Annotated in this window: 47 protein-coding genes (2 of these 47 running past the window's edge); 10 read left to right on the top strand and 37 right to left on the bottom strand. The window is 57.8% G+C overall.

The window, feature by feature from the left end; translation table 11 throughout:
* The 5 genes from alaS to mltB all read right to left on the bottom strand — a co-directional run.
* Window positions 1-2,194 carry the 5' portion of an alanine--tRNA ligase gene (alaS, locus tag EGK14_RS02370; RefSeq protein WP_125287463.1) on the bottom strand. 434 nt of this gene lie to the left of the window's left edge, so only the first 2,194 of its 2,628 coding nucleotides appear in the window; it begins with the start codon at window positions 2,192-2,194; its stop codon lies off the left edge, out of view.
* A 128-nt stretch (window positions 2,195-2,322) separates the two neighbouring features.
* Window positions 2,323-2,838, bottom strand: a complete 516-nt coding sequence (locus EGK14_RS02365) for a regulatory protein RecX (protein ID WP_125287462.1) — start codon at window positions 2,836-2,838, stop codon at window positions 2,323-2,325.
* Between the two features lie 424 nt (window positions 2,839-3,262).
* Window positions 3,263-4,330 carry a recombinase RecA gene (recA, locus tag EGK14_RS02360; protein WP_125287461.1) on the bottom strand — a complete coding sequence of 356 codons (1,068 nt, stop codon included), beginning with the start codon at window positions 4,328-4,330 and terminating at the stop codon, window positions 3,263-3,265.
* A 98-nt stretch (window positions 4,331-4,428) separates the two neighbouring features.
* A complete protein-coding gene (pncC, locus tag EGK14_RS02355) occupies window positions 4,429-4,923 on the bottom strand; it encodes a nicotinamide-nucleotide amidase (RefSeq protein ID WP_125287460.1) in 495 nt (164 codons plus the stop codon).
* 174 nt (window positions 4,924-5,097) lie between these two features.
* Entirely contained in the window at window positions 5,098-6,168 is a 1,071-nt protein-coding gene (gene mltB / locus EGK14_RS02350) for a lytic murein transglycosylase B (RefSeq protein ID WP_125287459.1), read from the bottom strand.
* Between the two features lie 203 nt (window positions 6,169-6,371).
* Here mltB and EGK14_RS02345 point away from each other — a divergent pair, with 203 nt between their 5' ends.
* On the top strand, window positions 6,372-6,959 hold the full coding sequence (locus EGK14_RS02345) for a DJ-1/PfpI family protein (protein ID WP_125287458.1): 588 nt from the start codon (window positions 6,372-6,374) through the stop codon (window positions 6,957-6,959).
* 36 nt (window positions 6,960-6,995) lie between these two features.
* On the opposite strand, the gene lldD is transcribed toward EGK14_RS02345, so the two are convergent.
* The 6 genes from lldD to EGK14_RS02315 all read right to left on the bottom strand — a co-directional run bounded on the left by lldD (window position 6,996) and on the right by EGK14_RS02315 (window position 16,462).
* Window positions 6,996-8,129, bottom strand: a complete 1,134-nt coding sequence (lldD, locus tag EGK14_RS02340) for an FMN-dependent L-lactate dehydrogenase LldD (protein ID WP_125287457.1) — start codon at window positions 8,127-8,129, stop codon at window positions 6,996-6,998.
* Between the two features lie 181 nt (window positions 8,130-8,310).
* A complete protein-coding gene (narI, locus tag EGK14_RS02335) occupies window positions 8,311-8,988 on the bottom strand; it encodes a respiratory nitrate reductase subunit gamma (protein WP_125287456.1) in 678 nt (225 codons plus the stop codon).
* Window positions 8,985-9,710: a nitrate reductase molybdenum cofactor assembly chaperone gene (gene narJ / locus EGK14_RS02330; protein WP_125287455.1), complete on the bottom strand. Its 726-nt coding sequence runs from the start codon at window positions 9,708-9,710 to the stop codon at window positions 8,985-8,987. Before narJ ends, narI begins: the two co-directional genes overlap by 4 nt.
* Window positions 9,707-11,245, bottom strand: coding sequence for a nitrate reductase subunit beta (gene narH / locus EGK14_RS02325; protein ID WP_125287454.1), 1,539 nt, complete (start codon window positions 11,243-11,245; stop codon window positions 9,707-9,709). Before narH ends, narJ begins: the two co-directional genes overlap by 4 nt.
* Window positions 11,242-15,000, bottom strand: coding sequence for a nitrate reductase subunit alpha (locus tag EGK14_RS02320; protein WP_125287453.1), 3,759 nt, complete (start codon window positions 14,998-15,000; stop codon window positions 11,242-11,244). The genes narH and EGK14_RS02320 overlap by 4 nt, the downstream gene beginning before the upstream one ends.
* Window positions 15,001-15,067: 67 nt before the next feature.
* Complete coding sequence (locus tag EGK14_RS02315; protein WP_125287452.1) at window positions 15,068-16,462, bottom strand: NarK family nitrate/nitrite MFS transporter; 1,395 nt, start codon at window positions 16,460-16,462, stop codon at window positions 15,068-15,070.
* Window positions 16,463-16,775: 313 nt separating this feature from the next.
* Between EGK14_RS02315 and narL the strand changes: the two genes are divergently transcribed.
* The 3 genes from narL to EGK14_RS02300 all read left to right on the top strand — a co-directional run bounded on the left by narL (window position 16,776) and on the right by EGK14_RS02300 (window position 21,764).
* The gene (narL, locus tag EGK14_RS02310; protein WP_125287451.1) at window positions 16,776-17,423 is read left to right on the top strand and encodes a two-component system response regulator NarL; all 648 of its coding nucleotides are present in this window, start codon (window positions 16,776-16,778) and stop codon (window positions 17,421-17,423) included.
* A 321-nt stretch (window positions 17,424-17,744) separates the two neighbouring features.
* Complete coding sequence (mutS, locus tag EGK14_RS02305) at window positions 17,745-20,297, top strand: DNA mismatch repair protein MutS (RefSeq protein ID WP_125287450.1); 2,553 nt, start codon at window positions 17,745-17,747, stop codon at window positions 20,295-20,297.
* A 162-nt stretch (window positions 20,298-20,459) separates the two neighbouring features.
* The gene (locus EGK14_RS02300) at window positions 20,460-21,764 is read left to right on the top strand and encodes a hypothetical protein (RefSeq protein ID WP_125287449.1); all 1,305 of its coding nucleotides are present in this window, start codon (window positions 20,460-20,462) and stop codon (window positions 21,762-21,764) included.
* A gap of 67 nt (window positions 21,765-21,831) precedes the next feature.
* Here the strand turns inward: EGK14_RS02300 and rpoS are convergent, their stop codons facing one another.
* The 13 genes from rpoS to cysG form a co-directional block, all read right to left on the bottom strand.
* Window positions 21,832-22,824, bottom strand: a complete 993-nt coding sequence (gene rpoS, locus EGK14_RS02295) for an RNA polymerase sigma factor RpoS (protein ID WP_125287448.1) — start codon at window positions 22,822-22,824, stop codon at window positions 21,832-21,834.
* A 51-nt stretch (window positions 22,825-22,875) separates the two neighbouring features.
* On the bottom strand, window positions 22,876-23,943 hold the full coding sequence (gene nlpD / locus EGK14_RS02290) for a murein hydrolase activator NlpD (protein WP_125287447.1): 1,068 nt from the start codon (window positions 23,941-23,943) through the stop codon (window positions 22,876-22,878).
* Between the two features lie 156 nt (window positions 23,944-24,099).
* Window positions 24,100-24,726 (bottom strand): protein-L-isoaspartate(D-aspartate) O-methyltransferase, encoded by a 627-nt coding sequence (locus EGK14_RS02285; protein WP_125287446.1) that lies wholly within the window; start codon window positions 24,724-24,726, stop codon window positions 24,100-24,102.
* A complete protein-coding gene (gene surE, locus EGK14_RS02280; protein ID WP_125287445.1) occupies window positions 24,720-25,481 on the bottom strand; it encodes a 5'/3'-nucleotidase SurE in 762 nt (253 codons plus the stop codon). The genes EGK14_RS02285 and surE overlap by 7 nt, the downstream gene beginning before the upstream one ends.
* A 77-nt stretch (window positions 25,482-25,558) precedes the next feature.
* Window positions 25,559-26,596 carry a tRNA pseudouridine(13) synthase TruD gene (gene truD, locus EGK14_RS02275; RefSeq protein ID WP_125287444.1) on the bottom strand — a complete coding sequence of 346 codons (1,038 nt, stop codon included), beginning with the start codon at window positions 26,594-26,596 and terminating at the stop codon, window positions 25,559-25,561.
* Entirely contained in the window at window positions 26,596-27,075 is a 480-nt protein-coding gene (gene ispF / locus EGK14_RS02270) for a 2-C-methyl-D-erythritol 2,4-cyclodiphosphate synthase (RefSeq protein WP_125287443.1), read from the bottom strand. The genes truD and ispF overlap by 1 nt, the downstream gene beginning before the upstream one ends.
* Entirely contained in the window at window positions 27,075-27,785 is a 711-nt protein-coding gene (ispD, locus tag EGK14_RS02265) for a 2-C-methyl-D-erythritol 4-phosphate cytidylyltransferase (protein ID WP_125287442.1), read from the bottom strand. The genes ispF and ispD overlap by 1 nt, the downstream gene beginning before the upstream one ends.
* A gap of 3 nt (window positions 27,786-27,788) precedes the next feature.
* Window positions 27,789-28,094 (bottom strand): cell division protein FtsB, encoded by a 306-nt coding sequence (ftsB, locus tag EGK14_RS02260; RefSeq protein ID WP_125287441.1) that lies wholly within the window; start codon window positions 28,092-28,094, stop codon window positions 27,789-27,791.
* Window positions 28,095-28,296: 202 nt separating this feature from the next.
* The gene (locus EGK14_RS02255; protein ID WP_125287440.1) at window positions 28,297-28,614 is read right to left on the bottom strand and encodes a DUF3561 family protein; all 318 of its coding nucleotides are present in this window, start codon (window positions 28,612-28,614) and stop codon (window positions 28,297-28,299) included.
* 56 nt (window positions 28,615-28,670) lie between these two features.
* Window positions 28,671-29,276 carry an adenylyl-sulfate kinase gene (cysC, locus tag EGK14_RS02250; RefSeq protein WP_125287439.1) on the bottom strand — a complete coding sequence of 202 codons (606 nt, stop codon included), beginning with the start codon at window positions 29,274-29,276 and terminating at the stop codon, window positions 28,671-28,673.
* Window positions 29,276-30,703: a sulfate adenylyltransferase subunit CysN gene (cysN, locus tag EGK14_RS02245; protein WP_125287438.1), complete on the bottom strand. Its 1,428-nt coding sequence runs from the start codon at window positions 30,701-30,703 to the stop codon at window positions 29,276-29,278. Before cysN ends, cysC begins: the two co-directional genes overlap by 1 nt.
* Before the next feature lie 9 nt (window positions 30,704-30,712).
* Window positions 30,713-31,621: a sulfate adenylyltransferase subunit CysD gene (gene cysD, locus EGK14_RS02240; RefSeq protein ID WP_125287437.1), complete on the bottom strand. Its 909-nt coding sequence runs from the start codon at window positions 31,619-31,621 to the stop codon at window positions 30,713-30,715.
* Between the two features lie 9 nt (window positions 31,622-31,630).
* Entirely contained in the window at window positions 31,631-33,037 is a 1,407-nt protein-coding gene (gene cysG, locus EGK14_RS02235; RefSeq protein WP_125287436.1) for a siroheme synthase CysG, read from the bottom strand.
* Window positions 33,038-33,289: 252 nt separating this feature from the next.
* On the opposite strand from cysG, the gene EGK14_RS02230 reads away from it, so the two are divergent.
* The 3 genes from EGK14_RS02230 to EGK14_RS02220 all read left to right on the top strand — a co-directional run bounded on the left by EGK14_RS02230 (window position 33,290) and on the right by EGK14_RS02220 (window position 35,180).
* Window positions 33,290-34,288 carry an aminopeptidase gene (locus tag EGK14_RS02230; protein WP_125287435.1) on the top strand — a complete coding sequence of 333 codons (999 nt, stop codon included), beginning with the start codon at window positions 33,290-33,292 and terminating at the stop codon, window positions 34,286-34,288.
* Window positions 34,289-34,296: 8 nt separating this feature from the next.
* On the top strand, window positions 34,297-34,581 hold the full coding sequence (locus tag EGK14_RS02225; RefSeq protein ID WP_125287434.1) for a YciI family protein: 285 nt from the start codon (window positions 34,297-34,299) through the stop codon (window positions 34,579-34,581).
* A 149-nt stretch (window positions 34,582-34,730) separates the two neighbouring features.
* The gene (locus EGK14_RS02220) at window positions 34,731-35,180 is read left to right on the top strand and encodes a hypothetical protein (protein WP_125287433.1); all 450 of its coding nucleotides are present in this window, start codon (window positions 34,731-34,733) and stop codon (window positions 35,178-35,180) included.
* Between the two features lie 424 nt (window positions 35,181-35,604).
* Here EGK14_RS02220 and cysH read toward each other — a convergent pair whose 3' ends face one another.
* The 3 genes from cysH to cysJ all read right to left on the bottom strand — a co-directional run bounded on the left by cysH (window position 35,605) and on the right by cysJ (window position 39,930).
* On the bottom strand, window positions 35,605-36,336 hold the full coding sequence (gene cysH / locus EGK14_RS02215; protein WP_125287432.1) for a phosphoadenosine phosphosulfate reductase: 732 nt from the start codon (window positions 36,334-36,336) through the stop codon (window positions 35,605-35,607).
* A 12-nt stretch (window positions 36,337-36,348) separates the two neighbouring features.
* Window positions 36,349-38,058, bottom strand: coding sequence for an assimilatory sulfite reductase (NADPH) hemoprotein subunit (gene cysI, locus EGK14_RS02210; protein WP_125287431.1), 1,710 nt, complete (start codon window positions 38,056-38,058; stop codon window positions 36,349-36,351).
* 66 nt (window positions 38,059-38,124) lie between these two features.
* Entirely contained in the window at window positions 38,125-39,930 is a 1,806-nt protein-coding gene (cysJ, locus tag EGK14_RS02205; protein ID WP_125287430.1) for an NADPH-dependent assimilatory sulfite reductase flavoprotein subunit, read from the bottom strand.
* 305 nt (window positions 39,931-40,235) lie between these two features.
* Between cysJ and queD the strand changes: the two genes are divergently transcribed.
* Entirely contained in the window at window positions 40,236-40,595 is a 360-nt protein-coding gene (queD, locus tag EGK14_RS02200) for a 6-carboxytetrahydropterin synthase QueD (RefSeq protein WP_125287429.1), read from the top strand.
* 85 nt (window positions 40,596-40,680) lie between these two features.
* Here queD and queE read toward each other — a convergent pair whose 3' ends face one another.
* Complete coding sequence (queE, locus tag EGK14_RS02195; protein WP_125287428.1) at window positions 40,681-41,352, bottom strand: 7-carboxy-7-deazaguanine synthase QueE; 672 nt, start codon at window positions 41,350-41,352, stop codon at window positions 40,681-40,683.
* 136 nt (window positions 41,353-41,488) lie between these two features.
* On the opposite strand from queE, the gene EGK14_RS02190 reads away from it, so the two are divergent.
* Window positions 41,489-42,493 (top strand): hypothetical protein, encoded by a 1,005-nt coding sequence (locus EGK14_RS02190; RefSeq protein ID WP_125287427.1) that lies wholly within the window; start codon window positions 41,489-41,491, stop codon window positions 42,491-42,493.
* Between the two features lie 93 nt (window positions 42,494-42,586).
* Here EGK14_RS02190 and eno read toward each other — a convergent pair whose 3' ends face one another.
* From eno to rlmD, 5 genes are all read right to left on the bottom strand, one after another.
* A complete protein-coding gene (gene eno / locus EGK14_RS02185; RefSeq protein ID WP_125287426.1) occupies window positions 42,587-43,882 on the bottom strand; it encodes a phosphopyruvate hydratase in 1,296 nt (431 codons plus the stop codon).
* 202 nt (window positions 43,883-44,084) lie between these two features.
* Window positions 44,085-45,722, bottom strand: coding sequence for a glutamine hydrolyzing CTP synthase (pyrG, locus tag EGK14_RS02180; protein ID WP_125287425.1), 1,638 nt, complete (start codon window positions 45,720-45,722; stop codon window positions 44,085-44,087).
* A 326-nt stretch (window positions 45,723-46,048) separates the two neighbouring features.
* A complete protein-coding gene (mazG, locus tag EGK14_RS02175) occupies window positions 46,049-46,831 on the bottom strand; it encodes a nucleoside triphosphate pyrophosphohydrolase (RefSeq protein WP_125287424.1) in 783 nt (260 codons plus the stop codon).
* A 223-nt stretch (window positions 46,832-47,054) separates the two neighbouring features.
* Complete coding sequence (relA, locus tag EGK14_RS02170) at window positions 47,055-49,283, bottom strand: GTP diphosphokinase (protein WP_125287423.1); 2,229 nt, start codon at window positions 49,281-49,283, stop codon at window positions 47,055-47,057.
* Window positions 49,284-49,310: 27 nt separating this feature from the next.
* Window positions 49,311-50,627 carry a 23S rRNA (uracil(1939)-C(5))-methyltransferase RlmD gene (rlmD, locus tag EGK14_RS02165; protein WP_125287422.1) on the bottom strand — a complete coding sequence of 439 codons (1,317 nt, stop codon included), beginning with the start codon at window positions 50,625-50,627 and terminating at the stop codon, window positions 49,311-49,313.
* Between the two features lie 86 nt (window positions 50,628-50,713).
* On the opposite strand from rlmD, the gene barA reads away from it, so the two are divergent.
* Window positions 50,714-53,455, top strand: coding sequence for a two-component sensor histidine kinase BarA (gene barA, locus EGK14_RS02160; RefSeq protein ID WP_125287421.1), 2,742 nt, complete (start codon window positions 50,714-50,716; stop codon window positions 53,453-53,455).
* Window positions 53,456-53,625: 170 nt separating this feature from the next.
* On the opposite strand, the gene EGK14_RS02155 is transcribed toward barA, so the two are convergent.
* The 4 genes from EGK14_RS02155 to gudD form a co-directional block, all read right to left on the bottom strand.
* Complete coding sequence (locus EGK14_RS02155; protein ID WP_125287420.1) at window positions 53,626-54,768, bottom strand: glycerate kinase; 1,143 nt, start codon at window positions 54,766-54,768, stop codon at window positions 53,626-53,628.
* Window positions 54,769-54,834: 66 nt separating this feature from the next.
* Entirely contained in the window at window positions 54,835-55,716 is an 882-nt protein-coding gene (garR, locus tag EGK14_RS02150; protein WP_125287419.1) for a 2-hydroxy-3-oxopropionate reductase, read from the bottom strand.
* A gap of 21 nt (window positions 55,717-55,737) precedes the next feature.
* Window positions 55,738-56,508: a 2-dehydro-3-deoxyglucarate aldolase gene (gene garL, locus EGK14_RS02145; protein WP_125287418.1), complete on the bottom strand. Its 771-nt coding sequence runs from the start codon at window positions 56,506-56,508 to the stop codon at window positions 55,738-55,740.
* Window positions 56,509-56,528: 20 nt separating this feature from the next.
* Window positions 56,529-57,671, bottom strand: the 3' portion of a protein-coding gene (gudD, locus tag EGK14_RS02140) for a glucarate dehydratase (RefSeq protein ID WP_125287417.1). Its footprint extends 192 nt past the window's final position; the window shows 1,143 of its 1,335 coding nt (coding positions 193-1,335); its start codon lies beyond the right edge, outside the window; the stop codon is at window positions 56,529-56,531.

Genomic DNA, 57,671 nt, shown 5'->3' with positions numbered 1-57,671 from the left:
CTTTTTCATTCAGATTGCTGCTGTTGGCTTTCACCAGGTGAGCAATCTCATGCAGCTGCTCGCTCTGGGCGTACATCTGCTTTAACGCGCCCTCGCCCGTCACCGCTTCAATACGGCGAATGCCTGCTGCCGTACCGGCTTCAGAGGTGATGCGGAACAGGCCGATATCACCCGTCCGGCTGGCGTGCGTGCCGCCGCAAAGTTCGGTAGAGAAATCGCCCATCGTCAGTACGCGGACGCGATCGTCATATTTTTCGCCAAACAGCGCCATCGCGCCCAGCGCTTTCGCTTTTTCCAGCTCCATCACATTGGTGTCGACCGCCAGGTTACGACGGATCTGTGCGTTGACGATTTCCTCAACCTGACGAATTTCCTGCGGCTTCATCGCTTCAGGATGGGAGAAGTCGAAGCGCAGATACTTATCGTTCACCAGGGAGCCTTTCTGCGCCACATGATGGCCCAGAACCTGACGTAGCGCAGCGTGTAACAGGTGCGTCGCTGAGTGATTGAGGCGAATGCGGGCGCGGCGCTCTTCGTCCACGTGCGCAGCCAGACGGTCGCCGATCTGCAGCTGCCCGGAAGCCAGCTTGCCAATATGGCCAATCGCCTGTGCATATTTTTGCGTGTCCGTAACGGTGAACACCGCGTCGTTGTTACGCAGTTCGCCGGTATCGCCTACCTGGCCGCCTGATTCGCCGTAAAATGGCGTTTCATTCAGCACGATAACGCCTTCCTGACCGGCGGCGATCGCATTTGCAGGCTGCCCGTCCACAAAGATAGCGGTAACGGTCGCGCTCAGCTCAAGCTGGTCATAACCCTTGAAGGTCGAGGCTTCATCAATGCGGATAACGTTGCTGTAGTCCGCGCCAAAGCCGCTGGCCTCACGAGCACGCTGACGCTGCTGCTCCATCGCTTTCTCGAAGCCCGCTTCGTCAATTTTCAGATTACGCTCACGACAAACGTCGGCAGTTAAATCGACCGGGAAGCCAAAGGTGTCATACAGGCGGAAAACGGTTTCGCCGTCCAGCGTGTCGCCCTGCAGCTTCTCCAGCTCTTCGTCCAGCAGCGCCAGTCCGCGCTCCAGCGTTTTCGCAAACTGCTCTTCTTCGGTTTTAAGCACCTGCTCAACCTGAGCCTGCTGCTTCGCCAGCTCTTCGCCCGCTGCGCCCATAACGTCAATCAGCGGCGCTACCAGTTTCCAGAAGAAGGCCCCCTGCGCGCCCAGCATGTTGCCGTGACGGATCGCCCGGCGAATAATGCGGCGCAGCACGTAGCCACGGTTTTCGTTAGAGGGGATCACGCCATCGCAAATCAGGAAAGCGCAGGAACGGATATGGTCGGCAATGACGCGCAGTGATTTGCTGCTCAGATCGGTGGCGCCAGTCGCTTCGGCAACGGCCTTGATCAGCTTCTGGAACAGATCGATTTCATAGTTGGAGTTAACGTGCTGCAACACGGCGGAGATACGCTCCAGGCCCATACCGGTATCAACGGAAGGCTTAGGCAGCGGCAGCATGGTGCCGTCAGGCTGACGGTTGAACTGCATGAAGACGATGTTCCAGATCTCAATAAAGCGATCGCCATCCTCTTCCGGACTGCCCGGTGGGCCGCCCCAGATATGGTCGCCGTGGTCAAAGAAAATTTCGCTGCATGGGCCGCACGGGCCGGTATCGCCCATCTGCCAGAAGTTATCGGAGGCGTAAGCGCCGCCCTTGTTGTCGCCGATGCGGATAATACGCTCGCGCGGCACGCCGATTTCATCAGCCCAGATATTGAAGGCTTCATCATCGGTTTCGTAGACGGTAACCCACAGCTTTTCTTCCGGCAGGTTAAACCACTGCGCGCTGGTCAGCAGCTCCCATGCAAAACCAATAGCTTCGCGTTTGAAATAGTCGCCGAAGCTGAAGTTGCCCAGCATTTCAAAGAAAGTATGGTGACGGGCGGTATAGCCAACGTTTTCCAGGTCATTATGTTTACCGCCAGCGCGCACGCAGCGCTGCGAGGTGGTTGCGCGCGAGTAGCTGCGCTTGTCCTGGCCCAGGAAAACGTCTTTGAACTGGTTCATCCCGGCGTTGGTAAACAGCAACGTCGGGTCATTAGTCGGGACGAGGGAGCTACTGGCTACAACCTGATGTCCCTTGCTATGGAAAAAGTCGAGAAACGCCTGGCGAATCTCCGCAGTGCTCTTGCTCATAATTGTCCTGGAATCACGCTAACGAACGTTTCGTGGGTTTAAACCTGCCGTAAGGCTAAGCAACACACGAACAAAAAGTGGTGAATAAGATAAATTTTCTTCGGTGCGAAGTAAAATCCCATTGGCGCTCAATCTTCAAAATTTGAAAAAACGCCGCGGATATCTTCGGAAAAGAATCCTTTAGTCATTAAATAGCGCTGCACTTTGGCTTTTTCCTTCCATTCGGTCGGCAGCGGCAGGCCAAACTTCCGCTCCGCCGAGTCGAACGCCATTTGCTGCCAGTCGATTTCCGTTTTGGCCAGCGTTTCATCAATCAGCGGCTTCGCCACGCCCTTCTGCCCCAGTTCCATCCGGATCCGCTGCGGCCCATAGCCCTTACGGCTGCGGCTGGCGACAAAACGCTCCGCAAAGCGGGCATCGTCCAGATAATTGCTTTCATAACACCAGGCGACGACCCGATCGATTTGCTCTGGCGTAACCGGTTCAGGCTGCTGCGCCTGCGTTTTAGCGTACATCGCGGCCCGCTCTGCAGAAAGCGAAAGCTTGCGGCGAAACTCCGCCTCGCTGTGATCGCGCATGGCCAGAATGCGCATGGCCCGATCTAACAGGCGGGTAAACTGGCTTCGTTCGGTGGCGTCAGACATCTTGCTCCGGTTATGCAAAAAATTAACTCATGGTAAGGGTAGCGAGGAACCGCAAAAGAAACAAAGTGCTTTGGCTAATGTGTAGAGAAAGACGGCAAAAGCGATTTGTAAGCCGGAAGCAGGCGCCGGGCGGCTCGTACACTGAAAAAAGTTGATGCAGGGTGATCCGTACGCTGAAAGCAGACGGTGCCAGCCGGTTCGTCTCCTGGAAAATAAGCTATAAGGCGGATCTTTTACTGGAAAAAAATTCGCCTGGGCGATTCATAACGCTGAAAATCTCTTTTCCGCGCGGGCGCAATAGAAAGAACGCGGCTGCTGCCGTAACAAGCTGGTTCAGGAAACGTAAGCCGAAAATAAAAAAGGAGCGGCACAGAGGCCACTCCTTTTCAGCGCTTTCCGATTATCTGCCCTTGCGGGCTGCTAATCAGAAGTTTTCGTTAGTTTCGCTGGCTTCGTTGGCATCGTCTTTGTCAGCCACAAAGTCTGGCGTGCTGTCCGGATTGTTCATCAGCGTAGCGCGCAGCTTGTTTTCGATCTCGGTAGCCACAGCCGGGTTCTCTTTCAGGAAGTTGCCGGCGTTTGCCTTACCCTGACCGATTTTATCGCCGTTGTAGCTGTACCAGGCACCCGCTTTTTCAATCAGCTTGTGCTTAACACCAAGGTCAACCAGCTCGCCGTAGATGTTGATGCCTTCGCCGTACATAATCTGGAACTCAGCCTGCTTGAACGGCGCGGCGATTTTGTTTTTCACCACTTTCACGCGGGTTTCGCTGCCCACAACTTCGTCGCCCTCTTTAATCGCGCCGATACGGCGGATATCCAGACGAACGGAGGCGTAGAATTTCAGCGCGTTACCGCCGGTAGTGGTTTCCGGGTTACCGAACATCACGCCAATTTTCATACGGATCTGGTTGATGAAGATCAGCAGCGTGTTGGAGTTCTTCAGGTTACCGGCCAGCTTACGCATAGCCTGGCTCATCATACGAGCCGCCAGACCCATATGCGAGTCGCCGATTTCGCCTTCGATTTCCGCTTTCGGCGTCAGTGCCGCCACGGAGTCAACGATAATCACGTCGACCGCGCCGGAACGCGCCAGCGCATCACAGATTTCCAGCGCCTGCTCACCGGTATCCGGCTGCGAGCAGAGCAGGTTATCAATGTCCACGCCCAGCTTTTTGGCGTAAACCGGATCGAGCGCATGCTCGGCATCGATAAAGGCGCAGGTTTTACCCTTGCGCTGTGCTGACGCGATAACCTGTAACGTCAGCGTGGTTTTACCGGAAGATTCCGGCCCGTAAATTTCGACGATACGACCCATTGGCAGGCCGCCCGCGCCCAGCGCGATATCCAGCGAAAGCGAACCGGTAGAGATGGTTTCCACATCCATAGTGCGGTCTTCACCCAGGCGCATGATGGAGCCTTTACCAAATTGCTTTTCAATCTGGCCCAGCGCTGCTGCCAGTGCTTTTTGCTTGTTTTCGTCAATAGCCATTTCCACTCCTAATCACGCGGGGGTAAAGCACGCTTTCGCGGCTTCGTGTCTCAATCAATATGGGTGCAATTATACTGTATAGTCATACAGTATCAAGCTTAATTTTTAAGAAAATGGTCACGTAGCGTCAACAGCGCATAAGCCGTGGCCTGACGTCGAACAGCCTCTCTGTCGCCCGCAAAAATTTTGCGCTGCGCCAGCGAGTTAGCGCCTTGCGCCGCGAAGCCGAACCACACGGTTCCCACCGGTTTTTCCGCCGTTCCGCCATCGGGCCCAGCGATGCCGCTCACGGCTATGGCATACTGCGCGTGAGCCTGTTTAAGCGCCCCTTCCGCCATCTCTGTCACCACCTGTTCGCTGACCGCGCCGAAGCTTTCCAGCGAGGCGGTCGTCACGCCCACCAGCGTCTGCTTGGCCTCATTGCTGTAGGTCACAAAGCCCTGCCCGAACCACTGTGAACTACCGGCGACGTCGGTAATCACTTTCGCTATCCAACCGCCCGTACAGGATTCAGCCGCGGTAACCGTGGCATTAAGACGCTGTAAATACTGGCCGATTTCCTGACTTAACAGGCGCAATTCGCTGTCCGTCATTCCTGTTCCCTGCTTGCTTATCGTAAGAATGAAGATTAGCACTTTTTAGCCAGCCGCGAAGAGGCAAAGGCGGGATTTGCGCGCCGCTTTCATAAAGTCAGTCAGGAAAAGCGTTGTAGAAACAGGTGGTTGCCCGGCAACGCGCCGCCGGGCGATCGGGAGGTAAAACCAACGTTACTGACGGGCGTCGCGTACGGCCTGGCCCAGCTGCCACACGGCCATCGCATAGTGATTGCTGTGGTTATAGCGGGTGATAACGTAAAAATTCGGCAGTCCGTACCAGTATTGATAGTAAGTGCCCATATCAAAACGCAGCAGGCTGACCTGCTGATTGTCCTGTAGCCCCACCTGCGGCGACAAACCGGCGGCAGAGAGCTGCGCGGCCGTATAGCGGGTTTTAAAGCCCGTTTCCAGCTGCGGCGCTTCACCGTTAGCCGGTACGGCTACGGTGCCGCCTTTTATCCAGCCGTGCGCGCTGAAATAGTGGGCCACGCTGCCTATTGCATCTACAGGATCCCAAAGATTGATATGGCCGTCGTCATTGAAATCAACGGCGTATTGCTTAAAGGCCGAAGGCATAAACTGGCCGTAGCCCATGGCGCCAGCGAACGAGCCGCGCAAATCAAGCGGATCGTCGTTCTCTTCTTTCGCCATCAGCAGAAAGGTTTCCAGCTCGCCGCTAAAGTACTCGGCGCGACGAGGATAGGCGAACGCCAGCGTCGCCAGCGCATCGATAATGCGCGTTTTACCCATTACGCGTCCCCAGCGGGTTTCGACGCCGATAATGCCGACGATGATTTCCGGCGGCACGCCGTAAACTTCCGAAGCGCGATTGAGCGCGTCCTGATATTGATTCCAGAACTGGACGCCGTTCTGCACGTTATCCGGCACGATAAATTTTTTGCGATAGCGGATCCAGGCGCCGTTCGGGCCGGAGGGCGCCTGATAGGAAGGCGCCTGACGATCCATCAGCCGCAGCACCCAGTCCAGCCGCTTCGTCTGCGCCAGCACGTTATGCAGCTGCTGGCGATTAAAACCGTGTTCGCGCACCATTTTATCGATAAAAACTTCGGCCGTCGGGCTGTTGGCGAAATCGCCGTCCAGCGGCGCTACGTTATGGCTGGGATCCAGTAAAAAGCTGTTGTTACCCCGAAAAGGATTGCCGTGAGGTTCAGGCGCAGGGGTTTTACTGCTGCAGGCGGAAAGCAGCAGCAGCGCGGGCAAAAATGAGGCCAGATAACGCATTGAATATCCAGAGTGCAAAACGGAAAAGTAGCGTTTATGTTAGAACATCGTCAGCCTTTCTGAAAACAGATGTTGTGTAAATATCGGGCTTTTTTCCTTTCTCTTTCCCTGCGCAGCCAGACGGCGTAAACTTGCTGCTGCCATTAAAATAAAACGTCATTTCATTAAATAAAAAATGTCATTTTATCAAGTCAGGAGGAGTAATGAGCAAACAGGCTGCGGTGCTGCTGGCGCCGGGATTCGAAGAGGCGGAGGCCTTTGTTGTTATTGATATATTGAACCGTCTGCACGTTAAGGTAACGACTGTTGCCTGCCATGATGCGCGTGAGGTGCCCAGCTATCATGCCGTGCCGGTGGTAGCGGATGTTCTGCTGGCGGGACTGGATAAAGAGTTTGACGCTGTGGTTATCCCTGGCGGGCCGGAAGGTACCGTTAACCTGGCGGCTAATCCGCTGGTCACGGCGTTTATTCGTCGTCATGACGAAGCGGGCAAATGGATTGCGCCAATCTGTTCCGCTGCCGCACGCGTGCTGGGCGGCAACCATCTGTTGAAGGGGCGTCGCTATACCTGCTCAGGTGATTTGTATAAGGCCGTCACCGATGGCGTTTACCGTGCGGACGAGGTGGTGGAAGACGGCAATTTGCTGAGCGGCAAAGGGCTGGGCAAAAGTTTTGAGTTCGCCTTTCAGCTGGCCTGGCGCTTAACCGACGATAGCGAAACGGCCGATTTCCAGGCTGACCACATCTATTTTGACCACTGGCGCTCATGGCGCGGCATAAACGCCAGCTAGTCCGTGCTGTCGGCAGGCGCCCTCGCCCGCCGGCCTTTACAGCGTCAGCGACTCGCGGCTGATGTCGGCTACCGACTTCGCGCCGGTCAGCGTCATCGCCACGCGCATCTCTTTTTCCATCAGCGAGAGCAGATCCACCACGCCAGCTTCGCCCGCCGCGGCCAGCGCATAGACAAATGCTCTGCCCAGCAGCACGCTGTCCGCGCCCAGCGCCAGCATCCGCACCACGTCCAGCCCGGTTCGTATCCCTGAATCCGCCAGGATCGTAATGTCGCCTTTCACCGCATCGGCAATGGCTGGCAGCGCGCGCGCGGTAGAAAGCACGCCGTCCAGCTGACGGCCGCCGTGGTTGGACACCACAATGCCGTCGGCGCCGAAGCTCACGGCATCTTTGGCATCCTGCGGATCGAGAATGCCCTTAATGATCATTGGCCCTTGCCAGAACTCACGGATCCATTCCAAATCTTTCCAGGAAATCGAGGGATCGAAGTTTGCACCGAGCCAGCCAATGTAGTCTTCCAGCGTGGTCGGATGCCCACGATAAGCCGAGACGTTGCCCAGATCGTGCGGTTTGCCGTTCAGGCCCACGTCCCATGCCCACTGCGGATGCAGCACTGCCTGCACCATCCGGCGAAAGGCCGCATTCGGCCCGCTCATGCCGGAATGCGCATCGCGGTAGCGCGCGCCGGGCACCGGCATATCCACGGTAAAAACCAGCGTTTTTACCCCTGCGGCTTTGGCTCGCTCCAGCGCGTTACGCATAAAGCCACGGTCTTTTAAGACGTAAAGCTGGAACCACATAGGCCGTGAAATCGCAGGCGCGACCTCTTCGATGGGACAGACGGAAACGGTGGAAAGCGTAAAGGGAATACCCATTTTTGCCGCCGCGCGCGCTGCCTGCACTTCGCCGCGCCGTGCATACATGCCCGTCAGTCCTACCGGCGCGAGAATAACCGGCATCGCCAGCTTCTCGTCAAACAGCGTGGTTTCCAGGCTCAGCTCGGCCATATTTTTCAGGATGCGCTGGCGTAGCGCGATATCGGCCAAATCGGCCGTATTGCGCCTGAGGGTGTGCTCGCTATAGGCGCCGCCGTCGATATAGTGGAAAAGAAAAGGCGGCAGCCTGCGCCGTGCCGCTGCCCGGTAATCCGTTGATGCGGAAATGATCATCTGGTTTCCTGCCTTGTTAAAACGCTCGGCTTCATCGTGAAGCAAAGTAAACGAGCCGTGAGAGCGGCCCGGAAGAACAGGCAGTGTAGTTGAGACGGAAAACGGATACGCTGACCCACATCTCAACATTTTGGCAACAAACCAGACGATCGCCTTTTTTGCACAAGGTAACGTCGCACAACTAACGGCGATTGCGTACCAGCTGATAGCGCCGCGTCAAATATTCCAGCGGCACGCTCCAGATATGCACCAGGCGGCAGAACGGAAACAGCAGAAACAGCGTCATGCCCAGTACCATATGCACGCGGTAAATCAGCGCCACGCCTTCCAGGTGCTGCGACGCGCCCGCATGAAAGCTCACGATCGCCTGCGCCCAGCCGACCAGCTTCATCATTTCGCTGCCGTCCATATGCTGCGCGGAGAAAGGAATGGTCAACAGCCCCAGCGTGGCCTGCGCTACCAGCAGCGTCAGGATCAGGATATCCCCGGCGCTGCTGGTGGCCCTGACGCGCGGATTCAGCAGGCGACGCTTAAGCAGCAGCGCGCCGCCCACCAGCGTCAGCAAACCGCAAACGCCGCCGGCCACCATCGCCAGCTTCTGCTTGGCGGCGATCGGCAGAAAAGCCTCGTACATCCAGTGCGGCGTCAGCAGGCCGACGAAATGGCCGAAAAGAATACCGATGATGCCGAGATGAAACAGGTTGGAGGCGAGCCGCATTCCTTTTTTATCCAGCATCTGGCTGGAGCCGGCCCGCCAGCTGTACTGGCCATAGTCGTAGCGCAACCAGCTGCCAATCAGGAAAACGCTGCCCGCAATGTAGGGATAAATATCGAAAAAGAAACCTGAGAGAAAATTCATGATGAACGTCCCGTGGATGTTGTTATTGCCGCCACGTCCAGATACTGCGGCGCGACGGCGTCGGCAAAGCGGCGCTGATGCGCGGCCTGCCGGGCGGAAGCGCAGCCCTGCTCGCCGAGAAACTTAATCTGCTCTTCTTCCCAGACCGCATCCAGCGCCGCTGGCGTATCATCGCGGGCCTCTTTATGAATTTTCGGCGTCAGGTCATCTGCCGCCAGCCCGGCACCGGAAAGCGCCAGCAGCACGGTGAACGGCTCGCCGTAGCGGCTTTGACGCTGTTTTAGCCTGGCAGCCAGCAGCGCGAGAATTGGCGCCACGTCGACCAGGCCAGCACGGGCGCGGGTGGCGTCAAGGCTGGCCAGATACTCCAGATAGAGCGGCAGAAAATCGGGCAGCTCTTTCGCGCTCAGCTCCAGGCCGTCGGCGCGATACTGCTCCAGCAGGTCGACCATTGCCTGGCCGCGATCGCGCGACTCGCCGTGAACATGCTCGAACAGCAGCAAAGAGGTGGCCCGACCGCGATCGAACAGCTCGCAATAGTCGGCCTGCCTGTCCAGCAGCGAGCCTGCGCAAAATTCCGTAATAAAACCGGTGAGCTGCGCGCGCTGCGCAGCATCAAGCTCGCTGCTCGCTTCCAGCGCCGCCAGCATTTCAGCCTGGTGCGTAAAGAGCGCTTCATCAGGATAATCCAGCAGCCGGGCGAGGATACGTAGCGCGATCATGGCTGCTGCTCCTGCGTTTTTTTGCCAATATCAATCGCGTCGATGCGGCGGCTGTTAAACAGGTTGAAGCGCCCGTCGCTGCCGTGGCAGCCATCGCCGAAGCTGAAGCCGCAGCCTTTACTTTCCGGGAAGGCTTCCCGCGCCAGCTCACGATGGCTGGAAGGCACCACGAAACGATCTTCATAATTGGCGATGGCCAGATAGCGATACATCTCCTGCGCCTGCGCTTCGCTTAAGCCAACCTGTTCCAGCGCCCGCGTGTCGACGATGTTATCGACGGTTTCCGCGCGCTTGTAATGACGCATGGCGAGCATTCTCTTTAGCGCCAGCAAAACCGGCGCGGTATCGCCCGCCGTCAGCAGGTTCGCCAGGTACTGCACGGGAATACGCAGGCTTTCCACGTCCGGCAGGATACCGTTGTGCGGCAGGTCGCCCGCGTCCGCCGCGCTCTGAATGGGCGACAGCGGCGGCACGTACCAGACCATCGGCAGCGTGCGATATTCCGGGTGCAGCGGCAGCGCCAGCCTCCACTCCATCGCCATTTTATAAACCGGCGAGCGCTGCGCGGCGTCAATCACGCTTTGCGGGATGCCCTCTTTTAACGCCTCGGCAATCACCCTGGGATCGTGGGGATCGAGGAAGATCGCCCTCTGGCTTTCATAAAGATCCTGTTCATGCTCGCTCGCTGCCGCTTCTTCAATGCGATCCGCGTCGTACAGCAGCACGCCAAGATAGCGGATGCGTCCTACGCAGGTTTCTGAACAGACCGTGGGCTGGCCCGCTTCAATACGTGGATAGCAGAAAATACACTTCTCCGATTTCCCGCTTTTCCAGTTGAAGTAGATTTTTTTATAGGGGCAGCCGGTCAGGCACATGCGCCAGCCGCGACACTTGTCCTGATCGATCAGCACGATGCCGTCTTCGCCGCGCTTGTAGATGGCGCCGCTCGGGCAGGTCGCCACGCACGCCGGGTTCAGGCAGTGCTCGCACAGGCGCGGCAGATAGGCCATAAAGGTGTGTTCAAACTGGCCGTACATCTCTTTCTGGATGTGATCGAAGTTTTTATCCTGCGAGCGTTTGGAAAACTCGCCGCCAAGGATCTCTTCCCAGTTCGGGCCGTTTTCGATTTTTTTCATTCGCCTGCCGGTGATCAGCGAGCGCGGCCGCGCTATCGGCTGATGTTTGCCGGCGGGCGCGTTGTGTAAATGCTGATAGTCGTAGTCGAACGGCTCATAGTAATCGTCCAGCGCGGGCACATCCGGGTTAGCGAAAATTTTCGACAGCAGCCCGACGCGGTTGCCCATGCGCGGCACCAGCCTGCCGTTGATTTTACGGATCCAGCCGCCCTTCCATTTTTCCTGATCTTCCCATGCCTGCGGATAGCCGACGCCCGGCTTGCTTTCCACGTTGTTGAACCAGGCATATTCCATCCCTTCACGGCTGGTCCAGACGTTTTTGCAGGTCACGGAACAGGTGTGGCAGCCGATACATTTATCCAGATTCAGCACCATGCCGACCTGCGAGCGAATTTTCATAATTTTCTCCCCTTGCCGCCCTGGCAGTCGTCGTTACCTTCACCATCCAACCAGTGAACGTGATTCATTTTGCGCACCACCACAAACTCATCGCGATTGGAGCCTACGGTGCCGTAATAGTTAAAGCCGTAGGAAAGCTGCGCGTAGCCGCCGATCATATGGGTTGGTTTAGGGCAGGCGCGGGTCACGGAGTTATGAATGCCGCCGCGCTGGCCGGTAATTTCCGAACCGGGAATGTTCACGATACGTTCCTGCGCGTGGTACATCATGGTCATGCCCGCCGGTACGCGCTGGCTGACTACTGCGCGAGCGGTCAGCGATCCGTTGGCGTTAAAGGCTTCAATCCAGTCGTTGTCCGCAATCCCCAGCGCCTGCGCGTCTTCTTCACTCATCCAGACGATAGGCCCGCCGCGCGACAGCGTCAGCATCAGCAGGTTGTCGCTGTAGGTAGAGTGAATGCCCCATTTCTGGTGCGGCGTCAGGAAGTTCAGCGCCTTTTCCGGATTGCCGTTCGGCTTTTTGTTCAGCAAAGGTTTGGCCGCCCTGGTATCAATAGGGGGACGATAAACCAGCAGGCTTTCGCCAAAGGCGCGCATCCACTCGTGATCCTGATAAAGCTGCTGGCGTCCGCTGAGCGTGCGCCACGGGATCAGCTCATGCACATTGGTATAACAGGCGTTGTAGGAGACGTGCTCGTCTTCCAGTCCCGACCAGGTGGGGCTGGAGATAATTTTGCGCGGCTGTGCCTGGATATCGCGGAAGCGAATTTTTTCGTCTTCTTTGTTCAACGCCAGATGCGTGTGGTCGCGGCCGGTAATATCGCTCAGCGCCTGCCAGGCTTTTACCGCCACCTGACCGTTGGTTTCCGGCGCGAGGGATAAAATGACCTCGGCCGCATCAATAGCGCTGTCGATATTCGGCCGACCGGCGGCCGGGCCATCCGTCTTGACGTAATTCAGCTCTTTAAGCAAATCGACCTCTTTTTGCGTGTTCCAGCTGATGCCCTTACCGCCGTTGCCCAGCTTGTCCAGCAGCGGGCCAAGCGAGGTAAAGCGCTCCCAGGTGGCCGGATAGTCGCGCTCGACGGCAATAATATGCGGCGCGGTTTTGCCGGGGATCAGGTCGCACTCGCCTTTTTTCCACTCTTTAACGTCAAAAGGCTGCGCCAGCTCCGCCGGCGAATCGTGCTGCACCGGCAGCGTAACGATATCGGTTTCCACACCGAGATGGCCCGGACAAAGCTCCGAGAAGCGTTTGGCGATGCCTTTATAAATTTCCCAGTCGCTTTTCGCTTCCCAGGCCGGATCGACCGCTGCCGACAGCGGATGAATAAACGGATGCATATCCGAAGTATTCATATCGTCCTTTTCATACCAGGTGGCGGTAGGCAGCACGATATCGGAATAGAGACAGGTACTGGACAGGCGGAAATCCAGCGTTACCACCAGATCCAGCTTGCCTTCGCCACCCTGCTCCTGCCATTCCACCTCTTCTGGCTTGACGCCGCCCTGCACGCCTAAATCTTTACCCTGAATGCCGTTTTCCGTGCCCAGCAGATATTTGAGCATGTACTCATGGCCTTTGCCGGACGAGCCCAGCAGGTTGGAGCGCCAGACAAACAGGTTACGCGGAAAGTTCTGCGGATTGTCCGGCTGCTCGGCGGCAAAGCGCAGCGTGCCGGTTTTCAGGCTTTCCACGGTAAAATCCACCGGTGGCATCCCGGCCGCCTTCGCCTGCGCGGCGATGTTCAGCGGATTGCCGTTCAGCTGCGGCGCGGAAGGCAGCCAGCCCATGCGTTCCGAGCGCACGTTAAAATCGATTAAACTGCCGCCGTAGCGCTTTTTATCGGCCAGCGGCGAGAGCAGCTCGCTGGTCTGGACGGTTTCGTAGCGCCACTGGCTGGAATGGTTATAGAAGAACGAGGTGCTGTTCATATGGCGCGGCGGACGCTGCCAGTCAAGCGCGAAAGCCAGCGGCGTCCAGCCGGTCTGCGGCCGCAGTTTTTCCTGACCAACATAGTGCGCCCAGCCGCCGCCGCTCTGCCCCACGCAGCCGCAGAAGATCAGCATATTGATCAGCCCACGGTAGTTCATATCCATGTGATACCAGTGGTTCATCCCGGCGCCGACGATGATCATTGAGCGGCCGCGCGTTTTTTCCGCGTTGTCGGCAAACTCGCGCGCCAGACGAATAATATTCTGCCGCGACACGCCGGTAATTTGCTCGGCCCAGGCCGGGCTATAGGCTTTGATCTCGTCATAGCTGCCCGCGCAGTTTTCGTCCTGCAGACCACGATCCAGCCCGTAGTTCGCCAGCGTCAGATCATACACGCTGGCGACCAGCGCAGCGCTGCCGTCGGCCAGCTGCAAACGCTTCACCGGCAGCTTGTGCAGCAGGATCTCCTCCAGCGGCACGCTGCTGAAGTTTTCGCTTTCCAGGCCACCGAAATAGGGAAAGCCGACCTCGGCGATCTCGTCATGGCTGCCCAGCAGGCTAAGCTGAAGCGTGACTTCCCGCTGCGAGCCGCCTTCACGCGACTCCAGGTTCCACTTGCCTTTTTCTCCCCAGCGATAGCCGATGGATCCCTGCGGCGCCACCAGCTCGCCGCTCTCCTGGTCGATGGCGATGGTTTTCCACTGCGGGTTGTTTTCCTGCCCCAGGTTGTCGATCAGATCGCTGGCGCGCAGCTGGCGTCCGGCGGCGTAGTAGCCGCCATCACGCGGCTCCAGCAGCACCAGCATCGGCATATCGGTATAGCGGCGCACGTAGTCGCGGAAATAGGGAACCTCGCGCTCAAGGTGAAACTCTTTCAGCATCACGTGCCCTAAAGCCAGCGCCAGCGCACTGTCGGTGCCCTGTTTAGGGTTGAGCCACTGGTCGCACAGCTTGGCGACCTCGGCATAGTCGGGCGTGATCGCCACGGTTTTGGTGCCCTTGTAGCGCACCTCGGTAAAGAAATGGGCATCCGGCGTGCGCGTCTGCGGCACGTTAGAGCCCCAGGCGATAATATAAGAAGAGTTATACCAGTCGGCCGATTCCGGCACGTCGGTCTGCTCGCCCCAGGTCATGGGCGAAGCGGGCGGCAAGTCGCAATACCAGTCATAAAAACTCAGGCAGACGCCGCCGATCAGCGACAGATAGCGCGCGCCGGCGGCATAGGAAACCATTGACATCGCCGGGATCGGTGAAAAGCCGATAATGCGATCCGGGCCGAAGGTTTTTGCCGTATAGATATTGGATGCCGCGATCAGTTCGTTGACCTCCTGCCAGCTTGACCGGACGAAGCCGCCGCGACCGCGAGCAATCTTATAGCTCTGCGCTTTTTGCGGATCGCTGACGATCGATTCCCAGGCCACGACCGGATCCTGATGCTCCGCTTTGGCTTCGCGCCACAGCTTGAGCAGCTTTTTGCGCATCAGCGGATACTTCAGGCGGTTGGCGCTGTAGAGATACCAGGAGTAGCTGGCGCCGCGAGGACAGCCGCGCGGCTCGTGATTCGGCAAATCCGGCCGGGTGCGCGGATAGTCGGTTTGCTGCGTTTCCCACGTGACCAGGCCGTTTTTGACGTAAATTTTCCAGCTGCAGGAGCCGGTGCAGTTTACGCCATGCGTGGAGCGCACGATTTTATCGTGCTGCCAGCGGCTACGGTAGCCCTCTTCCCAGTCGCGATTGGTGTTGAGTGTCTGGCCGTGTTGACCAGCAAAAGGTTCCGCCAGCTGTTTAAAGTAGCGAAACCTGTCGAGAAATTTGCTCATCCGGAAAACTCCTGAAGGCTTAGGTGATATTGCTCAGGCGGCGGAGGGACATCGCCTCCGCACGTTATCAAAATTTATTTTTGCGGCCGTAAACCAGCCAGGTGACGCCAACGCAAAGCAGATAGAAGGCGAGGAAGATTTTCATCGCGCCCGTCGGCGTGCCCAGCATGGACAGCGAAAGGCCAAACGTCTGCGGGATAAAAAAGCCGCCCAGCGCGCCGATAGCGGAGATAAAGCCGAGCGCGGCGGAGGTTTCGGTCACGGCTTCCCGCTGTGCGGTCTCCAGGCTTTTCCCTTCCGCGCTCGCTTTCTCCAGGGTGAGCCTGCGGAAAATCACGGCGATCATCTGGTAGGTCGAGCCGCTGCCCAGGCCGGCGGTTAAAAACAGCCCCATAAACACGGCGAAAAAGGCGCTAAAGGATCCGCTGGTGCCTTCGCCCGGCAGCGTCAGAAACAGCAGCGCGGCAAACAGCGCCATCAGCACAAAGTTAGCCAGCGTCACGCGTACGCCGCCCAGCCTGTCGGAAATAATGCCGCCCGCCGACCGCGCCAGCGCGCCCAGCAGCGGGCCGAAAAAGGCGTAGTGGAGAATGCTGATATCCGGAAACTGCGTTTTGGCGAGCATGGCGAAACCGGCGGAAAAGCCGATAAAAGAGCCAAAAGTCGCCAGATAAAGCAGCGCCATTACCCACAGGTGGCCGCGTTTCAGCACCGGCAGCTGCTCGCGCAGAGAAGATTTCGCCGCCGCCAGGTCGTTCATGCCAAACCAGGCCGCCAGCGTCGCGACAAGCAGAAACGGCACCCAGATCCACGCGGCATTTTGCAGCCAGATTGTTTCGCCGCTGCTGGTGTGCTGCGCGCCACCGCCGAAAGCGCCGAAAACGGCGATGGAAACGGCCAGCGGGGCGGCGAACTGCATTACGCTGACGCCCAGGTTGCCCAGACCGCCGTTAATGCCCAGCGCCCCGCCCTGCTGCGCTTTAGGGAAAAAAAAGCTGATATTGCCCATGCTGGAGGCAAAGTTCGCGCCCGCAAAGCCGCACAGCAGCGCGATCAGCATAAAAGTGCTGAAAGCGGTGCTGCTATCCTGCACGGCAAAGCCAAGCCACAGGCAAGGGACCAGCAGGATACCGGTGCTGAAAGCCGTCCAGCGCCGTCCGCCGAACACGGGGATCACAAAAGAGTAAGGGATCCGCAGCAGCGCGCCGGAAATGGAAGGCAGCGCCGTCAGCAGAAAAAGCTGCTCGGTGGTAAAGGTGAAGCCAACTTTGTTAAGGTTCACTGCAACGGCGCTGAACAGCATCCAGACGCAGAAAGCGAGCAGCAAACAGAAAACGGAAATCCACAGGTTACGGTTGGCGATGCGTTTTCCACGCTGCTGCCAGAACCGCTCGTTTTCCGGCTGCCAGTCCTGGATAACGGCACCGTTTTCTTCGGGTTGAAGAGGGGCAAGTTGCGTCATAGTCATCTCCGGTTTGATTGGAGCGCATTCTGCTTAACCGCTTCTGACCCCGGGTTGACGCAAATCAACGTGGATGCAGGTGAACTTTTACCTCCGTGCCGCCGCTGCGCCGGGGTGAGTAGAGACACAGGGGAAACATATTTATAAAATTCATGTAATTACTACACACAGAGCGGGCTTTTTTCCGCTACCCTGCGGAGAAGAGAAATTTATGGTTACTCCCTTAGTGGTATAGGGTTAACGTTTTTAATCGGTAAGATTAAGAGGCTGGCCGGGAATTATTTGCCGCCCTCTGACTGGGGAAAATCCAAGCGTGAAAGAAGAAGCCGCCACTATCCTGCTGATTGACGATCATCCGCTGCTGCGGAATGGCGTTAAGCAGCTGATTGAAATGGAAGAAAGTTTGCAGGTTATCGCGGAAGCCAGCGATGGCGCGCAGGGCGTCGTGCTGGCGGAACAGCACGATCCCGACCTGATCCTTTTAGATTTGAATATGCCAGGCATGAACGGGCTGGATACGCTGGTGCAGCTGCGCACTATCGACCTTTCCGGGCGTATCGTGGTGTTCAGCGTCTCCGATCATGAAGATGACGTGGTAAACGCGTTAAAACACGGCGCGGATGGTTATCTGCTGAAGGATATGGAGCCGGAAGCGTTGCTGAAAGCGCTGTATCAGGCCGCCGCCGGCCAGATGGTGTTAAGCGAAAAGCTGACCAACGTGCTGGTGGCCAGCCTGCGTGAATCACGCCCGACAGAAGCACGCGACGTGGAGCAGCTGACGCGCCGCGAACGCGATATTCTGAAGCTAATCACGCTGGGGATGACCAATAAAGCCATTGCCCGCAAGCTGTCGATTACTGAAAGCACGGTAAAAGTGCACGTTAAGCATCTGCTGAAAAAAATGAAGCTGAAATCCCGGGTGGAAGCGGCCGTCTGGGCGCTGCAAAACGGTCACGGCTGATAAAAACTTTCTTCGCTCCGCTTTTCCTTTCCCACAGTAGCTGCCGGACAAGAATACGCTTCACCTTCTGCCGCTGAACGGTTTCGCCAGCGCATCGCTTTCATTTTTATTTTTCGTACAAGATTTGCGGCGTGTCTCTGGCTTTTACCTGTGACAGCATCGATCGCGCTGCGTTACTATAGCCCTCAGAAAAAGGCGCCGCTCTCGTGCCCGTCACCTGCGCTGACCTCGCTGGTGCGCCTGCCCAATCACCGTTTTGAAGTAAAACTCAGCGTCCCGCGCCGACTTTATATTCAATGGACTGGAAAAGAAGACCTGATAATGACCACTGACAATCTTTCTTCCCACACCCCCATGATGCAGCAGTACCTGCGTCTGAAAGCCGAGCATCCGGAGATCCTGCTGTTCTACCGCATGGGCGATTTTTACGAGCTGTTCTATGACGATGCCAAACGCGCCTCTCAGCTGCTGGAAATCTCGCTGACCAAACGCGGCGCTTCCGCTGGCGAACCGATTCCGATGGCTGGCGTCCCGCATCATGCCGTGGAAAACTACCTTGCGAAACTGGTGCAGCTGGGCGAATCGGTGGCGATCTGCGAACAGATCGGCGATCCGGCGCTGAGCAAAGGCCCGGTCGAGCGTAAAGTGGTGCGCATCGTCACGCCCGGCACCATCAGCGATGAAGCGTTGCTGCAGGAGCGTCAGGACAATTTACTGGCGGCCATCTGGCAGGGTTCGCGCGGCTTCGGCTACGCCACGCTGGATATCAGCTCCGGCCGCTTCCGCCTGGCGGAGCCGACCGATCTGGAAACGATGGCAGCAGAGCTACAGCGCACCAATCCGGCGGAGCTGCTCTATCCCGAAGATTTTGCCGCCATGTCGCTGATTGAAAATCGTCGTGGCTTACGACGTCGTCCGCTGTGGGAGTTCGAGGTGGAGACCGCGCGCCAGCAGCTGAACATGCAGTTCGGCACCCGCGATCTGAACGGTTTCGGCGTCGAGCAGGCGCAGTTTGCGCTGCGGGCGGCAGGCTGCCTGCTGCAATACGTCAAAGACACCCAGCGCACCTCGCTGCCGCATATCCGCTCGCTGACGATGGAGCGTCAGCAGGACGGCATCATCATGGACGCCGCCACGCGCCGCAATCTGGAAATCACCCAGAACCTGGCGGGCGGCATCGATAACACGCTGGCTTCGGTGCTGGACAGAACCGTCACGCCGATGGGCAGCCGCATGCTGAAACGCTGGCTGCATATGCCGATCCGCGACACCGCAACGCTTATCAACCGGCAGCAAAGCATCGGCGCGCTACAGGATTTTACCGCCGAGCTGGCGCCGCTGCTGCGGCAGGTTGGCGATCTGGAGCGTATCCTCGCCAGGCTGGCGCTGCGCACGGCACGCCCGCGCGATCTGGCCAGAATGCGTCACGCTTTTCAGCAGCTGCCGGAGCTGGACGCGCTGCTGGTTGACAGCGACGTGTCGCATCTGCAAACGCTGCGCCAGCAGATGGGCCAGTTCGACGAGCTGCGCGAACTGCTGGAAAACGCCATTATCGATTCGCCGCCGGTGCTGGTGCGCGATGGCGGCGTGATTGCGCCAGGCTATAACGAAGAGCTGGACGAGTGGCGCGCGCTGGCGGACGGCGCCACCGACTATCTGGACAAGCTGGAAATCCGCGAGCGTGAAAAGCTGGGGCTGGATACGCTCAAGGTCGGTTTTAACGCCGTGCACGGCTACTATATTCAGGTCAGCCGTGGGCAAAGCCATCTGGTGCCGATCAACTACGTACGCCGCCAGACGCTGAAAAACGCCGAGCGCTATATTATTCCCGAGCTGAAAGAGTATGAAGACAAGGTTCTGACCTCGAAAGGCAAGGCGCTGGCGCTGGAAAAGGCGCTTTATGACGGGCTGTTCGATCTGCTGCTGCCGCATCTGGAAGCGCTGCAGATCAGCGCCGCCGCGCTGGCGGAGCTGGACGTATTAAGCAACCTGGCCGAGCGCGCCTGGACCCTGAACTTCAATTGTCCAACCTTTACCGATAAGCCCGGCATCAGACTGACCGGCGGCCGTCATCCGGTGGTCGAGCAGGTGCTGAAAGAGCCGTTTATCGCCAACCCGCTGACGCTGTCACCGCAGCGCCGCATGTTGGTGATCACCGGGCCGAACATGGGCGGTAAAAGTACCTATATGCGTCAGGCCGCGCTGATAGCGCTGATGGCTTTTATCGGCAGCTACGTTCCGGCGGAAGAAGCGGTCATTGGCCCCATCGACCGCATCTTTACCCGCGTTGGCGCGGCGGACGATCTCGCTTCCGGTCGCTCAACCTTTATGGTCGAAATGACCGAAACCGCCAATATTCTGCATAACGCGACGGAATACAGCCTGGTGCTGATGGACGAGATCGGACGCGGCACCTCAACCTACGACGGTCTTTCTCTTGCCTGGGCCTGCGCGGAAAGCCTGGCGAACCGCATCAAAGCGATGACGCTGTTCGCCACGCACTATTTCGAGCTGACCACGCTGGAAGAAAAGATGGAAGGCGTCGCCAACGTGCATCTGGATGCCGTGGAGCACGGCGACACTATCGCCTTTATGCACAGCGTGCAGGACGGCGCGGCCAGCAAAAGTTACGGCCTGGCCGTTGCCGCGCTGGCAGGCGTGCCGAAAGAAGTGATCAAGCGCGCGCGGCAGAAGCTGAAAGAGCTGGAGGCCAGCTCGGCAAGCGCGGCCGCAGGCAGTGCGGAAGGCCCACAGCTGCCGCTGCTGGTCGAAGAGACGTCTCCGGCCGTTGAGGCGCTGGAAGCGTTAGATCCCGACACGCTGTCGCCGCGTCAGGCGCTGGAATGGATTTATCGTCTGAAATCGCTGGTTTAGTTTCAGGCTGACGGTTCAAACACAGGCCCGCCTCACGCGGGCCTTTTGCTGGCAATGGAACTATCCCCTCTTCTCTCCCACGTAATGACAGTGATAAAGCGCCAGCGGCCTGCGTCGCGCCGTTTTGTCCGCGTCATTTCATCTAATCCTGTGGAGAGTGCCATGAATATGAGAGTGAATCCCGGTGGGATCAACAGCGAGGCAATTAACGTGGGCCAGTTGTCCACACGCTTTACCAAAATGCAGAATGGCGATATTGCCGCTCCCCCGGAAAAGGGCGGACTGTTGCAATATGGCGGCGCACAGGGCACCACTACGCAGAAAAGCTCTACAGCATCGCTCGGTTCAGACTATAAAACGCTGATTGATTCGCTGATAAAACAGGGCAAAGAGGAGCTGAGCAAGATCAAGGAGCAGCTGGCGCAGCAGCAATCTTCAGGCACCGGCGCGCAAAACGGCTCCCCTACCGCCAACAACACGCAGAACGTCATGTCGCAGCTGCAAACGCTGCTCGACAGCATTACCAAACTGCTTAAACAAAGCCAGGAGAGCCAGCAGCCTTCCGGCAACAGCGGCACTACCGATACCCAACTTAGCAATGCGCTGTCTCAGCTTAAGGAACTGCTCTCTTCGCTGGGCGCGACGGCCACAGGCTCAGCTGGCAACGTTGACGCTAATGCGAACGCCGGCGGGCAGGCGATGCCAGCCAGCGAAAAGGACACCAGCGTTCCGCCTTCCAGCAGCACGCTGTTTAAAAACATGGATGGCGATAACCGTACCGCCGATCAAATCATCAACGATAATCCGGTGTTGAAAAATCTGGGCAATCAGAAGGATATCAAGCAGAGCGAGCTGAAAAAGCAGTTCGGCGACTGGACGGCCAATAACCCGGACGAGAAAAGCCGCGCGCTGGCCGCCAAAAACATGTCGTACTTTTTGAATAACGTTAAGGCGCTGGATAACCGGGAAGGCGGCGATCGCGGTAAAATCTCTACCAACGGCAAAATCGAAGGCCTTACCAAAAGCGGCGACGCCCGTCACGGCACGGAAGCGGCGATCGTTAAGGACGTGGCGGAACAGGGGCTGGATAAAGCCTTTCCAAAAGACGGCAGATTAACCACCACCAATGACAAAATGGTCAACCTGAACGGCACCACTAAAAGCGGTTTTCAGGGCATTTGCCTGACGTTGGGCAAGGCGCTGGCCTTTATTCCCGGGCTCAGCAACGTGCTGACCGGCATGGGGCGCGCAGAAAGCACCAATCCGTGGGATGTGATTAAGGGCGGCATTGTGGGCGGCGTGAAAACTTCGTTTGACGCGCTAAAAGGCATGGCGCAAGGGCTGTTGACCGGCAAAGTTACACCGATGCAGATGCTGATGAACGCTTATAAAGGCGCGATGATGGATACCTACGCGATGCAGGATGTGAAGTCCGACGCAAAAGAGAAGGCAAAGGAGGCTGTCTGATTTACAGACAATAAAAAAGCGGTGGTTTGCACCACCGCTTTTCGCTTTCACTCTTTAAGCGCCCGCATTATTCGCGAAACAAGGCTTCAATGTTCAGTCCCTGAGCCTGCAGAATTTCCCGCAGACGACGAAGACCTTCAACCTGAATCTGGCGAACACGTTCACGGGTCAGACCGATTTCGCGACCCACATCTTCTAACGTTGCCGCTTCGTAGCCTAACAGGCCGAAACGACGCGCCAGCACTTCACGCTGTTTGGCGTTCAGTTCGAACAGCCATTTGACGATGCTCTGCTTCATGTCATCGTCCTGGGTGGTATCTTCCGGACCGTTGTCTTTCTCGTCGGCCAGGATATCCAGCAGCGCTTTCTCAGAATCTCCGCCTAACGGCGTGTCAACTGACGTGATGCGTTCGTTGAGGCGCAGCATACGGCTGACGTCATCAACGGGTTTGTCCAGCTGTTCGGCAATTTCTTCCGCGCTTGGCTCGTGATCCAGCTTGTGGGCCAGTTCGCGGGCGGTACGCAGATAGACGTTCAGCTCTTTAACAATATGGATTGGCAGACGGATGGTACGGGTTTGATTCATGATCGCCCGTTCAATCGTCTGACGGATCCACCAGGTAGCGTAAGTAGAGAAACGGAACCCACGTTCAGGGTCAAATTTCTCTACCGCGCGGATCAGGCCCAGGTTACCTTCCTCAATCAGATCCAGCAAAGCCAGACCACGATTGCTGTAACGACGGGCGATCTTCACTACCAGACGTAAGTTACTTTCAATCATGCGGCGACGAGACGGAATGTCACCACGCAGAGCACGACGAGCGAAGAAAACTTCTTCCTCTGCCGTGAGGAGCGGTGAATAACCGATCTCCCCCAGGTAGAGCTGCGTCGCATCCAAAACACGTTGTGTAGCGCCTTGTGACAACAGCTCTTCTTCAGCTATATCGTTATCAGCAGGTTCATTTCCGACAAGAGCCTTCTCATCAAAAATCTCAGCTCCGTTTTCGTCGAATTCCGCGTCTTCATGTAACTCATTAACTTTCAGCGTATTCTGGCTCATAAGCGGCTCCTACCCGTGATCCCAGGGCAGAACAACCAGGGTTCTGCCGGTTTATCGCTGCGGCAAATAGCGCAACGGGTTTACGGATTTCCCCTTGTAACGAATTTCAAAATGCAATCTAACCGAACTGGTGCCGGTACTGCCCATTGTCGCAATCTTCTGACCCGCTTTTACTTCCTGCTGCTCGCGGACCAGCATCGTGTCGTTATGGGCATATGCACTCAGGTAGTCATCATTATGTTTGATGATAATCAAGTTGCCATAACCGCGCAGCGCATTCCCGGCATACACAACGCGCCCTGAGGCGGTCGATACAACGGGCTGTCCTCGCGATCCCGCGATATCGATACCCTTATTGCCACCTTCGGAAGCAGAAAAGTTATCGATAATCTTCCCGTCGGTCGGCCAACGCCAGCTGCCTACCGGAGTAGAGCTGTTCGTTGTGCTGCTGACGGTCGGAGCACTTACCGGCGCTGTCGTCGTTGCGACAGTATTTGTACCGGCTGAAGGTAACATTTTACCCTCACTTGGTTTACCTGAATCCTCAGAATACGTAATAACCGGCTGACGTGCAACCGTTGTGCTCTTCATTTGCGCAGTGGTCGGACGATCGGGCACGCCGCCCGCCGTTGCATCCGCTGCGGTAATAGCATTGCCGCCAGTCAGGGTGCCGCCGGAGCCGTTACTAACCTGCAACTGCTGGCCCACATTGAGGCTGTAAGGCGCGGAGACATTATTTCGTTCGGCTAAATCACGGAAATCGTTGCCGGTGATCCAGGCAATATAGAACAGCGTATCGCCGCGTTTAACGGTGTAAGTTTCGCCGCTGTAGCTACCTTTCGGAATATTCCCATACGAGCGGTTATAAATGATACGCCCATTTTGTGTAACAACATTTTCACTTCTGCCGCCGCTCGCGACCGGCGCGGCGCGGCCGGAGCCTGAGGCGATCGGCGGTGGCTGGGTGATTAATCCCCCGCCGCTGTTGGCGCTGCCGTTGCCGCCTACCGAGCTGATTGGCGCCTGTGCGTTATCGCTGGAACAGCCAGCTAACCAAAAACCAACGAGTGAAACCGCCGCAATACGGCGTAATTTTACTACCGGGCTTCCCGTGCTCATTTATATCCCCCGCTACGGCAAAACTGTGCGACCGCGCTCGGCTAACCCTGCGCCGGCAGCATTAAATTCTGAATAGATTGAATAGTAACAATATCGGCCGTTGCGTGCCATTAACAGATAGAAGCCATTAACAGATGCGTACAATTGGCCGTGCGCTCAGGCCAGATCGCCCTGAACCAGCGGCACAAACCGCACCGGCTCGATGGTTTCCACCAGGAATTCGCCGTTTTTACGCGTGATGCGCTTGAGCTGCTGCTGTTCGTCGCCGACCGGTAGCACCATGATGCCGCCCTCATCAAGCTGGTTCATCAGCTCGACCGGGATCTCCGGCGGCGCAGCGGTGACAATAATCGCATCAAAAGGGCCGCGCGCTGGCCAGCCCTGCCAGCCATCGCCGTGACGGGTGGAAACATTGTGGAGATCGAGCTGCTTCAGCCGCCGTTTCGCCTGCCATTGCAGGCCCTTGATACGTTCGACGGAGCAAACATGCCCGACAAGATGCGCGAGGATAGCGGTTTGATAGCCCGAACCGGTGCCGATCTCCAGCACGCGCGACTCGGGTTTCAACGCCAGCAGCGAGGTCATTTTCGCTACGATATAGGGTTGGGAAATGGTTTGCCCGGAGCCAATCGGCAGCGCCGTATTGTCCCAGGCTTTATGCTCGAAAGCTTCATCAACGAAACGCTCGCGCGGCACCGCTTCAATCGCCTTCAGCAAGGCTTCATCCGTGATGCCCTGCTGGCGCAGCTGGTCCAGCAGCGTTTCAATGCGGCGGTTTACCATTCGTTTTCAACTCCCGAACTGGCTAACCATGAAGCAACGACCTCCTGCGCGCCATGCGCGGTGAGATCGACATGCAGCGCGGTTACCGAGACGTAACCTTCTTCGACGGCAGCAAAGTCCGTATCGGGACCGGCGTCGAACTTTTCACCCGGCGGGCCAATCCAGTACAGCGTATGGCCGCGCGGATCCTGTAGCGGGATAGCCTGATCGCTGGGATGACGGCTGCCGCAGCGGGTCATGCGAATACCTTTAATTTCGCTGAGCGGTAAATCCGGCACGTTGATGTTCAGGATGCGGCCGGTACGCAGCGGCTCGCGCTGCAGCGCCCGCAGCAGAGAACAGGTTACGGCGGCGGCGGTGTCGTAATGCTGATGTCCATCCAGCGAAACCGCCAGCGCGGGCAGACCCAGATGCCGCCCTTCCATCGCCGCCGCCACGGTGCCGGAATAGATGACGTCGTCACCCAGATTCGCCCCGGCATTAATGCCGGAAACGACGATATCCGGTTTGGGACGCATCAGCGCGTTTACCCCCAAATAGACGCAGTCGGTAGGCGTGCCCATCTGTACCGCAATATCACCGTTGGGATAGCTGAAGGTGCGGAGCGGCGTTTCCAGCGTCAGCGAGTTAGATGCGCCGCTGCGGTTACGATCCGGCGCCACCACCTGAACCTCTGCAAACTCGCGCAGGGCGGCTGCCAGCGTCTGAATACCCGGCGCGTGGATACCGTCATCATTACTCAGCAATATTCGCATCTGAAATTTAACCCCTTCTTTTCAATCTGTTGGGTATCATATCATCCCCGACCGCCGCCTGGGCGCGCCTTTTGCGCCTATTCCGCTACGTCCGCCTCGCCGTCCGGCTGGTTAAGCACTTCGCGCACCAGGCTGGTGGCAAAGCTGCCCGCCGGCAGCCAGAAGGAAAGCTCGACGGTGGCATCATCCCACCAGCTCCAGCGCAAATCACGCGGCACCACCAGCGCGGCGCGACGAGCCGCCTCTACGCGCTCGCGCGCCAGCAGCGCAATCAGCGCCGTTTCGTGCGCCAGGCTTTGCTGCTCAAACGCCAGCGCCTCGCCCTGGGTACCCGGTTCGCCGCTGCCCGGCAGCTGTGCCGTCACGCGCAGCTCGTTATTCTCCGTACGCGCCTGCAGCGTGGGCAGCTCCTCTTCGGCGGCCACAAACCAGCTGCCGCGTCCGACAAGCTGCAATGCATCGCCCGGCATCACGCGGGTCAGCGATCCCATTTTGCTCAGGCGATCGCTGACAACCTGATTAAATAACGCGCTGCGCGCGGCAGAAAGTAAAAAGCTACGCTTGTTACGCTCGCGTACGCGGATCTCATCCGCTGCCCAGCGCTGCGCCATAATCAGGTTGTTGTTGGCATGGCCGAAACGCTGCTCGCCAAAATAGTTCGGAAATCCGCCCTGCGCTATCTGCTGCAGGCGCTGCTCAACCGATCCGCGATCGGAGATCTGGCGCAGGATAAGCGTAAAGGCATTGCCCTGTAGCGCACCTGTGCGCAGCTTACGGCGATGCCGCGCGCTCTCCAGCACTTCGCAGCCTTCCAGCTGAAATGCGGTAAAATCCGGCGTCTCTTTGCCGGGCACGCGCAGGCAGAACCACTGCTCGGTTACGGCGTGACGATCTTTCATGCCGGCAAAGCTGACGTCGCGCGGATGAATTTTAGCGAACTTCGCCAGCGCCTCGGCCACAAAGCGGGTATTGCAGCCGTTTTTACGAATACGCACCAGTACCTGTTCACCGTCGCCGTCCGGCCGGTAGCCCAGATCTTCGATCACCACGAAATCTTCCGGGTTCGCTTTAACCACGCCGCTGGCGGCGGGCTGCCCATAAAGCCAGGCGGTCATTAAGCGTCAGCCTTGATCAGCAACGCAACGGCTTCACAGGCAATGCCTTCGCCCCGGCCGGTAAAGCCCAGCTTTTCAGTGGTGGTCGCTTTCACATTAACGCAATCCATATGGATGCCCAGATCTTCCGCGATATGAATGCGCATCTGCGGCACGTGCGGCAGCATTTTCGGTGCCTGAGCGATAATAGTCACGTCGACGTTACCAACGCGATAGCCTTTTTTCTCAATCTGACGCCAGGCTTCACGCAGCAGCTCGCGGCTGTCTGCGCCTTTATAGGCCGCGTCGGTGTCGGGGAAAAGCTTGCCGATATCGCCCAGCGCCGCCGCGCCCAGCAGCGCATCGGTCAGCGCATGGAGCGCTACGTCGCCGTCGGAATGGGCCAGCAGCCCTTTCTCATAAGGAATTCGCACGCCGCCAATAATCAGCGGGCCTTCGCCGCCAAACGCGTGTACATCAAAACCGTGGCCGATACGCATTATGCGCTCTCCTTATTATGTAATTGAGTCAGGTAAAAAGCGGCCAGCGCCAGATCTTCCGGTCGCGTCACCTTGATATTGTCGCTGCGGCCGACGATCAGTTCGGGATGATAGCCACAATATTCCAGCGCGGAGGCCTCATCCGTGATGGACGCGCCTTCCTGCAGCGCCCGTTGCAGGCAGTTACGCAACAGCTCCAGCGGAAACAGCTGCGGCGTCAGCGCGTGCCAGAGCGCCTCCCGCTCCACCGTATGAGCAATCGCCGGCGAGCCGGGTTTCGCGCGCTTCATGGTGTCACGCACGGGCGCGGCCAGAATGCCGCCGATGCGGCTGGTCGCGGTAATCGCCAGCAGGCGGTGTAAATCGTCGGGATGCAGACAGGGACGCGCCGCGTCGTGCACCAGCACCCAACGGGCGTCCGGGGCGGCATGCAGGCCGGCCAGCACCGAATCGGCCCGCTCTTTGCCGCCGGCGACCCAACGCACGCGAGGATCCCTGGCGACCGGCAGCGTAAAGAACCAGGGATCTTCTGGCGTGATGGCCACGATAATCTGATTGACCTGCGGATGCGCCAGCAGGCCGTCAATGGCGTGCTCAAGCACGCTCTTGCCGTTAATGCGAAGATATTGCTTAGGGCAGGCCGCCTGCATCCGACTGCCGACACCGGCAGCGGGCACAACGGCGATCACCTCAGTACCTGCGATAGTCATGTTTTATCGTTGTTGATTGGCCTGCGCGTTTTTACTGCGATCCGGCACAAGGCGATAGAAGGTCTCACCGGGCTTGATCATGCCCAGCTCATTGCGCGCGCGTTCTTCGATAGCTTCGGAACCGCCATTCAGGTCATCGATTTCCGCAAACAGCCGATCGTTGCGCGCTTTTAATTTGGCGTTACTGCTCTGCTGCACCGCAACATCGTCGTTAACGCGCGTATAGTCATGTAGGCCGTTCTTGCCCAGCCAGAGCGAATATTGCAGCCAGCCGAGTAGTACAAGTAACAGCAGCGTAAGTTTTCCCATCCCCGCCCCCTGAAAAACGGCTCAATCATCCCATAACTTTTCTCCCGACTCCACTGCGGCCTTGAAATAGCCGCCGTTTGGCGAATCGGTGAGCGTTCCACGGGGCTAAACAGCGTCGCCAGGCAACCTTCTGTTACCACCGGGCGCATTCAGACATCAGATTTTGCCCACGGGCGGGCAAACCTTACCACAATGAGGGCGATTACCAACCGCTCAGCAGCGTAAACAGCAGCCAGAAAAGGCCTATTACCACCACGATGGTGAGCAGGAGCGTCCAGATCAGATGGCCGCGCAGCAGCACGCTGGCGATAATACCGACCAGAACGGAGACGGGCAGCAGCGCGAGAAAGAAGGGCCAGGTATAGAGGAAGAAGAACAGCGTGTTAGAGCCGTAAAGCACAAAAGGGATCGCGAGCGCGAACCAGTAGCAGGCAAAGCCTGCCACTCCACCGGGAAAAGACCAGGAAGACTCTTCCTGACCGTCATCTTTGCGGGCCAGCATGGGCGTAACGTTATGCATAAGTATCCTGTTGACGCGTAATACGGCCCGCTCTGAGGCGTTTTGCCGCGGCTATCTCAGGCTTTGATAATATCGCGGTCACGCAGCAGATCTAACACCTGAACCCGTAAATTTGTTACCAATTGTTCGCCATCCAGACGAATTTCCGGACGTTCCGGCGCTTCATAAACGGCGTCGATGCCGGTGAAATTACGCAGTTCGCCGGCCCGCGCCTTTTTATACAGGCCTTTGGGATCGCGCGTTTCGCAGATAGCCAACGGCGTATCGACAAAGATTTCAATAAAGCGCCCTTCCCCAACCATATCGCGCACCATTTGCCGCTCTTCCCGATGCGGAGAGATAAAGGCGCTCAGCACGATCAGGCCCGCATCGACCATCAGCTTTGCGACTTCGCCGACGCGACGGATATTCTCTTTACGGTCGGCGTCGCTGAAGCCCAGATCGCGGCAGAGGCCGTGACGCACGTTGTCGCCATCAAGCAGATAGGTGCTGACGCCAAGCTGATGCAGCGCCTGCTCCAGCGCGCCCGCCACGGTGGATTTACCGGAGCCGGAAAGCCCCGTAAACCACAGTACCGCGCCCTGATGGCCGTGCAGCTGCTCGCGCTCCGCACGCGTTACCGCGTGCGAATGCCAGACAACGTTTTCATCGTGAGCGGCCATTATTGACCGCCTGAGATATCGCGAGCGCCCCAGTGTGGGAAGTGGCGACGCACCAGCGCATTAAATTCCAGTTCAAAAGCGCTGAAATCACCGGTCGCCTGCGCCGCCGCCTCGTTCGGTTCGCGGATCATGCCCGCGCCGACGGTAACGTTGCTCAGACGGTCAATAAAGATCATGCCGCCGGTAACCGGATTCTGCTGGTATTTATCCAGCACCATCGGCTCGTCAAAGGTCAGATCCACCAGGCCGATGCCGTTCAGCGGCAGGTTTTCTACCTGACGCTGTGCCAGACTGTTGATTTCCACCTGATACTGAATTTTTTCGACGCGCGCGCGGGTTTTCTTGCCGGCGATTTTAATATCGAAGCTTTGACCCGGCGCCAGCGGCTGTTCCGCCATCCATACCACGTCCACGCTGGCTGCCTGCACGGGCTTCAGCCCGGCGCTGGCGTCTACCAGCAGATCGCCGCGGCTGATATCGATTTCGTCCTTCAGCACCAGCGTAATCGCCTCGCCGGCCTGCGCTTCCTGCAAATCGCCGTCAAAGGTCACGATGCGGGCGATGGAAGACTCCACGCCGGATGGCAGCACCTTCACGCGCTGGCCAACCCGTACCGTTCCCGATGCCAGGGTGCCCGCATAGCCGCGGAAATCCAGGTTAGGCCGGTTCACGTACTGCACCGGGAAGCGCATCGGCTGCTGTTCCACCACGCGCTTAACCTCGACGGTTTCCAGCACGTCCAGCAGCGTCGGACCAGTGTACCAGCCCATCGCCTCGCTCGCGGAGGCGACGTTTTCGCCTTCCAGCGCGGACAGCGGCACAAAGCGGATATCCAGATCGTTCGGCAGCTGTTCGGCAAAATCCAGATAGTCCTGTTTAATTTGCTCGAACTTCTCTTCGCTGTACTCGACCAGATCCATCTTGTTAATAGCCACCACCAGGTGCTTGATGCCCAGCAGCGTGGAGATAAAGCTGTGACGACGCGTCTGATCCAGCACGCCTTTACGGGCGTCAATCAGCAGAATGGCCAGGTCGCAGGTTGATGCGCCGGTCGCCATGTTGCGGGTGTACTGCTCGTGCCCGGGCGTGTCGGCAATAATAAATTTGCGCTTTTCAGTGGAGAAATAGCGATAGGCCACGTCGATAGTGATGCCCTGTTCCCGCTCGGCCTGCAGGCCGTCCACCAGCAGCGCCAGATCCAGTTTCTCGCCCTGGGTGCCGTGACGCTTGCTGTCGTTGTGCAGCGAAGAGAGCTGATCTTCATAAATCTGGCGCGTATCGTGCAACAGGCGGCCAATCAGCGTGCTTTTGCCGTCGTCGACGCTGCCGCAGGTCAGAAAGCGCAGCAGGCTTTTGTGCTGCTGAGCGTGCAGCCAGGCTTCCACGCCGCCCTGGTCGGCAATTTGTTGTGCAATGACGTTGTTCATCTCGGCTCCTTAGAAATAACCCTGGCGTTTCTTCAGCTCCATCGAGCCGGACTGATCGCGGTCGATCACGCGCCCCTGACGTTCGCTGGTGGTTGAAACCAGCATCTCTTCGATGATCGAAGGCAGCGTCTGCGCTTCGGATTCCACCGCGCCAGTTAGCGGCCAGCAGCCCAGAGTACGGAAACGCACCATCCGCTCCTCAATCTTCTCGCCAGGCTGTAAATCGATACGGTCGTCGTCAATCATCATCAACATGCCGTCGCGTTCCAGTACCGGACGCTTAGCGGCCAGATACAGCGGAACAATGTCGATATTTTCCAGGAAGATATACTGCCAGATATCCAGCTCGGTCCAGTTAGAGAGCGGGAAAACGCGGATGCTTTCGCCTTTATTGATCTGGCCGTTGTAATTGTGCCACAGCTCAGGACGCTGGTTTTTCGGGTCCCAGCGATGGAAACGGTCGCGAAAGGAGTAAATACGTTCTTTCGCGCGGGATTTTTCCTCGTCGCGCCGCGCGCCGCCGAACGCGGCGTCAAAGCCGTATTTGTTCAGCGCCTGCTTCAGCCCTTCGGTTTTCATAATGTCGGTGTGCTTGGTGCTGCCGTGCACGAAGGGATTGATGCCCATCGCCACGCCTTCCGGGTTTTTATGCACCAGCAGCTCGGCACCAATCTCTTTTACCGTACGGTCGCGGAATTCGTACATTTCACGAAATTTCCAGCCGGTATCCACGTGCAGCAGCGGGAAAGGCAGCGTGCCCGGATAGAACGCTTTACGCGCCAGGTGCAGCATCACCGAAGAGTCCTTGCCGATAGAGTACATCATGACCGGATTGCCGAACTCTGCCGCCACTTCACGGATGATATGGATACTTTCCGCTTCCAGTTGACGCAGGTGGGTGAGTCGTTTTTGATCCATAACTTTTCCTCAAGCCAAATTCACAACGGCGGACGCCCGCTGCGCTGAATGTTGAAACCACGCCAGCTGCTGATGCAGGTTGACCACTTCCCCTATCACTAACAGGGCGGGCGTTGGCGCACGTTGTGCCAGTTGTTCTAATTCCTGTAGCGTACCGGTCAGCACCTGCTGATCCTGACGCGTGCCGCGTCCGATCACCGCTACCGGCGTTTGCGCGTCGCGGCCGTGGGCGATAAGCTGCGCCGAAATTTCAGCGGCTTTTACCGTGCCCATATAAATAGCCAGCGTCTGCCGCGCTCGGGCAAGCGATGGCCAGTCCATCTCTTCGCCGTCGGCCCGACAATGGCCGGTAATAAACAGCACGCTTTGCGCATGGTCGCGATGCGTCAGCGGAATGCCGGCATAGGCCGTCGCGCCTGCCGCTGCGGTCACGCCCGGCACCACCTGAAAAGGAATGCCCGCCTCAACCGCCGCCTGAAGCTCTTCGCCGCCGCGACCAAAAATAAAAGGATCGCCGCCCTTCAGGCGCACAACCCGCTTGCCCTTCTTCGCCAGCTCGACCAGCATCCGGTTAGTCTCTTCCTGCGGCACGCTGTGTGCGCTGGCGCGCTTGCCCACGCAGATGCGGTCGGCGTCGCGTCGGACTAAATCCAGCACCTCGTCGCTGACCAGATGGTCGTACAGCACCACGTCCGCCTGCTGCATCACCTGCAGCCCGCGCAGCGTCAGCAGGCCGGCATCGCCAGGCCCCGCGCCGACCAGGATGATTTCGCCCTGGCTCGCTTCCGGATCGTCCAGCTGGCGAGCCAGCGTCTGTTCCGCGCCCGTCAGATTGCCGGAAGCGATCTGGCTGGCGAAAAGACCGTTAAACGCCTTTTCCCAGAAGCGGCGGCGCTCTGACATTTTGCTCAGCCGCTGCTTGACTCTGTCGCGCCAGCTGCCGGCCAACGCGGCCATCTGCCCCAGATGGGCGGGCAACAGAGACTCAAGCTTTTCACGCAGCAGGCGCGCCAGTACGGGCGCCGTACCGCTGGAGGAAATAGCCACTACCAGCGGCGACCGGTCGACAATAGAAGGGAAAATAAAAGAGCATTTAGGCTGGTCATCGACCACGTTAGCCAGCAGCCTGCGCTCGCTGGCATCGTCAAAAACGCGGCTGTTCAGTTCGCCGTCGTCGGTGGCGGCAATCACGAAATAGACCAGATCGAGCTGGGTGCTCTGATAGTCGCGAGCAATCCACTCGACTTCGCCGCTCTCCTGCAGCGCTGTCAGCTCTTCGCACAGCTCACGTGCGGCAATCTGCACCCGCGCGCCTGCGCGACGCAGCAGTTCGATTTTGCGCGCGGCCACGTCGCCGCCGCCAACCACCAGCACAGGTTTGTTTCGGATGTCTGCAAAAAGGGGAAGATAATCCACGTCAGCCTTGCTAAATAACAAAAAGTTAACGCGACTATAGGGCGGCGGCGGAGGCTTATGAAATTACTAATTGGAATGAGTAGTTACCGAATGGAATAACGTTTCGGTAAAGCTACGCACAAAATGTGCTTAGCGGAGCGATTTCAGGGGCTTTCAGAAGGATTGTAATTGTGCGGAGCCCGTCACACTTTCATACTGGGACAGCAAAATATTTTCGCTGTACCAAGACAGGATGACGATTAAGGACATGAGATGTTTTCCCGACTTTGCCTGAGCGCCCTGCTGGCGCTGGGCGTGCTTTCCCCGCTTCACGCCGCGACCACTGAAGGTCAGCTTGCCGAACAGCAGCTGCGCCATATCGCGACTTACTTTCCAGGGCGTATGGCTGGCAGTCCTGCCGAGATGTTAAACGCCGACTATCTGCAACAGCAGTTTCAGCAGTGGGGCTATGAAAGCAATAAAAGAGATTTTACGGCCCGCTATCGCTATAAGTCACTGGATGGCCGCGTTAGCGATCGCAGCGCCATTGCGACATCGGTTATCGCCGCCCGCGCAGGCGAGGTGCCGCAGCAGATAGTTATTCTGGCGCAGGCCGATACCTGGCTGCCGTTAAGCGACAGCGATCGGCAAAAAAATCGCGGCGGCCTGACTTTACAGGGCGTGGACGATAACGCTTCCGGGGTGGCGGTGATGCTGGAGCTGGCGGAGCGTTTACAATCGACACCGCTGCACTACAGCCTGCGCTTTGTGGCGCTGAGCGGTTCAATGCTGCATGGCGAAGAGGATTACCTCGCCCGCATGAAGCCGGAAGAGAAAAAGAACACGCTGCTGGTGATCAAACTAAACGATCTGCTCGTGGGTAACCGGCTCTGGTTTAACAGCGGCACCAACACGCCCGAACCGGTGGCGCGGCAGACGCGCGATCGGGCGCTGGTGCTGGCACGCTCGGCGCATATTTCTGCCGCCACGCTGGGCAAAGCGGTGAAAAATGAACCGGCGGTAGAGACGTTTGATAAGGCAGGCATTCCGTTGTTGAGCGTTCGCGCCGCCAACTGGGATAAAAAAGGCCACCGGGTGCATACCAGCAACGCGCATTTTCCGCAGGGAAGCTGTCAGCAGCAGGCCAGCTGCGATAATCTTGCCTGGATCGATCGCTGGCTGCCTGGCCGCATCACGCACCGCACGCGCGACAGCGTGAAAATCCTGCTGCCGCTGATCCGCGAGTTAGCCAATCCTCAACCTGAAGCTTAAGGAAGCCCATGTACATTGTCAGTCTGACCTATAACCGCCCGATGCCGGAAGTGGAAGCGGCGCTGGATGCGCATATCGCCTGGCTGGATACTTACTTTGCCGACGGCACCTTTATTGCCGCCGGACGTAAAGATCCGCGTACCGGCGGCGTGATCCTGATTAAGGATATCGATCGCGCCCGGCTGGATCGTATTCTGGCAGAGGATGCTTTTCAGAAGGTGGCGGATTACGAGGTCACTAAAGTGAACGTCACGCGCGGCTCGGCGGACTTTTCTGCGCTGGTGGGACTGTAGGTATTCAGGAATAAATCAGGGCTGACTCGCATAATAAAGCTTTTGTCATCCCTGATGGAGGCTTTGCTCAGCGAGGTATTGTTAGCATAAATAAATTAGCCCACGGTACCCTCACAGTGGTGATTAAATCGCCAATTAAGGAGGGCTCTATGAAATATCATCCACCTGAAACGAAACAGCTAACGCCGGAGCAGCGCAAGTTATATCTTAAAATTCAGGCTGAAGAAAATGCTGAAGAGAAACGTTATGCGTCCGATCCTGTCTTGCTGAAACAGGCAGAGGCATATCACAGAGAGCTGGTGCGTATAGTTGAAGAGCGTGCTCAGCCCAAATTTTTACTGCCCACCTGGAAGGTCAACCAGAGCGTAGCTTCCGGCCATCATGCCATTGATGCGAGCGTTGACTATTCAGACATGCTGGATCCAGCTTCCGCCAGTAAAGGATCTAACCAGTCCGTTCGTGTTCACACCCGCAATAAAAAAGCTTCAATTGCTGTTGATGCCGCTCTCGCGGCCAGCAAGAATAATAAAAATTCTGCAAGGGAAAGTCAGAAAAATGGCTGCAACAAGGGTAGTAATAACCCCAATATCGAAAATTGACATCGTATTAGCGCCACAGTTTGAACACGGCGACCACAAGCAAATTTCAGGTACACCAGCTGAAGCAGCCAACGATATATTTGTACGGTTCCTGGCTTATAGCGAAAGGCATACGCCATACTTTCGGGCATCAGCGCCGGGAAATAATCTTACCTCAAGGATCCTTGCTCCCCTCTGAGCAAAAAGTCATGTTATGCGGCGAACTACCTTACCAGGTTCAGCGTCCGTCAGACAGTCTGTCCGCAGCAGTGATAAACCTACGTAAGCTTTTGCAGTACCAAACCTGTAGAAAACTGCTGGATCTCTGCTTCAGCGGCGCCAAAGAAAACTATCGCTGGGTATGGATGTGTAATAAAGACAAGGACTGGCGGGCTGTAATAATTTATTTGTTATAAGGGCGGAAGATAACCTCCGCCCTTTAACGTTATTCGTGCAGGCCACACTCGCGTTTCAGGCCGAAAAAGCGCGTTTCTTCCTCCGCCATACCCGGCTCCCACTTCCGCGTGGTGTGCGTATCGCCAACCGACAGATAGCCCTGATCCCATAGCGGATGATAGCCCAGGCCGTGCTCCTTCAGATACTGATAAACCTGCCGGTTGTCCCAGTCGATAATCGGCAGCACTTTAAACACGCCACGCTGAATAGCCAGCACCGGCAGATGGGCGCGGCTGCTGGACTGATCGCGACGCAGACCGGCAAACCACGTCTGCGCGTGCAGCGTTTCCAGCGCGCGGTTCATCGGCTCCACTTTGTTGATCTCGTTGTAGCGTTCGATGCCTTCCACGCCCTGCTCCCACAGCTTGCCGTAGCGCGCTTCCTGCCACGCCGCGCTCTGTTCGGCGCGGAATACCTTCAGGTTCAGGCCGAGCTTATCGGTGAGCTCGTCGATAAACCGGTAGGTTTCCGGGAACAGATAGCCGGTATCGGTCAGGATCACCGGAATATCCGGCTTCGCCTGGGTCACCAGATGCAGACTCACTGCCGCCTGGATGCCAAAGCTGGAAGAAAGCACCGCTTCGCCGGGCAGATTTTCCAGCGCCCAAATGACGCGATCCTGCGCCGGCAGCTTTTCCAGTTTGGTGTTGATTTCCGCCAGCGCCATTACGCGTTCGACTTTGGGTAATGCATTCAGTGCCGAGAGATCGAGTACAGCCATTTCGCGCCTCCGTTATGCCCAAAAATCGCGAGCCGGATCGAGAACAGGTTCCACCACGCCAGCGCGGATAGTGAAATCGCCAAAGCCTTCGTCCGCTTCGCGTTCTTTTGACCAGCGACCCAACAGATGATCGAGGGTAGTTAAAATTTCATCTTCGGTGATGTTCTCACGATACATACGCGGGATGCGCGTGCCGATGCGGTTGCCGCCCAGATGCAGGTTATAGCGCCCCGGGGCTTTTCCGACCAGGCCGACTTCGGCCAGCAGCGCGCGGCCGCAGCCGTTAGGGCAGCCGGTCACGCGCAGGACGATATGCTCATCGCCCACGCCGTGCGCCGTCATCAGCTCTTCCACGCGGGTCACGAACGACGGCAGGAAACGTTCGGCTTCCGCCATCGCCAGCGGACAGGTCGGAAACGCCACGCAGGCCATGGAGTTTTCGCGCTGTGCGGTGACGTTTTCCATCAGGCCGTGCTCGCGGGCCAGCGCCTCGATCGCCGGCTTGTGTGCTTCCGGCACGCCCGCCACAATCAGGTTCTGGTTGGCGGTCAGGCGGAAGTCGCCTTTGTGCACCTTCGCGATTTCGGCCAGGCCGGTTTTCAGCGGCCGGCCCGGATAGTCCAGCAGGCGGCCGTTCTCAATAAACAGCGTCAGATGCCAGTTGTTATCAATCCCTTTAACCCAGCCGAAACGGTCGCCGCGCGTGGTGAATTCATAAGGGCGGATCGGCTCGAAGGTCAGGCCGGCGCGGCGCTCCACTTCCTGCTTAAAGGTTTCCACGCCCACGCGCTCCAGCGTGTACTTGGTTTTGGCATTTTTACGATCGGTTCGGTTGCCCCAGTCGCGCTGCGTGGTGACGACCGCTTCCGCAACGTCGAGGATTTTTTCGACCGGCAGATAGCCAAACTCGCTGGCGGTACGCGCATAGGTCGCTTTGTTGCCGTGATCGATGGATAGTCCGCCGCCCACCAGCAGGTTAAAGCCGACCAGCCTGCCGTTCTCGGCAATGGCGATAAAGTTAAGATCGTTAGCGTGCAGATCCACATCGTTATGCGGCGGCACCACTACGGTGGTTTTAAACTTACGCGGCAGATAAGTTTCGCCCAGGATCGGTTCTTTATCCGTGGTGGCGACCTTTTCCTGATCCAGCCAGATTTCCGCATAGGCGCGGGTCTGCGGCAGCAGGTGCTCGGAGAGTTTTTTCGCCCATTCGTAGGCTTCCTGATGCAGTTCGGATTCTATCGGGTTCGAGGTGCACAGCACGTTACGGTTCACATCGTTCGCCGTTGCCAGCGCATCCAGGCCAACTTCGCTCAGCATCTGGTGAGCAGGTTTGACGTTGCCCTTCAGGATGCCGTGAAACTGGAAGGTCTGGCGGTTGGTCAGACGAATGCTGCCGTAAATCGTGTTGTCCGCCGCGAACTTATCGATAGCCAGCCACTGCGTCGGCGTAATAATGCCGCCCGGCAGACGACAGCGCAGCATCATCGCGTGACGCGGCTCCAGCTTCTGCTCGGCGCGCTCGGCGCGAATATCGCGGTCGTCCTGCTGGTACATGCCGTGAAAGCGGATCAGCAGAAAGTTGTCGCCGGTGAAACCGCCGGTCAGGCCGTTGTCTAAATCTTCCGCGATGGTGCCGCGCAGATAGTTGCTCTCTTTTTTCAGGCGCTCGGCGTCGGTCAGCTTGCCTTCAACCACCAACGGACGTTTTTCATTGCTCATAAGGCTGTCTCTTTAAATTCGTAAATGCCGCAGACGTCACGCCCACGGGAATGCGCTGTACATCGATTAGTAGACGTCGCGCTGATAGCGGCGTTCGATACGCAGCTCGCTTAAGAATTCGTCGGCGCTTTCCGTATCCATACCGCCATGCTCCGCCACCACATCCAGCAGGGCCTGCTCCACATCCTTCGCCATACGGTTGGCGTCGCCGCACACGTAGATATGCGCGCCTTCCTGGATCCAGCGCCACACTTCCGCCCCTTTGGCGCGAATCTTGTCCTGAACGTAAACTTTTTGCTGCTGATCGCGCGACCACGCCAGATCGATATTGGTCAGCAGGCCGTCTTTCACGTAGCGCTGCCATTCGACCTGGTACAGGAAGTCTTCGGTAAAGTGCGGATTGCCGAAAAAGAGCCAGTTTTTGCCTTCCGCGCCGTCGTTATCGCGCTGCTGCATAAAGGCGCGGAACGGCGCGATGCCGGTGCCCGGCCCAATCATAATGACCGGCGTTTCGCTATTGGTCGGCAGGCGGAAGTTATCGTTATGTTCGATAAAGACGCGGACTTCGCCGTCTTCTTCCAGCCGATCCGCCAGGAAGCTGGAAGCGCCGCCCGCACGGGGGCGGCCATTGATGTCATAGCGCACCGCGCCGACGGTAATGTGCACTTCGCTTTCGCTCTCCGCCTGCGAAGAGGCGATAGAATAAAGACGGGGCGTCAGCGGACGCAGCAGCGCCGTCAGCTGTTCGGCGCGCAGCTCAATCGGGGCCTGACGCACCATATCCACAATCGGCGTCGTTTGCGCATAGTGCTGCAAACGACTCTTATCGCCGACCAGGGCCAGCAGATTTTCATCGCGGCTAAGCTTGCCGTACTGCTCGACGATTTGCGTGGTGTTAACCGTCAGCTCGAAATGTTTTTGCAACGCTTCGCTGAGCGACAGGCTGGCGCCGTTGACCTCTACGGGCTCACTGCCGTTCAGCCACAGTAGCCCGACCAGCTCCTGCACCAGCGCGGGATCGTTTTCATACCAGACGCCCAGCGCGTCGCCCGGCTGATAGCGCAGCCCGGAATCGCCCAGGTCGATTTCAATATGGCGCACGTCTTTGTCGGAGTTGCGGCCGGTGATCTTCTGATTAACGGCCAGGCTGGCGGTCAGCGGCTCTTCTTTCGTATAAGGGCTGCTGAGCACTTCGTTAACCGTGCCGGTAGCGGTGACTGCCGCTGCGGCCGGCGATTCGCCGGGCACGCGCGCTTTCAGGATCTCTACAATCTTTTTCCGCCACTGTTCCGCTTCGGCCGCATATTCGACATCGGCATCCACACGATCCAGCAGGCGTTCGCCGCCCAGCTCGCCCAGCTTGTTATCGAAATCCTTGCCGGCCTGGCTGAAGAATTCATAAGAGGTATCGCCCAGACCAAAGACCGCGAAAGCGGTGTCAGCCAGCTTCGGCGCTTTCTTTGACATCAGAAACTTATGCAGCGCCACGGCTTCTTCCGGCGGCTCCCCCTCGCCCTGCGTGGAGGTAATCACGACCAGCAGCTTCTCCTGCGCGATCTGCTTGAACTTATAGTCGCCCGCGTTGACCAGGTTCACGTTCAGCTTAGCCGCCAGCAGATCGTCGCGCAGCTGCTCGGCGACGCGGCGGGCGTTGCCGGTCTGCGAGGCGGAAAGCAGCGTAATGGTTGGCGCGTCGACCGGCGCTGGCGCACCGGCGGTTACCGCGCCCGGTGCCTGATTGACCATGCCCCAGAAGTAGCCCGAGAGCCAGGCCAGCTGCGTGGTAGAAAAATCGCCGGTTGCCGCCTGAAGGCGGGAAAGCTGTTCCGGGTTAAGCGGAAGCAGAGAAGCAGGAGGTGCCTGAGTCGTCATTGCGTTGAAAGTTCCAGTATCGGTGGTCAGGGCCGTAAAGACAGCAAGATAACGTTAGGGTAACGACTGGCATAATAACCCTTAAAGAAGGGTTGGTAATATAAAATAACCAAAATGACTAAACGGTTTTACAAGTAAGCGATAACGGCGAAACAGGTTAATTAACTTATTGTTTATTATGAACTTAGCCAGAAGGCGCTTTTGTCGCGGGCCAGGATGTGCGGATTGGCCGGGAAACGAGTGCGAAAAAAGGCTTTTTCAGGTAGACTTCGCCCGTTTTTTTGAGAAATAACCGAGACTGTCATATGGCTACCACGCTGTTTAAAGATTTCCAATTCGAGGCGGCTCACCACCTGCCCAACGTGCCGGAAGGCCATAAATGCGGTCGCCTGCACGGGCACTCTTTCCTGGTGCGGCTCGAAATCACCGGCGAAGTGGACGCGCATACCGGCTGGGTCATGGATTTTGCCGAACTGAAGGCGGCCTTCAGGCCGCTTTACGACAGGCTGGATCACTATTATCTGAACGAGATCCCAGGGCTGGAAAACCCGACCAGCGAAGTGCTGGCAAAATGGATCTGGGATCGGATGAAGCCGACGCTGCCTTTGCTCAGCGCCGTGATGATCAAAGAGACCTGCACGGCGGGCTGCGTTTACAAAGGCTGATGCTCTGGCGGCTGACGTCGCCGAAGCCTATGGATAACAATGACAGGGATTAACTAAAAAGGCGGCCTCGGTGCCGCCTTTTTTATCAGGCGATATTCAGATACTTGTGCGTCTGCATTGACAGGCGCCAGTTGCGCGCGATGCAGGTTTCAATGCAAAGTTTGGTCGCGTCGTCTTTCTGGCTGATCGGCTGTAGAGCAATGATACGCGGCTTGCTGTCGCTCAGCGTCGTCAGCAGGGCGTCCAGCGCCTCTACGTCACGCTGACGGGCTACCGGATGCTTCACTTCATCAGCGCGAACCAGCGCCTGGTTCAGCACATCATAGCCGCCGCGCATATTGACCTTAGGTGAAACGGTAACCCAGGTTTTTTCGCTGCACTGCACCCGATGCGTGCCGCTGGTTTCAATCTGGCAGCTGAAACCCTGCTGCTCCAGCGCTTCGGTCAGCGGCGTCAGGTCGTGAATGCAGGGCTCGCCGCCGGTGATCACCACGTGCCGCGCCGTCCAGCCGTGACGGGTAATCACCGCCAGTAACGCATCCGCGTCCGCCGCGCCCCACGCATCGGTTTCCACCGTCTTCAGCAAGATGTCGCCCAGCGAGGTTTCCCGATCGGCCAGCTTATCCCAGGTGTGTTTGGTATCACACCAGCTGCAGCCCACCGGGCATCCCTGCAGGCGGATAAAAATTGCCGGAACGCCGGTATAAAACCCTTCGCCCTGCAACGTCTGGAACATTTCATTAATCGGGTACTGCATCACGCTCTCAATTGACTGTAAAAATAAGGGCGCAAAGTATGACAGATAGCGGCTTTTTAACCAAATCACATTGTGCGGGGGAACCCGGCAACTTTTTATCCCACCTAACCTCATCACTCTTTTCTGAGGTAACCCTATGAACATGCCGATCGGCAGTTTACTGAATCGCGTACTGATGAATGCCGGCAGCGAGGCGTCGGGCGCGTTCCAGCCGCCTCAGCAGCAGGCCGGCGCGCAGGCCGCGCGCACGGGCAGCATCAGCTTTGGCTCGCCCGCGACCAGCAATCTGCCGGAGCTGAGTAAACGTGGACAGGATGATGCGGGCAACTCTTCGTTTAATCAGTTTATGCAGCAGATTGGCAAACTGTTACAGACGGCGCTGTCCGCTATCGATTCGCTGGCGCAGCAGGTGAATAAGGCACACGCTTCGCCCGAACGCCTCAGCGCCGCCTCGCCAGCGGTCGCTAATAGCTCTTCGACCACGCCCTTAGCCAGCGGTACCGCCGCGCCGCCGCAGACCACAACGACCGCAAACGCCGACGTTACGGCTGCCTCATCCACCAGCAGCAGCCGGGCGGTAAACAGCAATACAGCGCTCGATCCTGCCAAAAACAGCCTGACGTTTGAAAATAAAGGCGACAAACCCATGACCATCGCCTTTACGCCCAACGCCGACGGCAGCGCAAAGCCTGACGATCTCACTTTGCAACCGGGCGAAACCAAAACGCAAAACTTTGATGCCAACTGGTCGGGCAATTTCCGCAGCACGGCGGGCGACGGAGCTAACGCGACGCTGGGCGAGGTGAAATTTGACGGCGGCAGCGGACAGACCTATTACGACGTCAGCTATATCGAAGGCAATAACGCGGCCATGACCATAGGCCCCGCGAAGGGCGACGGCAGGGTTTCCGGGACGCTGGACGATCTGGTTGCTAATGCGCCCGACGGCATCAAAGCGAAAGACGCGGACGGCAACGTTTATGGCCTGAAAAAATCCACGACTTCAAACCAGCAGGACGCGGCGGTAGTGGATTATTACCGGCAGCACGTGGCCGCCGACAAGGGCTACGTTATCCCTTCCGACGATGCGAGCACCCTGGGCAGCAGCACGAAAAACCTGAAGGTGGAGCTGAAAGGCTAAGCGTTACGGCCGGTAAATAGCCAATAAAAAAAGCCCCGTCCAGAGACGGGGCTTTCAGATCTTCCCGACCTTTAAGGCCGGGAAAACGTCAGCTTACTGACCTTTAACTTCTTTCAGACCGTTGAACGGCGCACGGCTGCCCAGCGACTCTTCGATACGGATCAGCTGGTTATACTTGGCAACACGGTCAGAACGGCTCATAGAACCGGTTTTGATCTGGCCCGCTGCGGTACCTACTGCCAGGTCGGCAATAGTCGCGTCTTCGGTTTCGCCTGAACGGTGAGAAATGACCGCGGTATAGCCCGCGTCTTTCGCCATTTTGATTGCAGCCAGGGTTTCGGTCAGTGAACCGATCTGGTTGAATTTGATCAGAATGGAGTTAGCGATGCCTTTCTCGATACCTTCTTTCAGGATTTTGGTGTTGGTCACGAACAGATCGTCGCCCACCAGCTGGATTTTGTCGCCCAGCACTTTGGTCTGGTAGGCAAAGCCGTCCCAGTCGGACTCGTCCAGGCCGTCTTCGATAGAGACGATTGGGTACTGTTTGGTCAGATCGGACAGGAAGTGTGTGAACTCTTCGGAAGTGAAGGCTTTGTTGCCTTCGCCAGCCAGCACATATTTGCCGTCTTTGTAGAATTCAGAGGCCGCACAGTCCATCGCCAGCGTGATGTCTTTGCCCAGCTCGTAGCCTGCTGCTTTTACCGCTTCCGCGATAACGGCCAGCGCTTCGGCGTTGGAGCCCAGGTTTGGCGCATAGCCGCCTTCGTCGCCTACCGCGGTGCCCATGCCTTTAGACTTCAGCACTTTTGCCAGGGTGTGGAACACTTCAGAACCCATGCGGATCGCTTCTTTCAGCGTTTTCGCGCCTACCGGCTGGATCATGAATTCCTGAATGTCGACGTTGTTGTCGGCGTGCTCACCGCCGTTGATGATGTTCATCATCGGCAGCGGCATAGAGAATTTGCCCGGCGTGCCGTTCAGCTCAGCGATGTGCTCATACAGCGGCATGCCTTTAGCGGCAGCAGCAGCTTTAGCCGCAGCCAGAGAAACGGCCAGAATGGCGTTAGCGCCAAATTTGGATTTGTTTTCGGTGCCGTCAAGATCGATCATGATCTTGTCGATGTTTGCCTGGTCTTTGGCATCTTTGCCGGTTACCGCGTCAGCGATTGGGCCGTTAACGGCCGCAACGGCTTTGGTCACGCCTTTACCCAGGAAACGAGATTTGTCACCGTCACGCAGTTCCAGCGCTTCACGGGAACCGGTAGAAGCGCCTGATGGTGCGGCCGCCATACCGACAAAACCGCCTTCCAGATGCACTTCTGCTTCAACGGTCGGGTTGCCACGAGAGTCGATGATTTCGCGACCGATGACTTTAACGATTTTGGACATTAGTTTTTCCTCAGTACAAGTTAACTTAAAACTCAGACAAACAACGCGCGAAATAATTCTTATCTTTCGAGCTGGAGCGGTGCTGACTGCCTTCCTCCCCCAGTCACTTACTAAAGTAAGCTGCCGGGGAGCTACTCGATGGCCACCTTGCTTCAGCTCAACCTCTGGCAAGTATAAATTCGCGCGCTGCCATGAAAACTACTTATTTCGCCAAACGCTTCTGGTGCTCGCTGGCTGCTTTAACGAAGCCGGCGAAGAGTGGATGACCGTCACGCGGCGTTGAGGTGAATTCCGGATGGAACTGACACGCAACAAACCACGGATGGTTCGGGATCTCAACGATCTCGACCAGCTGATCGTCACCAGAACGACCGGCAACGCGTAATCCGGCCGCTTCAATCTGCTTTAACAGCATATTGTTGACTTCGTAGCGGTGGCGATGGCGTTCAACAATGGTGTCGGAGCCATACAGCTGGCGTACCAGGCTGTCCGGCGTCAGCTGACACTGCTGGCTGCCCAGGCGCATGGTGCCGCCCAGATCGCTCTTCTCAGAACGCACTTCAACGTTGCCCTCTTCGTCGCGCCATTCGGTGATCAGCGCCACGACCGGGTACTTACAGTCTGGCACAAATTCCGTTGAGTTCGCATCCGCCATACCGGCTACGTTACGCGCGAACTCCATTAGCGCGACCTGCATCCCCAGACAGATGCCCAGGTAAGGAATATTGTTTTCACGCGCGTAGCGAGCGGTCATCAGCTTGCCTTCCACGCCACGGTAGCCGAAGCCGCCAGGGATCAGGATAGCATCCAAATCTTTCAGAATTTCTACGCCTCGGCTTTCCACATCCTGCGAATCGATCAGCTTGATGTTGACCGTTACGCGGTTTTTCAGGCCGCCGTGCTTCAGCGCTTCAATCACCGACTTATAGGCATCCGGCAGCTCGACATATTTGCCGACCATCCCGATAGTGACTTCGCCGCCCGGATTGGCTTCTTCATAGATAACCTGTTCCCATTCGGCCAGGTTCGCTTCCGGTGCGTTCAGGTTGAAGCGCTTGCAGATATAGTCATCCAGGCCCTGCGATTTCAGCATACCCGGAATTTTATAGATAGAATCAACGTCTTTCAGCGAAATAACCGCTTTTTCCGGCACGTTACAGAACAGCGCAATTTTTGCCCGCTCGTTGGCAGGCACGGCGCGGTCTGAACGGCAGATCAGCACGTCCGGCTGGATGCCGATAGAGAGCAGTTCTTTCACCGAGTGCTGGGTTGGCTTGGTTTTGACTTCACCCGCCGCTGCCATATAAGGCACCAGCGTCAGGTGCATGTACATGGTGTGCTCACGGCCAACGTCGACCGCCATCTGGCGGATCGCTTCAAGGAACGGCAGGGATTCGATGTCGCCGACGGTGCCGCCGATTTCCACCAGTACCACGTCGTGACCTTCGCCACCTTCGATGATGCGTTCTTTAATGGCGTTGGTAATGTGCGGGATCACCTGAATGGTCGCGCCCAGATAGTCGCCGCGACGCTCTTTGCGCAGCACTTCCGAGTAGATACGGCCAGTGGTGAAGTTGTTGCGGCGGCTCATTTTAGTGCGAATGAAGCGCTCATAGTGGCCCAGATCGAGATCCGTTTCCGCACCGTCATCGGTGACGAAGACTTCGCCGTGCTGAGTAGGGCTCATGGTCCCCGGATCCACGTTGATATACGGGTCCAGCTTCATGATGGTCACATTAAGACCACGTGCTTCAAGAATGGCGGCCAGGGAGGCTGCGGCAATGCCTTTACCCAGAGAGGATACGACCCCGCCGGTCACAAAAATATAGTTCGTTGTCATGCTGAACCTGAGAAAGTAGGTTTAAAGACGATGGAATAACCAGGACGGGAAAACAGTATACGGGATTCCCCTGCATGCCACAATTAATCGTTTCCGGTTATGTGCCAACCATCGTATTGACCGTCACGAGAGTACCCGATTCCCGTCGCGCTGAAGTTGATTGCGATCACACTTTTGTTGAATCGAGTCAGCGAGTTATTCACCAAAAGGGAATAATCAGGCCGCTGCCGACATAGCGAAGCGGAGAAAATAAAAAAGGCACGCTGGCCCGCCGCGCAGGACCAGCTAGCGGGCGGGAGAAACAGACTTTCCCCGTTCAGGCGCTGCTATTCCTTCGCCTTCACCTGCTGCCAGGCGGCCTCCATTTGCTCCAGCGTGGAGTCCTGCATTGGTAATCCCTGTGCGGCGATAATTTCTTCTACCTGACGGAAGCGGCGCTCGAATTTATCATTGGCTTTTTGCAGCGCCGTTTCCGCTTTGCTGCCCAGATGGCGCGAGAGATTGACCGTGGCAAACAGCAGATCGCCAATCTCCTCTTCCAGCTTCTCCTGGTCGATGACCGCCTGTTTGGCTTCGTGCATCACTTCGTCAATTTCTTCGTAAACCTTGTCCAGCACCGGGCCAAGCGTATGCCAGTCAAAGCCGACGTTGCTGCAACGCTTCTGGATTTTATGCGCGCGCATCAGCGCAGGCAGCGCGCGTGGAATATCGTCCAGCGCCGAGTGCTGTGCTTTACCGGCACGTTCCTGGGTTTTGATCGCTTCCCAGTTCGCCAGCACTTCCTTGCTGTCGCGCACCTGCGCGTCACCAAAGATATGCGGATGACGACGCTCCAGCTTGTCGCTGATGGTCTGGCAAACGGCATCAAAGTCAAAGCGCCCTTCTTCCTGCGCCATCTGCGCGTAGAACACCACCTGAAACAGCAGATCGCCCAGCTCGCCCTGCAGGTCGTCAAAATCTTCGCGGCTGATGGCGTCCAGCACTTCATAGGTTTCTTCAAGAGTGTAAGGCGCGATGCTGGCAAAGGTCTGCTCACGATCCCACGGGCAGCCAGCTAGCGGATCGCGCAGGGTTTTCATGATGCCCAGCAGGCGATCGATAGCGTTCATAACGGAGTCCATTTGTAAGGAAGAAAAAAATGACTATACGGCATAGCAAGGCAAAATTCATGCGGGGAAAGGAATAAAGCTTCGGTCATCGGCAGGCCGCCTGCGCCCGGCCAGCGCGCTATCCCTTGTCAGGAACAAACGCGGCCAGCGCGCACAAGGACGGTCAGGCAGCAGGCTTGCCGGGTCGTCGCCTGAGCAAGCCTGCCCATCCGGGCGTAGGGCATTAATGCAGCCTTCTGGCGTCAATGATATCCGGCACCTGGTTCAGCCTGGCCAGCACGCGGCCCAGCACCTGCTGATTGTAAATTTCGATATCCATATCGATAGTCGCCACCTGCTTTTTGGTATCGCTCCTGCTGGAGACGCCCAGCACGTTGACCTTCTCGTTGGCGAGAATTGTCGTGATGTCGCGCAGCAGGCCGCTACGATCGTTGGCGGTGACGCGCACCACCAGCGAGTAGCCGCTGGAGTAGCTTTCGCCCCACACCGCATCGACAATCCTTTCCGGCGCGTGCGACATCAGCTCGGTCAGCTGATCGCAGTCGGCGCGGTGGATAGAGATGCCGCGTCCCTGGGTGATAAAACCGGTGATATCGTCGCCGGGGATCGGCTGGCAGCAGCGGGCGATATGGTGCATCAGGTTGCCGACGCCCTCGACCACCACCCGACCGCTCTCTTTGCTGCGCGGCACGGAGGATTTCAGCGTCAGCTGGCGCAACGCCTCGCGATCTTCTTCTTCCGCGCTCGGCTTGTTCAGCTTCGATTGCAGGAAGTTGCTCATCTGGTTCAGGCGAATATCGCCGCCGCCGATAGCGGCCAGCAGCTCGTCCAGCGAGTTGACGTTATAGCGCGGCAGCAGCAGCTTTTCCGCCTCTTTCAGGCTGATATCCAGGTGATCCAGCTCGTTATCGAGGATCTGCTTGCCCGCAACGATATTTTTATCGCGATCCTGCTTACGGAACCAGGCATGAATTTTTGACCGCCCACGGCTGGTGGTGACGTAGCCCAGGTTAGGGTTCAGCCAGTCGCGGCTTGGGTTTGGCTGCTTTTGGGTGATGATGTCGATTTGATCGCCCATCTGCAGCTGATAGGTAAAGGGCACGATGCGGCCGCCGATTTTCGCGCCGATACAGCGATGGCCGATATCGCTGTGGATATGGTAAGCAAAGTCCAGCGGCGTGGAGCCGGCGGGCAGATCCACCACGTCGCCTTTAGGCGTAAACACATAGACGCGATCGTCAAAGACCTGGCTACGTACCTCGTCCAGCATTTCGCCGGAGTCCGCCATCTCTTCCTGCCAGGCGATCAGCTTACGCAGCCAGGCGATACGCTCTTCGTGCCCCGACGCGCCGCGCGCGCTGCCGGTAGTGCCGCCTTCTTTGTACTTCCAGTGTGCGGCCACGCCCAGCTCGGCGTCCTCATGCATCTGTCGCGTGCGGATCTGGATCTCAACGGTTTTGCCCTTCGGCCCCAGCACCACGGTATGAATCGACTGATAGCCGTTCGGCTTGGGATTGGCGACGTAGTCGTCAAATTCGCTGGGCAGATGGCGATAAAGCGTATGCACTATCCCTAATGCGCCGTAGCAGTCCTGTAAACGTTCGGCGACGATGCGCACGGCGCGCACGTCAAACAGCTCGTCGAACGCCAGCGATTTTTTCTGCATCTTGCGCCAGATGCTGTAGATATGTTTCGGGCGGCCGTACACTTCCGCTTTGACGCCCTGCCTGACGATCTCGTCACGCAGCGACTGCACGAAAGTGTCGATATACTGCTCGCGGTCGATGCGGCGCTCGTGCAGCAGTTTGGCGATGCGTTTGTATTCATCCGGGTGCAGATAGCGGAAGCAGAAATCCTCCAGCTCCCATTTAAGCTGGCCTATCCCTAAACGGTTAGCGAGCGGCGCATAGATATTGGTGCACTCTTTGGCGGCAAGCACACGCTCGTCTTCCGGCGCGTCCTTTACCTCGCGCAGATGGGCGATACGCTCGGCCAGCTTGATTACCACGCAGCGGAAATCTTCCACCATCGCCAGCAGCATGCGCCTGACGTTATCGACCTGCTCCGAGGCCATTGAGTCGTTGTGGGTCGCTTTCAGCTGGCGGATAGCATCCATATCCCGTACGCCGTGCACCAGCGAGACGATGGCTTTGCCGTACTTTTCTTCCAGCACCTCTTCGGACACCACGCCCGCGTCCGCGAGGGGAAAAAGCAGCGCGGCGCGCAGGCTTTCGCTGTCCATGCTGAGCATGGAGAGGATCTCCACCATTTCGACGCCGCGCCAGAGCAGGAGCGCCGCATCGGGATGATGGCGGGTGGCTTCTTCGCAATAGCGCCAGGTATCGGCCAGTCGTTCGCATGACTGGGGATTCGCGATCCCCAAACTGGTGATCCACTGGTCGAGCGCAAACTCACCGGCCGTATTCAGATGTGCACTTCTTACCGCAACCATATCCTCTCCAAACCTCCTTCCGGGAAGCTATTTTCGGCTGAATAACACCATGGATTCGACGTGCCCGGTATGCGGAAACATATCAAGCAGGGTAATCCTTTCTGGTCGATAGCCGGCAGCCAGGAAAATCTGGCTGTCCCGGGCAAGTGTAGTCGGATTACAGGAAACATAGACCACGCTTTCCGGCGCAAGTTTAATAATGTGAGGGATCGCTTCTGCCGCGCCAGCGCGTGCCGGATCCAGCAGCACCTTATTAAAACCTTCCGCCGCCCAGGGCTGCGCCGCCACATCTTCTTCCAAATTATGCTGATAAAATGCAATGTTATTCAGATTATTCAGGCCCGCATTATACGCACCCTTTGCCACTAATGCTGCAACCCCCTCCACACCGGTGACTTTTTCCACCCGCTTTCCTGAAGGAAGCGTAAAGTTTCCCATGCCGCAGAACAAATCCAGCAGGCGGTCGCCAGGCTGTAAATCCAGCCAGGCCATCGCCTGAGCCACCATCTGCTGATTCAGCTCGCCGTTGACCTGAATAAAGTCGCGCGGGCTGAACGTCAGCCTCAGGCCATCAAGCTGATAGAACGGCATCTCGCCAGCGATCTGCTCCAGCGTTTCACTGTCCGGCGCCAGGAAAAGCGCGACCTGCTGGCTATGCGAAAACTGTTCCAGTTTCTCTTTGTCTGCCGCGCTGAGCGGATCGAGATGGCGCAGCACCAGCAGCGGGCCGTTGTCCGCCAGTACCAGCTCGGCATGGCCCAGCCTTCTTACCGCTTGCAGGCTGCTTAATACCTGGTGCAACGGCTGCAGCAGTGCATCAAGTTCGGGCTTCAAAACGGGGCATTGCGTAATGGCGACCAGCTCGCTGGAGCCAGCCTGACGAAAGCCCATTTGCAGCGTCTGGCTGCGCGCATGATAGTGCAGGCCCAGACGAGCGCGGCGGCGGTAGCCGTACGCGCTGCCGGCAATAATATTTCCCACCGCCACCGGCTCGCCAATTTGCTGGCTCAGCAGGCGAGACAGCGCTTTGGCCTTGCTGCGCTGCTGTAGCTCGGGCGAAGCATGCTGCTGCTGGCAGCCGCCGCAGCGGCCAAAGTAAGGACAGGCTGGCGCAACCCGTTCCGGGCTGGTCGACAGAAGCCGTTTTGTCCTGGCCCGCGCCCAGCTGCGTTTCTCCTCCACGATTTCTACTTCCGCCTGTTCGCCGGGCAGCGCGCCGCTGACAAACAGCGTTTTGCCGTGATGGTGCGCCACGCCCTGGCCGGAACCGTCAAGGTCAGTAACCGTCACGGTCATGATCTGGCGGGTCGTCACGCGCCGTTTTGCAGAGTAGAATTGCGCCATTACTTTTGTCTCGACAGTGGTTAAACCCGCGTAGCCTACACCAGCATCAGGATTAATTCGACTGGCGACGGCGCCACAGGATAATTATGACCAAATACAGCCTGCGGGCACGAATGATGATCTTGATTCTGGCGCCTACGCTGATGATTGGGCTGCTGCTGAGCACGTTTTTTATCGTGCATCGCTATAACGAACTGCAGCGCCAGCTGGTGGATGCCGGCATCAATATTATCGAACCGCTGGCGGTTTCCAGCGAGTACGGCATGACGTTCCACAGCAAAGAGTCGGTGCGGCAGCTGGTCAGCCTGCTCCACCGTCACCATTCCGATATCGTGCGCGCCATTACCGTTTTCGACGCGCAGAATCAGCTTTTTGTCACGTCCAACTATCACGCCAGCGCCGACAAGCTGCGTCTGCCGGCAGACGCGACCTTCTCTACCCCCTTCAGCTATCAGCGGCTGGGCAATTCGGTCATTCTACGCACGCCCATTTTATCGGAAAGCTATTATCCCGATGAATCGCCGGTTGAGGACGCCAAACCCAACGGCAATCCGCTGGGCTATGTCGCCATCGAACTGGATCTCCAGTCGGTGCGCCTACAGCAATATAAAGAGATCTTTGTTTCCACCCTGCTGTTACTGCTGTGCCTTTGTCTGGCCATGCTGTTCGCATATCGTCTGATGCGCGACGTCACCGGCCCGATCCGCGATATGGTCAATACCGTCGATCGCATTCGACGCGGCCAGCTGGACAGCCGCGTTACGGGCCATATGCTCGGCGAGCTGGATATGCTGAAAAACGGCATCAACTCGATGGCGATGTCGCTGACCGCCTATCACGAAGAAATGCAGCAAAATATCGATCAGGCGACGTCCGATCTGCGCGAAACCCTGGAACAGATGGAGATCCAGAACGTCGAGCTGGATCTGGCTAAAAAACGCGCTCAGGAGGCCGCGCGGATTAAGTCGGAGTTCCTGGCGAACATGTCGCACGAGCTGCGCACGCCGCTCAACGGCGTGATTGGCTTTACCCGCCAGACGCTGAAAACGCCGCTGAATATTACGCAGCGCGACTATCTGCATACCATTGAGCGTTCGGCCAATAATCTGCTGAGCATCATTAACGACGTGCTGGATTTCTCCAAGCTGGAGACGGGCAAGCTGGTGCTGGAAACCATCCCGTTCCCGCTGCGCGCCACCCTGGATGAAGTCGTCGTCCTGCTGGCGCCGTCCGCGCATGAAAAAGGGCTGGAGCTGACGCTGAGCATTCAGCCCGACGTGCCCGACAACACCATCGGCGATCCGCTGCGCCTACAGCAAATCATCGTCAATCTGTTGGGCAACGCGATTAAGTTTACCGAACACGGCAACATTGATATCTGCATTGAGAAACGCTCCCAAAGCAACAACCGCGTCGATCTGGAGGTGCAGATCCATGACACCGGCATCGGCATTGCCGAAAAGCAGCAGTCGCAGCTGTTCCAGGCTTTTCGCCAGGCCGACGCCAGTATTTCCCGACGGCATGGCGGCACCGGGCTGGGGCTGGTGATTACGCAAAAGCTGGTTAACGAAATGGGCGGCGAGATCTCTTTTCACAGCCGGCTGAATCAGGGCTCCACCTTCTGGTTCCACGTCAATCTGGCGCTGAACCCGAATGCCGCTCAGGATCCACGTGCCGTAGCCTGTCTGGAAGGCAAAACGCTGGCTTATATAGAGGCGAATCCGGCCGCCGCGCAGGCCACGCTGGCGCTGCTGACCAGCACGCCGCTGGCCGTCAGCTATAGCCCAACGCTTGCCGGACTGCCGCAGGCACACTACGACACGCTGCTGATTGGTTTGCCGGTCAGCCAGGAACCTTCCCGGCAGCTGCCCTGGCAGGCGCTGCCCGCGCTGGAACGCGCGGATAACGTGATTATGGCCCTGCCTTGCCAGATGCAGACCTGGGCGGAAGAGCTGAAAGATAAGGGCGTCAGCGCCTGCCTGCTGAAGCCGGTTTCGCTGTCGCGGCTGCTGCCGGTGCTGCTCGATCACCATACCCGTGAGGAAAACGATCTGCCCGAACGCCACAAGCTGCCGCTGACGGTGATGGCCGTCGATGACAATCCGGCGAATCTGAAGCTGATCGGCGCTCTGCTGGAGGAACAGGTCGAACGGGTGGTGCTGTGCGACAGCGCGATGATGGCGATCCAGCAGGCGAAAACCCAGCCGCTGGACGTTATTCTGATGGATATTCAGATGCCGGAAATTGACGGTATTCGCGCCAGCGAGCTGATCCGCGCGCTGCCCGCGCACGCCTCTACGCCTATTGTCGCCGTAACGGCACACACGCTGGATCGGGAAAAGGCGCAGCTGATTAAGGCGGGCATGAACGATTATCTGGCCAAGCCCATTGACGAGGCCAGGCTGGAAAACCTGCTGCTGCGCTATGCGCCACATCAAGCGCAGCCTCTTGCCGCACCGGCCGCGCTTTCCGTCTCTCTGGACTGGGATCTGGCGCTGCGTCAGGCGGCCAACAAGCCCGATCTGGCGCGCGATCTGCTGCAAATGCTGGTGGATTTTCTGCCTGAAGTGCAGAAACAGGTTGAAAGCCATATGGCGGAAGGCGATGTCGGCGCGCTGCGCGATATCATTCATAAACTGCACGGCAGCGCCAGCTACAGCGGCGTTCCCCGTATGAAACAGCTGTGCCAGCAGCTGGAGCAAAGCCTGCGCGGCGGCGTGCCTGTTGCCGATGTCGAGCCAGAGCTGTTTGAACTGCTGGACGAGATGCAAAACGTGGCCCGGCTGGCGCAGGAAAAGCTAACGAGGGAAGCGGGTAAGGGACGCTGAGGCCAGGCGTCGCGCCAGTGAGAAATGCACAACGGCCCGGCGTATGAGGAAAACCAGCGGAGCAGCAGGCCGATGTAAAGCGCTTATTACATCCCAATCCTTATTGGCTATCAGACTGGATTGGGCGCGCTTGCCCATCCGGTCACGGCAAACAAAGTGTTGTGAACGAGTCAGGACAGTTTCTGGCCAATCGCCAGCGCGGCGGCGATATTGCGCGCCGTCATGCGTACGTTATCCGCCGCATTTTCCAGCGCGTCGTCCAGCGTACAAATGCTGTAAATAACGCTGAATACCGCATCCAGACCGTGCTGATGCACGACCGCGACATCTTTGGTCAGGCTGCCCGCAATGCCGATAACCGGTTTGTTATAGCGTTTGGCGACTTGCGCCACCCCGATCGGCACTTTGCCGTGAATGGTCTGACTGTCAATGCGCCCTTCGCCGGTGATCACCAGCGTAGCGTCCCGCACCAGCTCGTCCAGCCCCAGCGCTTCGGTCACGATTTCGATGCCACGCCGCAGTTCCGCGCCGCAAAAAGCGTGCAGCGCCACGCCCATCCCGCCTGCCGCGCCGCCACCGGGGATCGACAGCACGTCGATATCCAGATCCCGCCGGATAATCTGTGCATAGTGCGCCAGCGCGTTATCAAGCTGTTCCACCAGCTCCGGCGTGGCTCCTTTCTGCGGGCCGAAAACGGCGGAAGCACCCTCTTCACCCAGCAGCGGATTAGTGACGTCGCAGGCAACCTCAAAACGGCAGTTTTTGATACGCGCATCCAGTTCGCTGATGTCTATCGTCGCCAGATCGTTAAGCCTGCCGCCGCCTGAACCAATTTGCCTGCCCTCGCTGTCGAGCAGTTTTGCGCCCAGCGCCTGCACCATACCCGCGCCACCGTCATTGGTTGCGCTACCGCCGATGCCGATAATAAAACGATGCACGCCCTTATCCAGCGCGCTGCGGATCAGCTCGCCGGTGCCGAAGGAGGTGGTGATCAGCGGATCGCGCCGCGCCGCAGGCACCAGTTCCAGCCCGCTGGCCGCCGCCATTTCGATATAGGCGCAGCTGTCGTCACCGGAAAGACCGTAAAACGCGTCGACCTCTTCGCCCAGCGGGCCGGTAACGCGCAGGCGTACGGTTTTCCCGCCCGTCGCCGCCACCATCGCCTCGACCGTGCCTTCACCGCCGTCCGCGGCGGGCAGTTTGACATACTGAGCTTCGGGGAATATTTCCCTGAATCCCTGCTCGATTTGCGTGGCGACCTGCTGAGCCGACAGGCTTTCTTTATACGAATCCGGTGCGATTACTATTTTCATACATTAATCCGTGCGCGGGGCCAGGAGTGCAGGTTCCGGCCTGGATCAGCAGGCCGGACTACGGGACTATTTGATTTCGACTTTCGCCAGTTTTTCGTAATAGCAGGCCAGCGCGCTGTGATCGGCCGTGCCCAGCCCGTCAGCTTTCAGCGCCTGCATCATTTCCATTACCGCCGCCGTGAGCGGCAGCTGCGCGCCTACCCCGTGCGACGTATCCAGAGCGTTAGCCAGATCTTTAATATGCAGATCGATACGAAAACCCGGCTTGAAGTTACGGCTCATCACCATTGGCGCTTTGGCATCCAGCACCGTGCTGCCCGCCAGGCCGCCGCGTATCGCCTGGTAGACCAGATCCGGGTTGACGCCCGCCTTGGTCGCCAGCGTCAGCGCTTCCGCCATCGCCGCAATATTCAGCGCGACAATCACCTGGTTAGCCAGCTTGGTCACGTTGCCCGCGCCAATCTCGCCGGTGTGAACCACCGAGCCAGCCATCGCTTTCATAATATCGTAGCACTTATCGAACAGCTCTTTGTCGCCGCCGACCATAACTGAAAGCGTGCCGTCAATGGCTTTAGGTTCGCCACCGCTGACCGGCGCATCCAGCAGCGCGACGCTTTTTTTCGCCAGCGCTTCATGAATTTCACGGCTCGCCAGCGGCGCGATGGAGCTCATGTCGATCACGATAGTGCCCGCCTTCGCGCCTTCGATTACGCCGCCTTCGCCCAGCAGAACTTCTTTCACGTGCGGCGAGTTGGGCAGCATGGTGATGATCACGTCGCTTTGTTCCGCTATTGCTTTGGCGGAATCCGCGGACGTCGCGCCCAGCGCAACCAGCTCCGCCACGCTTTCCGCATTGTGATCGCGCACCACCAGCGAGTAGCCGGCCTTAATTAAGTTTTTGCTCATGGGTTTGCCCATGATACCCAGACCTATAAATCCGATTTTCATCTTTGTCTCCTGAACAGTGGGTTATTTTTTAAAGCGATCGCACAGGGCCTGCGTGGCACCGCGGAACACGCCTAAATCGCTGCCTACCGCAACAAAACCGGCGCCCCATTCCAGATAGCGTCGGGCATCGGCCTCCACCGGCGCCAGAATGCCGCTCGGCTTGCCGGCCGCTTTGGCGCGTTCAAAGAGATATTTGATCACCTTCAGCACTTCCGGATGGGCGGGCTGCCCCAGGTAGCCCAGCGCGGCCGAGAGATCGCCCGGCCCGACAAAAATGCCGTCCACGCCGTCTACCGCCGCGATAGCATCAATGTTATCCACGCCCTGCTGCGTTTCGATCTGCACCATTACGGTGATGTTGTCGTTGATGATGGTGTTGTACTGCGGCACGGTGCCGTACATATTGCTGCGGTGCGAAACCGATACGCCGCGAATGCCCATCGGCGGATAGCGAGTGGACGCCACCGCGCGCATCGCTTCCGCTTCCGTCTCGACAAACGGGATCAGGAAGTTGGAAAAACCGATATCCAGCAGGCGCTTGATGATGACCGGCTCGTTGGTTGGCGGCCGCACCACCGGCGCGCTGACGCTGCCCTTCAGCGCCATCAGCTGCGGAATAAAAGTGGTGATGTCGTTCGGCGCGTGTTCGCCATCCAGTACCAGCCAGTCGAAGCCTGCCAGCCCTAATACTTCCGTGGTCAGCGGGTTAGCCAGCGCGCACCAGCTGCCGATTAAGGTTTCGCCTGCCAGCAGGCGCTGACGAAAGCTGTTCGGCGTATTTACGTAGCTCATCGGTTTCTCCAGAAATTGGGTTAGCGCACCAGGCAAGGACGTTTGTTGTCAAACGTCCAGTCCGGCACCAGGAACTGCATAGCCTGCGCGTCGTCGCGCGCGCCCAGACCGTGTTTTTGGTAAAGCTCGTGCGCTTTCATAACGCGATCCATATCCAGCTCTACGCCCAGGCCAGGCCTGTCCGGCACCTGCACCATGCCGCCCTTGATTTGCAAAGGCTGCTGCGTCAGGCGCTGGTTGCCCTCCTGCCAGATCCAGTGGGTATCGATGGCCGTGATTTTGCCGGGCGCCGCCGCCGCGACGTGGGTAAACATCGCCAGCGAAACGTCAAAATGGTTATTGGAGTGAGAACCCCAGGTCAGGCCGAAGTCATGGCACATCTGCGCAACGCGCACGGAACCCTGCATCGTCCAGAAGTGCGGATCCGCCAGCGGAATGTCGACGGACTGTAAAGAGAGCGTGTGCCCCATCTGACGCCAGTCGGTGGCAATCATATTGGTAGCCGTTGGCATGCCCGTTGCGCGACGGAACTCGGCCATCACCTCCCGCCCGGAATAGCCCTGCTCCGCGCCGCAAGGATCTTCGGCGTAGGCCAGCACGTCTTTCAGCTGCTTGCCCAGCTCGATCGCTTCGTTGAGCGACCAGGCGCCGTTAGGATCGAGCGTAATGCGCGCCTCAGGAAAACGCTTCGCCAGCGCGGTCACCGCTTCGGCCTCTTCGCTCCCGGCCAGTACGCCGCCTTTCAGTTTGAAATCGTTGAAGCCATATTTTTCATAGGCGGCCTCCGCCAGGCGTACCACGGTTTCAGGCGTCAGCGCCTCTTCATGACGCAGGCGATACCAGTCGCAGCTGTCGTCCGGCTGGCTCTGATAAGGCAGCGAGGTTTTTCGGCAATCGCCGACGTAAAAGAGATAGCCCAGCATTTCCACGCGATCGCGCTGCTGCCCGTCGCCGAGCAGAGAGGCGACGTTGACGCCAAGGTGCTGGCCCAGCAGATCCAGCATCGCCGCTTCGATGCCGGTCACTACGTGGATAGTGGTACGCAAATCAAAAGTCTGGTTGCCGCGCCCGCTCGCGTCACGATCGGCAAAGGTGTTGCGCACGTGGCTCAGCAGATTTTTATATTCGCCGATGCCGTGGCCGATCAGCAGCGCCGCCGCTTC

This window comes from Erwinia sp. 198, assembly GCF_003937915.1.
Classification (GTDB): Bacteria; Pseudomonadota; Gammaproteobacteria; order Enterobacterales; family Enterobacteriaceae; genus Erwinia; species Erwinia aeris.
Note: the sequence above shows the minus strand (reverse complement) of the source record. Positions and strands in the feature narration are given on the sequence as shown.

What these genes read in the sequence shown, in the direction of transcription:
- EGK14_RS02365 (WP_125287462.1), bottom strand. Translation starts at nt 2,838, where the DNA reads ATGTCTGACGCCACCGAACGAAGCCAGTTTACCCGCCTGTTAGATCGG.
- recA (WP_125287461.1), bottom strand. Translation starts at nt 4,330, where the DNA reads ATGGCTATTGACGAAAACAAGCAAAAAGCACTGGCAGCAGCGCTGGGC.
- pncC (WP_125287460.1), bottom strand. Translation starts at nt 4,923, where the DNA reads ATGACGGACAGCGAATTGCGCCTGTTAAGTCAGGAAATCGGCCAGTAT.
- mltB (WP_125287459.1), bottom strand. Translation starts at nt 6,168, where the DNA reads ATGCGTTATCTGGCCTCATTTTTGCCCGCGCTGCTGCTGCTTTCCGCC.
- EGK14_RS02345 (WP_125287458.1), top strand. Translation starts at nt 6,372, where the DNA reads ATGAGCAAACAGGCTGCGGTGCTGCTGGCGCCGGGATTCGAAGAGGCG.
- lldD (WP_125287457.1), bottom strand. Translation starts at nt 8,129, where the DNA reads ATGATCATTTCCGCATCAACGGATTACCGGGCAGCGGCACGGCGCAGG.
- narI (WP_125287456.1), bottom strand. Translation starts at nt 8,988, where the DNA reads ATGAATTTTCTCTCAGGTTTCTTTTTCGATATTTATCCCTACATTGCG.
- narJ (WP_125287455.1), bottom strand. Translation starts at nt 9,710, where the DNA reads ATGATCGCGCTACGTATCCTCGCCCGGCTGCTGGATTATCCTGATGAA.
- narH (WP_125287454.1), bottom strand. Translation starts at nt 11,245, where the DNA reads ATGAAAATTCGCTCGCAGGTCGGCATGGTGCTGAATCTGGATAAATGT.
- EGK14_RS02320 (WP_125287453.1), bottom strand. Translation starts at nt 15,000, where the DNA reads ATGAGCAAATTTCTCGACAGGTTTCGCTACTTTAAACAGCTGGCGGAA.
- EGK14_RS02315 (WP_125287452.1), bottom strand. Translation starts at nt 16,462, where the DNA reads ATGACGCAACTTGCCCCTCTTCAACCCGAAGAAAACGGTGCCGTTATC.
- mutS (WP_125287450.1), top strand. Translation starts at nt 17,745, where the DNA reads ATGACCACTGACAATCTTTCTTCCCACACCCCCATGATGCAGCAGTAC.
- EGK14_RS02300 (WP_125287449.1), top strand. Translation starts at nt 20,460, where the DNA reads ATGAATATGAGAGTGAATCCCGGTGGGATCAACAGCGAGGCAATTAAC.
- rpoS (WP_125287448.1), bottom strand. Translation starts at nt 22,824, where the DNA reads ATGAGCCAGAATACGCTGAAAGTTAATGAGTTACATGAAGACGCGGAA.
- nlpD (WP_125287447.1), bottom strand. Translation starts at nt 23,943, where the DNA reads ATGAGCACGGGAAGCCCGGTAGTAAAATTACGCCGTATTGCGGCGGTT.
- EGK14_RS02285 (WP_125287446.1), bottom strand. Translation starts at nt 24,726, where the DNA reads ATGGTAAACCGCCGCATTGAAACGCTGCTGGACCAGCTGCGCCAGCAG.
- surE (WP_125287445.1), bottom strand. Translation starts at nt 25,481, where the DNA reads ATGCGAATATTGCTGAGTAATGATGACGGTATCCACGCGCCGGGTATT.
- truD (WP_125287444.1), bottom strand. Translation starts at nt 26,596, where the DNA reads ATGACCGCCTGGCTTTATGGGCAGCCCGCCGCCAGCGGCGTGGTTAAA.
- ispF (WP_125287443.1), bottom strand. Translation starts at nt 27,075, where the DNA reads ATGCGTATCGGCCACGGTTTTGATGTACACGCGTTTGGCGGCGAAGGC.
- ispD (WP_125287442.1), bottom strand. Translation starts at nt 27,785, where the DNA reads ATGACTATCGCAGGTACTGAGGTGATCGCCGTTGTGCCCGCTGCCGGT.
- ftsB (WP_125287441.1), bottom strand. Translation starts at nt 28,094, where the DNA reads ATGGGAAAACTTACGCTGCTGTTACTTGTACTACTCGGCTGGCTGCAA.
- EGK14_RS02255 (WP_125287440.1), bottom strand. Translation starts at nt 28,614, where the DNA reads ATGCATAACGTTACGCCCATGCTGGCCCGCAAAGATGACGGTCAGGAA.
- cysC (WP_125287439.1), bottom strand. Translation starts at nt 29,276, where the DNA reads ATGGCCGCTCACGATGAAAACGTTGTCTGGCATTCGCACGCGGTAACG.
- cysN (WP_125287438.1), bottom strand. Translation starts at nt 30,703, where the DNA reads ATGAACAACGTCATTGCACAACAAATTGCCGACCAGGGCGGCGTGGAA.
- cysD (WP_125287437.1), bottom strand. Translation starts at nt 31,621, where the DNA reads ATGGATCAAAAACGACTCACCCACCTGCGTCAACTGGAAGCGGAAAGT.
- EGK14_RS02230 (WP_125287435.1), top strand. Translation starts at nt 33,290, where the DNA reads ATGTTTTCCCGACTTTGCCTGAGCGCCCTGCTGGCGCTGGGCGTGCTT.
- EGK14_RS02225 (WP_125287434.1), top strand. Translation starts at nt 34,297, where the DNA reads ATGTACATTGTCAGTCTGACCTATAACCGCCCGATGCCGGAAGTGGAA.
- EGK14_RS02220 (WP_125287433.1), top strand. Translation starts at nt 34,731, where the DNA reads ATGAAATATCATCCACCTGAAACGAAACAGCTAACGCCGGAGCAGCGC.
- cysH (WP_125287432.1), bottom strand. Translation starts at nt 36,336, where the DNA reads ATGGCTGTACTCGATCTCTCGGCACTGAATGCATTACCCAAAGTCGAA.
- cysI (WP_125287431.1), bottom strand. Translation starts at nt 38,058, where the DNA reads ATGAGCAATGAAAAACGTCCGTTGGTGGTTGAAGGCAAGCTGACCGAC.
- cysJ (WP_125287430.1), bottom strand. Translation starts at nt 39,930, where the DNA reads ATGACGACTCAGGCACCTCCTGCTTCTCTGCTTCCGCTTAACCCGGAA.
- queD (WP_125287429.1), top strand. Translation starts at nt 40,236, where the DNA reads ATGGCTACCACGCTGTTTAAAGATTTCCAATTCGAGGCGGCTCACCAC.
- queE (WP_125287428.1), bottom strand. Translation starts at nt 41,352, where the DNA reads ATGCAGTACCCGATTAATGAAATGTTCCAGACGTTGCAGGGCGAAGGG.
- EGK14_RS02190 (WP_125287427.1), top strand. Translation starts at nt 41,489, where the DNA reads ATGAACATGCCGATCGGCAGTTTACTGAATCGCGTACTGATGAATGCC.
- eno (WP_125287426.1), bottom strand. Translation starts at nt 43,882, where the DNA reads ATGTCCAAAATCGTTAAAGTCATCGGTCGCGAAATCATCGACTCTCGT.
- pyrG (WP_125287425.1), bottom strand. Translation starts at nt 45,722, where the DNA reads ATGACAACGAACTATATTTTTGTGACCGGCGGGGTCGTATCCTCTCTG.
- mazG (WP_125287424.1), bottom strand. Translation starts at nt 46,831, where the DNA reads ATGAACGCTATCGATCGCCTGCTGGGCATCATGAAAACCCTGCGCGAT.
- relA (WP_125287423.1), bottom strand. Translation starts at nt 49,283, where the DNA reads ATGGTTGCGGTAAGAAGTGCACATCTGAATACGGCCGGTGAGTTTGCG.
- rlmD (WP_125287422.1), bottom strand. Translation starts at nt 50,627, where the DNA reads ATGGCGCAATTCTACTCTGCAAAACGGCGCGTGACGACCCGCCAGATC.
- barA (WP_125287421.1), top strand. Translation starts at nt 50,714, where the DNA reads ATGACCAAATACAGCCTGCGGGCACGAATGATGATCTTGATTCTGGCG.
- EGK14_RS02155 (WP_125287420.1), bottom strand. Translation starts at nt 54,768, where the DNA reads ATGAAAATAGTAATCGCACCGGATTCGTATAAAGAAAGCCTGTCGGCT.
- garR (WP_125287419.1), bottom strand. Translation starts at nt 55,716, where the DNA reads ATGAAAATCGGATTTATAGGTCTGGGTATCATGGGCAAACCCATGAGC.
- garL (WP_125287418.1), bottom strand. Translation starts at nt 56,508, where the DNA reads ATGAGCTACGTAAATACGCCGAACAGCTTTCGTCAGCGCCTGCTGGCA.